61 protein-coding genes and 1 riboswitch are annotated in these 54528 nt (G+C 63.6%); of the genes, 30 read left to right on the top strand and 31 right to left on the bottom strand.

Annotated elements, in window-relative coordinates; genetic code table 11:
• Positions 1-52: 52 nt before the first annotated feature.
• Positions 53-268: a hypothetical protein gene (locus JQ558_RS34565; RefSeq protein WP_212213640.1), complete on the bottom strand. Its 216-nt coding sequence runs from the start codon at positions 266-268 to the stop codon at positions 53-55.
• A gap of 264 nt (positions 269-532) precedes the next feature.
• Between JQ558_RS34565 and JQ558_RS34560 the strand changes: the two genes are divergently transcribed.
• A complete protein-coding gene (locus JQ558_RS34560; RefSeq protein ID WP_212296493.1) occupies positions 533-682 on the top strand; it encodes a hypothetical protein in 150 nt (49 codons plus the stop codon).
• Between the two features lie 70 nt (positions 683-752).
• A complete protein-coding gene (locus JQ558_RS34555) occupies positions 753-1055 on the top strand; it encodes a plasmid stabilization protein (RefSeq protein WP_212296492.1) in 303 nt (100 codons plus the stop codon).
• Here the strand turns inward: JQ558_RS34555 and JQ558_RS34550 are convergent.
• The 4 genes from JQ558_RS34550 to JQ558_RS34535 all read right to left on the bottom strand — a co-directional run bounded on the left by JQ558_RS34550 (position 1052) and on the right by JQ558_RS34535 (position 3523).
• Positions 1052-1423 carry a hypothetical protein gene (locus tag JQ558_RS34550; RefSeq protein ID WP_212296491.1) on the bottom strand — a complete coding sequence of 124 codons (372 nt, stop codon included), beginning with the start codon at positions 1421-1423 and terminating at the stop codon, positions 1052-1054. The genes JQ558_RS34555 and JQ558_RS34550 overlap by 4 nt on opposite strands.
• 94 nt (positions 1424-1517) lie before the next feature.
• Positions 1518-1910, bottom strand: coding sequence for a hypothetical protein (locus tag JQ558_RS34545; protein WP_212296490.1), 393 nt, complete (start codon positions 1908-1910; stop codon positions 1518-1520).
• A gap of 282 nt (positions 1911-2192) precedes the next feature.
• Positions 2193-2672 carry a Crp/Fnr family transcriptional regulator gene (locus tag JQ558_RS34540; RefSeq protein ID WP_212213634.1) on the bottom strand — a complete coding sequence of 160 codons (480 nt, stop codon included), beginning with the start codon at positions 2670-2672 and terminating at the stop codon, positions 2193-2195.
• Positions 2673-2833: 161 nt separating this feature from the next.
• The gene (locus JQ558_RS34535) at positions 2834-3523 is read right to left on the bottom strand and encodes a TIGR02594 family protein (protein WP_212296489.1); all 690 of its coding nucleotides are present in this window, start codon (positions 3521-3523) and stop codon (positions 2834-2836) included.
• 240 nt (positions 3524-3763) lie between these two features.
• Between JQ558_RS34535 and JQ558_RS34530 the strand changes: the two genes are divergently transcribed.
• On the top strand, positions 3764-4633 hold the full coding sequence (locus JQ558_RS34530) for an alpha/beta fold hydrolase (protein WP_212296488.1): 870 nt from the start codon (positions 3764-3766) through the stop codon (positions 4631-4633).
• Positions 4634-4725: 92 nt separating this feature from the next.
• On the opposite strand, the gene metW is transcribed toward JQ558_RS34530, so the two are convergent.
• On the bottom strand, positions 4726-5394 hold the full coding sequence (gene metW, locus JQ558_RS34525; protein ID WP_212213628.1) for a methionine biosynthesis protein MetW: 669 nt from the start codon (positions 5392-5394) through the stop codon (positions 4726-4728).
• Position 5395: 1 nt separating this feature from the next.
• Entirely contained in the window at positions 5396-6598 is a 1203-nt protein-coding gene (locus JQ558_RS34520; protein ID WP_212213626.1) for a homoserine O-acetyltransferase, read from the bottom strand.
• 87 nt (positions 6599-6685) lie between these two features.
• A riboswitch (SAM riboswitch) is annotated at positions 6686-6765 on the bottom strand.
• Positions 6766-6926: 161 nt separating this feature from the next.
• Here JQ558_RS34520 and JQ558_RS34515 point away from each other — a divergent pair.
• The 9 genes from JQ558_RS34515 to JQ558_RS34475 all read left to right on the top strand — a co-directional run bounded on the left by JQ558_RS34515 (position 6927) and on the right by JQ558_RS34475 (position 14186).
• Positions 6927-7775: a chorismate mutase gene (locus JQ558_RS34515; protein ID WP_212273563.1), complete on the top strand. Its 849-nt coding sequence runs from the start codon at positions 6927-6929 to the stop codon at positions 7773-7775.
• Positions 7776-7805: 30 nt separating this feature from the next.
• A complete protein-coding gene (hisC, locus tag JQ558_RS34510) occupies positions 7806-8903 on the top strand; it encodes a histidinol-phosphate transaminase (protein ID WP_212296487.1) in 1098 nt (365 codons plus the stop codon).
• 7 nt (positions 8904-8910) lie between these two features.
• A complete protein-coding gene (locus JQ558_RS34505) occupies positions 8911-9852 on the top strand; it encodes a prephenate/arogenate dehydrogenase family protein (RefSeq protein ID WP_212296486.1) in 942 nt (313 codons plus the stop codon).
• Positions 9853-9875: 23 nt separating this feature from the next.
• The gene (locus JQ558_RS34500; RefSeq protein ID WP_212296485.1) at positions 9876-10925 is read left to right on the top strand and encodes a malate/lactate/ureidoglycolate dehydrogenase; all 1050 of its coding nucleotides are present in this window, start codon (positions 9876-9878) and stop codon (positions 10923-10925) included.
• A gap of 21 nt (positions 10926-10946) precedes the next feature.
• Positions 10947-11564, top strand: coding sequence for a HutD family protein (locus JQ558_RS34495; protein ID WP_212296484.1), 618 nt, complete (start codon positions 10947-10949; stop codon positions 11562-11564).
• Between the two features lie 154 nt (positions 11565-11718).
• The gene (locus JQ558_RS34490) at positions 11719-12753 is read left to right on the top strand and encodes an amino acid ABC transporter substrate-binding protein (RefSeq protein ID WP_212273567.1); all 1035 of its coding nucleotides are present in this window, start codon (positions 11719-11721) and stop codon (positions 12751-12753) included.
• 18 nt (positions 12754-12771) lie between these two features.
• Positions 12772-13668 carry a L,D-transpeptidase gene (locus JQ558_RS34485; protein ID WP_212296483.1) on the top strand — a complete coding sequence of 299 codons (897 nt, stop codon included), beginning with the start codon at positions 12772-12774 and terminating at the stop codon, positions 13666-13668.
• Positions 13669-13799: 131 nt separating this feature from the next.
• Complete coding sequence (locus tag JQ558_RS34480; protein WP_212213587.1) at positions 13800-13958, top strand: hypothetical protein; 159 nt, start codon at positions 13800-13802, stop codon at positions 13956-13958.
• A gap of 81 nt (positions 13959-14039) precedes the next feature.
• Positions 14040-14186, top strand: a complete 147-nt coding sequence (locus JQ558_RS34475; RefSeq protein ID WP_212213584.1) for a hypothetical protein — start codon at positions 14040-14042, stop codon at positions 14184-14186.
• A 1008-nt stretch (positions 14187-15194) separates the two neighbouring features.
• Here JQ558_RS34475 and JQ558_RS34470 read toward each other — a convergent pair.
• The 4 genes from JQ558_RS34470 to JQ558_RS34455 all read right to left on the bottom strand — a co-directional run bounded on the left by JQ558_RS34470 (position 15195) and on the right by JQ558_RS34455 (position 17797).
• On the bottom strand, positions 15195-15473 hold the full coding sequence (locus JQ558_RS34470; protein WP_249119135.1) for a hypothetical protein: 279 nt from the start codon (positions 15471-15473) through the stop codon (positions 15195-15197).
• The gene (locus JQ558_RS34465; protein ID WP_212213582.1) at positions 15466-15720 is read right to left on the bottom strand and encodes a hypothetical protein; all 255 of its coding nucleotides are present in this window, start codon (positions 15718-15720) and stop codon (positions 15466-15468) included. Before JQ558_RS34465 ends, JQ558_RS34470 begins: the two co-directional genes overlap by 8 nt.
• Before the next feature lie 429 nt (positions 15721-16149).
• Positions 16150-16374, bottom strand: a complete 225-nt coding sequence (locus tag JQ558_RS34460; RefSeq protein ID WP_212213579.1) for a hypothetical protein — start codon at positions 16372-16374, stop codon at positions 16150-16152.
• A gap of 235 nt (positions 16375-16609) precedes the next feature.
• Complete coding sequence (locus tag JQ558_RS34455; protein ID WP_212213576.1) at positions 16610-17797, bottom strand: DUF2125 domain-containing protein; 1188 nt, start codon at positions 17795-17797, stop codon at positions 16610-16612.
• A 186-nt stretch (positions 17798-17983) separates the two neighbouring features.
• Between JQ558_RS34455 and JQ558_RS34450 the strand changes: the two genes are divergently transcribed.
• Both JQ558_RS34450 and JQ558_RS34445 read left to right on the top strand, forming a co-directional pair.
• Positions 17984-18580 carry a gamma-glutamylcyclotransferase gene (locus tag JQ558_RS34450; RefSeq protein ID WP_212213573.1) on the top strand — a complete coding sequence of 199 codons (597 nt, stop codon included), beginning with the start codon at positions 17984-17986 and terminating at the stop codon, positions 18578-18580.
• 83 nt (positions 18581-18663) lie between these two features.
• Complete coding sequence (locus JQ558_RS34445; protein WP_212213554.1) at positions 18664-19386, top strand: hypothetical protein; 723 nt, start codon at positions 18664-18666, stop codon at positions 19384-19386.
• Between the two features lie 16 nt (positions 19387-19402).
• Here the strand turns inward: JQ558_RS34445 and JQ558_RS34440 are convergent, their stop codons facing one another.
• The 3 genes from JQ558_RS34440 to ftsE form a co-directional block, all read right to left on the bottom strand.
• Positions 19403-20116: a YdcF family protein gene (locus JQ558_RS34440; protein WP_212296482.1), complete on the bottom strand. Its 714-nt coding sequence runs from the start codon at positions 20114-20116 to the stop codon at positions 19403-19405.
• A gap of 116 nt (positions 20117-20232) precedes the next feature.
• Positions 20233-21204 (bottom strand): ABC transporter permease, encoded by a 972-nt coding sequence (locus tag JQ558_RS34435; protein ID WP_212296481.1) that lies wholly within the window; start codon positions 21202-21204, stop codon positions 20233-20235.
• Entirely contained in the window at positions 21197-21856 is a 660-nt protein-coding gene (gene ftsE / locus JQ558_RS34430; RefSeq protein ID WP_192738303.1) for a cell division ATP-binding protein FtsE, read from the bottom strand. The genes JQ558_RS34435 and ftsE overlap by 8 nt, the downstream gene beginning before the upstream one ends.
• A 225-nt stretch (positions 21857-22081) precedes the next feature.
• Between ftsE and JQ558_RS34425 the strand changes: the two genes are divergently transcribed.
• Together JQ558_RS34425 and JQ558_RS34420 are read left to right on the top strand one after the other, a co-directional pair.
• Positions 22082-22957, top strand: a complete 876-nt coding sequence (locus JQ558_RS34425; RefSeq protein ID WP_212296480.1) for an MJ0042-type zinc finger domain-containing protein — start codon at positions 22082-22084, stop codon at positions 22955-22957.
• 38 nt (positions 22958-22995) lie between these two features.
• Positions 22996-23370: a response regulator gene (locus JQ558_RS34420; RefSeq protein WP_192738305.1), complete on the top strand. Its 375-nt coding sequence runs from the start codon at positions 22996-22998 to the stop codon at positions 23368-23370.
• 130 nt (positions 23371-23500) lie between these two features.
• On the opposite strand, the gene JQ558_RS34415 is transcribed toward JQ558_RS34420, so the two are convergent.
• Complete coding sequence (locus tag JQ558_RS34415) at positions 23501-26149, bottom strand: TIGR02302 family protein (RefSeq protein WP_212296479.1); 2649 nt, start codon at positions 26147-26149, stop codon at positions 23501-23503.
• A gap of 177 nt (positions 26150-26326) precedes the next feature.
• On the opposite strand from JQ558_RS34415, the gene JQ558_RS34410 reads away from it, so the two are divergent.
• Positions 26327-26707, top strand: a complete 381-nt coding sequence (locus JQ558_RS34410; RefSeq protein WP_212296478.1) for a carboxymuconolactone decarboxylase family protein — start codon at positions 26327-26329, stop codon at positions 26705-26707.
• Between the two features lie 148 nt (positions 26708-26855).
• Positions 26856-27767 (top strand): NAD(P)-dependent oxidoreductase, encoded by a 912-nt coding sequence (locus tag JQ558_RS34405; RefSeq protein ID WP_212213539.1) that lies wholly within the window; start codon positions 26856-26858, stop codon positions 27765-27767.
• A gap of 57 nt (positions 27768-27824) precedes the next feature.
• Here the strand turns inward: JQ558_RS34405 and JQ558_RS34400 are convergent, their stop codons facing one another.
• The 4 genes from JQ558_RS34400 to argH form a co-directional block, all read right to left on the bottom strand.
• On the bottom strand, positions 27825-28082 hold the full coding sequence (locus tag JQ558_RS34400; protein ID WP_212296477.1) for a DUF3551 domain-containing protein: 258 nt from the start codon (positions 28080-28082) through the stop codon (positions 27825-27827).
• A gap of 57 nt (positions 28083-28139) precedes the next feature.
• Complete coding sequence (lysA, locus tag JQ558_RS34395; RefSeq protein WP_212296476.1) at positions 28140-29405, bottom strand: diaminopimelate decarboxylase; 1266 nt, start codon at positions 29403-29405, stop codon at positions 28140-28142.
• A 7-nt stretch (positions 29406-29412) separates the two neighbouring features.
• Positions 29413-29685: an LPS translocon maturation chaperone LptM gene (lptM, locus tag JQ558_RS34390; RefSeq protein ID WP_212296495.1), complete on the bottom strand. Its 273-nt coding sequence runs from the start codon at positions 29683-29685 to the stop codon at positions 29413-29415.
• A 114-nt stretch (positions 29686-29799) separates the two neighbouring features.
• Positions 29800-31197 (bottom strand): argininosuccinate lyase, encoded by a 1398-nt coding sequence (gene argH / locus JQ558_RS34385; protein WP_212296475.1) that lies wholly within the window; start codon positions 31195-31197, stop codon positions 29800-29802.
• 128 nt (positions 31198-31325) lie between these two features.
• Here argH and tlpA point away from each other — a divergent pair, with 128 nt between their 5' ends.
• The gene (tlpA, locus tag JQ558_RS34380; RefSeq protein WP_409410618.1) at positions 31326-32015 is read left to right on the top strand and encodes a thiol:disulfide interchange protein TlpA; all 690 of its coding nucleotides are present in this window, start codon (positions 31326-31328) and stop codon (positions 32013-32015) included.
• 155 nt (positions 32016-32170) lie between these two features.
• Here the strand turns inward: tlpA and JQ558_RS34375 are convergent, their stop codons facing one another.
• The 6 genes from JQ558_RS34375 to JQ558_RS34350 form a co-directional block, all read right to left on the bottom strand.
• On the bottom strand, positions 32171-32359 hold the full coding sequence (locus tag JQ558_RS34375; RefSeq protein WP_212273577.1) for a hypothetical protein: 189 nt from the start codon (positions 32357-32359) through the stop codon (positions 32171-32173).
• Positions 32360-32419: 60 nt separating this feature from the next.
• Positions 32420-33301: a 3-hydroxybutyryl-CoA dehydrogenase gene (locus JQ558_RS34370; protein ID WP_212213525.1), complete on the bottom strand. Its 882-nt coding sequence runs from the start codon at positions 33299-33301 to the stop codon at positions 32420-32422.
• Positions 33302-33489: 188 nt separating this feature from the next.
• Positions 33490-34440, bottom strand: a complete 951-nt coding sequence (locus JQ558_RS34365; RefSeq protein ID WP_212213511.1) for an electron transfer flavoprotein subunit alpha/FixB family protein — start codon at positions 34438-34440, stop codon at positions 33490-33492.
• Positions 34440-35189, bottom strand: a complete 750-nt coding sequence (locus tag JQ558_RS34360; protein ID WP_209840907.1) for an electron transfer flavoprotein subunit beta/FixA family protein — start codon at positions 35187-35189, stop codon at positions 34440-34442. The genes JQ558_RS34365 and JQ558_RS34360 overlap by 1 nt, the downstream gene beginning before the upstream one ends.
• Before the next feature lie 126 nt (positions 35190-35315).
• Positions 35316-35888, bottom strand: coding sequence for a cob(I)yrinic acid a,c-diamide adenosyltransferase (locus JQ558_RS34355; RefSeq protein WP_212296473.1), 573 nt, complete (start codon positions 35886-35888; stop codon positions 35316-35318).
• 22 nt (positions 35889-35910) lie between these two features.
• Positions 35911-36105 carry a twin transmembrane helix small protein gene (locus JQ558_RS34350; protein ID WP_212213505.1) on the bottom strand — a complete coding sequence of 65 codons (195 nt, stop codon included), beginning with the start codon at positions 36103-36105 and terminating at the stop codon, positions 35911-35913.
• Positions 36106-36306: 201 nt separating this feature from the next.
• On the opposite strand from JQ558_RS34350, the gene JQ558_RS34345 reads away from it, so the two are divergent.
• A complete protein-coding gene (locus JQ558_RS34345) occupies positions 36307-37191 on the top strand; it encodes a YihY/virulence factor BrkB family protein (protein ID WP_212213503.1) in 885 nt (294 codons plus the stop codon).
• Here the strand turns inward: JQ558_RS34345 and JQ558_RS34340 are convergent.
• Together JQ558_RS34340 and gluQRS are read right to left on the bottom strand one after the other, a co-directional pair.
• A complete protein-coding gene (locus tag JQ558_RS34340; RefSeq protein ID WP_212296472.1) occupies positions 37127-38377 on the bottom strand; it encodes an ATP-binding protein in 1251 nt (416 codons plus the stop codon). The two genes, JQ558_RS34345 and JQ558_RS34340, sit on opposite strands and share 65 nt — an antisense overlap.
• A gap of 82 nt (positions 38378-38459) precedes the next feature.
• Positions 38460-39344: a tRNA glutamyl-Q(34) synthetase GluQRS gene (gluQRS, locus tag JQ558_RS34335; protein WP_212296471.1), complete on the bottom strand. Its 885-nt coding sequence runs from the start codon at positions 39342-39344 to the stop codon at positions 38460-38462.
• Between the two features lie 37 nt (positions 39345-39381).
• Between gluQRS and JQ558_RS34330 the strand changes: the two genes are divergently transcribed.
• Entirely contained in the window at positions 39382-40029 is a 648-nt protein-coding gene (locus JQ558_RS34330) for a DNA-3-methyladenine glycosylase (RefSeq protein WP_212213493.1), read from the top strand.
• Between the two features lie 84 nt (positions 40030-40113).
• On the opposite strand, the gene JQ558_RS34325 is transcribed toward JQ558_RS34330, so the two are convergent.
• Entirely contained in the window at positions 40114-41001 is an 888-nt protein-coding gene (locus JQ558_RS34325; protein ID WP_212296470.1) for a LysR family transcriptional regulator, read from the bottom strand.
• A 150-nt stretch (positions 41002-41151) separates the two neighbouring features.
• On the opposite strand from JQ558_RS34325, the gene JQ558_RS34320 reads away from it, so the two are divergent.
• From JQ558_RS34320 to JQ558_RS34280, 9 genes are all read left to right on the top strand, one after another.
• A complete protein-coding gene (locus tag JQ558_RS34320) occupies positions 41152-42126 on the top strand; it encodes a nitronate monooxygenase family protein (protein WP_212296469.1) in 975 nt (324 codons plus the stop codon).
• 77 nt (positions 42127-42203) lie between these two features.
• Positions 42204-43361 carry an ABC transporter substrate-binding protein gene (locus JQ558_RS34315; RefSeq protein ID WP_249142763.1) on the top strand — a complete coding sequence of 386 codons (1158 nt, stop codon included), beginning with the start codon at positions 42204-42206 and terminating at the stop codon, positions 43359-43361.
• A gap of 241 nt (positions 43362-43602) precedes the next feature.
• On the top strand, positions 43603-45129 hold the full coding sequence (locus JQ558_RS34310) for an acyl-CoA synthetase (RefSeq protein ID WP_212296494.1): 1527 nt from the start codon (positions 43603-43605) through the stop codon (positions 45127-45129).
• A gap of 133 nt (positions 45130-45262) precedes the next feature.
• Entirely contained in the window at positions 45263-46348 is a 1086-nt protein-coding gene (locus tag JQ558_RS34305) for a DUF2855 family protein (protein ID WP_212273585.1), read from the top strand.
• A 98-nt stretch (positions 46349-46446) separates the two neighbouring features.
• Entirely contained in the window at positions 46447-48228 is a 1782-nt protein-coding gene (locus tag JQ558_RS34300; RefSeq protein ID WP_212296467.1) for an NAD(P)/FAD-dependent oxidoreductase, read from the top strand.
• A gap of 29 nt (positions 48229-48257) precedes the next feature.
• Positions 48258-49226 carry a peptidyl-alpha-hydroxyglycine alpha-amidating lyase family protein gene (locus JQ558_RS34295; protein WP_212296466.1) on the top strand — a complete coding sequence of 323 codons (969 nt, stop codon included), beginning with the start codon at positions 48258-48260 and terminating at the stop codon, positions 49224-49226.
• A 230-nt stretch (positions 49227-49456) separates the two neighbouring features.
• Entirely contained in the window at positions 49457-50014 is a 558-nt protein-coding gene (locus JQ558_RS34290) for an HNH endonuclease (RefSeq protein ID WP_211994154.1), read from the top strand.
• A 39-nt stretch (positions 50015-50053) separates the two neighbouring features.
• Complete coding sequence (locus JQ558_RS34285) at positions 50054-50407, top strand: hypothetical protein (protein ID WP_212296465.1); 354 nt, start codon at positions 50054-50056, stop codon at positions 50405-50407.
• A gap of 40 nt (positions 50408-50447) precedes the next feature.
• Positions 50448-50648 (top strand): hypothetical protein, encoded by a 201-nt coding sequence (locus tag JQ558_RS34280; protein WP_212273588.1) that lies wholly within the window; start codon positions 50448-50450, stop codon positions 50646-50648.
• 16 nt (positions 50649-50664) lie between these two features.
• On the opposite strand, the gene JQ558_RS34275 is transcribed toward JQ558_RS34280, so the two are convergent.
• The 3 genes from JQ558_RS34275 to JQ558_RS34265 are packed head-to-tail and all read right to left on the bottom strand — an operon-like array spanning position 50665 to position 53958.
• Positions 50665-52233: a GMC family oxidoreductase gene (locus JQ558_RS34275; RefSeq protein WP_212296464.1), complete on the bottom strand. Its 1569-nt coding sequence runs from the start codon at positions 52231-52233 to the stop codon at positions 50665-50667.
• A 1-nt stretch (position 52234) separates the two neighbouring features.
• On the bottom strand, positions 52235-52519 hold the full coding sequence (locus JQ558_RS34270; RefSeq protein WP_212273590.1) for a hypothetical protein: 285 nt from the start codon (positions 52517-52519) through the stop codon (positions 52235-52237).
• A 20-nt stretch (positions 52520-52539) separates the two neighbouring features.
• Positions 52540-53958: a M20 family metallopeptidase gene (locus JQ558_RS34265; RefSeq protein ID WP_212296463.1), complete on the bottom strand. Its 1419-nt coding sequence runs from the start codon at positions 53956-53958 to the stop codon at positions 52540-52542.
• Between the last annotated feature and the right edge of the window lie 570 nt (positions 53959-54528).

Raw genomic sequence — 54528 nt, 5'->3', positions numbered from 1 at the left:
CGGTGTCCACTTCGCTGGAAAACGCTCTCGTGGATTTCACAAAGCGCCGGCGTCAGGAAATATCGCGCGGAAGTTTCCAATCGGGCCGCGGGTCGCAGGGCTCCTCGACCCTGGCGACGTGATAACCGCTGGGAATCACCTGACCGCCTTCCTCATCCGCAACCGGAACGTCCGTCACAAGCCCCTCTATCAGAGCGGCTTCCCAAACCTCTTTCTCGGTGGCGAAGGCACTTCCGATCTGCTTGTCGCCTTCAAATAGCGCATACATCGGGCCTCCTAACCAAAACCCCGCCAGCTACAGGTGTAACTGACGGGGCTTTTGAGATGATATTTCCGGTGGATTTCTCCCTCGTTGTATCACTCGAACAATCAACGTGCCCGGCGAAAAGTCGTTCCTATTTCCGGCCGATTTTTTTGCGGCCGGATTGACGGACAGCGAGCGGGGAACCAGGGGGATCGGGAGGCCGTTTGTTGCCATGTGCGCAAAGCGTTCATCGTACAAGTGTGCTTTGGGGGGCTCTGGAGAAACGTCATGATCCGTAAATTAGCTTCGGGCGAATACCGGCTCTATTCCCGCAAGATCAATCCCAAGACCGGGAAGAGACGAAATCTCGGCACGTTCAAGTCCCGCGCCGCGGCTGAAAAGCATGAACGCAACGTTCAGTATTTCAAGCGGCATTAAGCACGGAAGCATCGATAGGAACTCTCCAGCACCGATGGTGTTTTTGCATCAACCAACGAAGGAGGGATTCATGCCTCGCGGCGACAAATCTGCCTATACCGACAAGCAAAAGCGTCAGGCCGAGCACATCGAGGACGGTTACGAGCAGCGCGGTGTTTCCCACGACGAAGCCGAGCGGCGGGCCTGGGCTACCGTGAACGCGGAAACCCATGGCGGCAAAAAGAGCGGGTCCGGGCGGGGCAAGAAGGTGGACCACGCCCCGTCCCGCAAGGGCGGCAAGCTCGGTGGAAAGGCCGCCGCGAAACGCCCGGCGGCAGAACGCTCCCGGTCGGCGAAGCAGGCGGCACAGACCCGTAAACGACGTGCAGCTTAAGGAGGCGAGAGATGGCCAGTTGCGAGACCTGCGGAAATTCGTACGACAAGGCTTTTCAGGTCGTGATGAACGGCAAATCGCACACTTTCGATAGCTTTGAGTGCGCCATTTTTGCCCTTGCACCAACCTGCAAGCGGTGCGGAACGCGCATCGTCGGGCATGGACTCGAAAAGGCCGGCACCTTTTATTGCTGCGACCATTGCGCTCAAAACGACGGGGTCACCGGGTTGCGCGACCGTCTTTGATACCTGGCGTGATGTCGCTGCAACCAGGATGACGCCATTAAGCCCGCCGGATTCACGCCCGGCGGGCTTTCTCAGGGCGCGAGTTCGTAGTTCGTAGGATGGGTAGAGCGCAGCGAAACCCATCACCTACTCGCAAACTGCGTTAGTGCGGTTGATGGGTTTCGCGAAGTGCTCAACCCATCCTACGCAGCCCGTCTTGCTACGCAGCCCGTCTTGCTCAAGCCGTCTTGGCAAACATCGTGAGAACGCCGTCGGCGATGTTGATGGCCACGACTTGTGACGAAGTCAGGCCCTTGGCCTTGAGCACGGATGCCGCTTCCGGCGTCGCGTCGATGGACTTGCGAAGCGACTGAATGTCTTCCTCGCGGGTCTGCGCCACGAGTTCATCGACTTTCGAGCGCACCGCCGGCTGCAGATCCTTGACGTCGACGACCTGGATGCTCCGGATGACCGTGCTGGACTGCGAAGGCTGTGCCTCGGATTGCGAGGGACTTGCCTGGGATTGCGAGGGACTTGCCTGGGATTGCGAGGGGCTTCCCTGTGCCTGCACGAAAGCTGGTGCGCCCAGAGAGAGGGCGGCAATGATGACGGATGCCGTAACGATGCGCATGCTCACTCCTTTTTTCAGTTTGACTGAAGGGACTCCTTATCCACGAAGTTTGGTTGGGGTCTGATTCCGATGTGGCCATTCAGTGAAACCAATGCGGCTGCAATGCGCAGGCCCAAGCCCGCCGGTTCCCGCTCTGATCGACCGAAGGTTCCGATGTTCCCGTCGGGCTAAAACGAGGATCCTGATTTGCCCGTCGGACCAAATGAGAGTCTTAATTTGACCGTCAGGCTTGATGTTGCGCCCTGTAGCTAGCTCAGCCCACCTGATGCACGCGAGGCTGCGTCATTCACTGGCGCGAAGCATCTGCAACTCGGCAATGCGACTGTCGGCACGGCGGAGCCGCCGGCAAAGCTCGCGGTTGATATTCTGCATCACCATCACATAGGCGTGGATGTCGGCCTTGTAGCACGCGTAGAGTTGCCGGGCCGTGAGCTCGTACAGCAAGGTCGGGCTCTCCGCGACGACGGTGGCCGAGCGGTTCTGCATTTCGATCAGCGTCATTTCGCCGAAAAAGTCCCCGGGCTCGAGACCCGTCATGCGTAGGACGCGCCCGGACTCCAGCAGCTTGCTCACCACCAGCTGGCCGGCGTGAACGATGAACATCGAGCGGCCCGGCTCGCCTTCCGCGACTACCGTGGCGCCGGCGTCGAAGCGGCGCTCGGCCAGCATCGAGATCAGGAGATCGAGGCTTGCGTCCGAGAGGCCACCGAAGAAAGGCGTGGCGAGCAGGAACGCTTTCAGATCTGGGGAGCTGACAGCCATCGGGCCAATATACCCGCGCGCCCGGCGGCGGCAAGCGGGCCAGGCCCGACGGGCTGCTCAGCGAGGGCGGAGGCGGTCCGCCGGCTTGCTTCGGCGAGGCCATGATGGGCACGGCGCCGACGCGTTTGTACCCATCCGGTGGTTCGTTCCCAACGACGATTTCAGCTCGTCGGCATCACGTAGGCGTAGATCCGGCCGCGCGAGACCGGCGCTTCCCGGACCCGGTTGCCGTTGTTGCCGGAGATCATGATCGGGTTGCCCTTGGCGTCGATGCCGGTGATGACTCCGACATGGCCGCCGCCGCGGCCCCTTGTCATCACGGCGATGGCGCCGACCTGCGGGCCGGAGACGCGCTGGCCGTAGCTGGCGAACGATTTCGCCATGTCCGAGCCGGTGCCGCGATAGCCGGAATGTTGCAGCACCATGTTCATGAAGCGGGCGCACCACAGGCTGCCGCGCCCGGTCGGATTGCCGCCAAGATACCGGCGCGCCTCAGCGACGACATTGGAAGAGCCGAAGCTCACCGGCGCCATCACGCCGCCGGGCGGCGTGAGGGTTGAGTTCTGATCCGTGAAAGTGACGTTGATATTGGCGTTGGCGTTGGCATCGGCAAAGCCGCCGGCCTGCATTTTCGCGACGCTGCGTTCCCAGCGCGACAGGCGCGCGATCTTCCGGTGATGGTGGCGGGCGTAATGCCGTGCATGGTGCCCGGCGTGGTAGCCGCGGACGTGGCGCCCTGCGCCATGGTGGGGCCGGGCGGAGGCCGGCGTGGCCATGACGGCGATGCAGACCGAACACAACGCCAGCGCAAGGACACGGAGCGACCGGCGGAACGCAAACAACTGAAGCATCTTTGATCCTCTGTAACGCACCACAATCCCGTAACGTTCGTAGACAAACGAACGCGGCGACCGGTTTGAATTTTTGGCTGTGGCGAGAGGAAGATTTCATGCGGCGGTGCGGAAACGATTCCGGGGTGATTCCGCGGTCATTTTATGGCCAAAAACAAACCGGGCTGCCGCATTGCGGCCCAGAGCATTAACTGCAATTTTCGGGGCCGGAGAACGCGCCAAAACCAAGAGGAACCTCAAATGCCCTATGCCGTCACCAGCGATAATGTCCGCCTGTATTTCGAAGAGGCGGGCTCCGGGACGCCGATCATCTTCCTGCATGAATTCGCGGCCGACCACACCAATTGGGAGCCGCAGATGCGCTACTTCTCGCGCGGCCACCGCTGCATCGCCTATTCCGCGCGGGGCTATACGCCTTCCGACGTGCCGCCGACATCGGACGTCTACACCTACGAGCATTTCTATACCGACGCGCTCGCCGTGCTCGATCATCTCGGGATCGCAAAGGCACATTTCATCGGCCTGTCGATGGGCGCCTATTCGTCGCTGCAGATCGGCCTCAACGCCCCGGAGCGCGCGCTGTCAATGACACTGGCCGGCGTTGGCTCCGGGTCGAGCCTGGAGAATCTCGAAGCCTTCCGCAAGCAATGCCTGGCCAATGCCGAGCAGTACGAAAAGATCGGCTCGGTGGAGGTCGCCAAGGTGACGCGCGAGGCGCCGAGCCGGATTCCGTTCCTGGTCAAGGACCCGCGCGGCCACGCCGATTTCTATGCCGCGCTGGCGCGCCATGACGCCAAAGGCTCGGCCAACACCATGCGCAATTTTCAGGGCGGCCGGCCCTCGATCTACACCCTCACGGAAGCGATCCGCAACGTGCCGACACCGGCGCTGATCATCTGCGGCGACGAGGACGACAATTGCATCGAGCCGAGCCTGTTCCTGAAGCAGCATTTGCCGGCGGCGGGGCTGACGTTCTTCCCGAAATCAGGCCACGTGCTCAACCTGGAAGAGCCCGCGCTGTTCAACGAAATGGTCGAGCGGTTTATCGCGCTGGTCGAGGCCGGGAGGTGGCCGGTGCGGGATGCGAGGTCGATGGTGCCTCAAACGTAAATGTCATTCCGGGGCGATGCGAAGCATCGAGCCCGGAATCTCGAGATCCCGGGTCCGGTCCTTCGGACCATCCCGGGATGACGCCTACGGCGTCATCTCCCCTTCTCCGCCCGGCTCAGCAAGAACACACCCTGCTCGCCGAACATGTTCCAGAACCACCACGGCAAATTCAGCCGCAGCGGGCGGCCGTAGAGATCCAGCGCCACCGCGCGCTCCATCTTGACGTTGATCTCGTCGCAAAGCTGCACGAAATCCTTGATGGTGCAGAAATGGATGTTCGGCGTGTCGTACCAGGTCGCGGGCAGGTTTTCGGTGCGCGGCATGTGGCCGCCGACCAATAATTGCAGCCGCATCCGCCAGAACCCGAAATTCGGGAACGAGACGATGGCGCGATGGCCGATCCGCAGCAGGTTTTCCAGCACCACTTTCGGTTGCCGGGTCGCCTGCAGCGTCTGCGACAGGATCACGTAGTCGAAGGCGTCGTCGGGATAATTGACGAGGTCGGTGTCGGCGTCGCCCTGCACCACCGCAAGGCCCTTGGCGACGCAGCGGTTGACGCCCTCGCGCGACAGCTCGATGCCGCGCCCGTCGATGCCGCGGCTTTCCAATAGCTGCAGCAGTTCGCCATCGCCGCAGCCGACGTCGAGCACTTTGGAGCCGCGCTGCACCATCTCGGCGACCAGCAAATGATCGCTGCGAAGGTTTTCGGTGCGATGCGGCTCCACGCCGGTGAAAGGTAACGTCTGTTGCTGCAGCGACATATCAACCACCCGCCGTTTTCAGGCCCCGCGCGGTGCCTGCGGATCGCAGGAAAGCGCGGGAAATGTCGAAGAATTCGGGCACGTCGAGCAGGAAGGCGTCATGGCCGCGGTCGGTTTCGATTTCGGCGAACGACACCCGCGCGCTCGACGCGTTGAGCGCATGCACCAGCGCGCGCGATTCCGCGGTCGGGAACAGCCAGTCCGACGTGAACGACACCACGCAGAAGCGGGTCTGGATGCCGCTGAACGCTTTGGCCAGCACGCCGCCATGGTCGGCGGCGATGTCGAAATAATCCATCGCGCGCGTCAGATAGAGATAGGAGTTGGCGTCGAAGCGCTCGACGAACGACGAGCCTTGATAGCGCAGATAGCTTTCGACCTGGAAATCCGCGTCGAACGAAAACGTCGGCAGCTCGCGGTCCTGCATCCGCCGCCCGAACTTGCGGTGCAGGGCGGCGTCGGAGAGATAGGTGATATGCGCGGCCATCCGCGCGACGCCGAGGCCGCGATGCGGATGCGTGCCATGTTCGAAATAGCGGCCGCCGCGCCAATCCGGATCGGCCATCACGGCCTGCCGGCCAAGCTCATGGAATGCGATGTTCTGCGCCGAGTGGCGCGTCGAACATGCGATCGCCAGTGTCGAGAACACGCGCGCCGGATATGCCGCGGTCCATTGCAGCGCCTGCATGCCGCCCATCGAGCCGCCGACCACGCAGAACAGCGTCTCGATGCCGAGACGATCGATCAGCATGGTCTGCGCGCGCACCATATCGGGAAGGGTGATGATCGGGAAATCGAGGCCCCACAATTTGCCTGACGCCGGGTTGGTCGAGGCCGGGCCGGTCGAGCCCATGCAGCCGCCGATCACGTTGCTGCAAATGATGAAGTAGAGGTTGGTGTCTAGCGGCTTGCCGGGGCCGACCATGGTGTCCCACCAGCCATGCTTGCCGGTGACGGGGTGCGCATTGTTGACATGCTGATCGCCGGTCAGCGCATGGCAAACCAGGATGGCGTTGGAGCGGTCCGCATTCAGCTCGCCATAGGTCTGGTAGGCGATCTGGAACGGCGCCAGGTCGACGCCGCAATCGAGCTTGAGCGGCTGGTCAGCGCCGAACTTCGCGACCTGCGAGGTCGGATGATCCGCCTCATGGGCCCGATCCTCATTGTGGATGGAGGGGCTTGGTATCGACTGAACGTTTGTCATCTCGGCCACCGACCTCGAAAGCTGAGGTCCTCCCGGACAGAAATCAGGCCATAAAAAAACCCGGCCTGAACAAAGGTTCGACCGGGATCACTTCTGTCCCCGGCCTGTTTAGCGAGTTGTTTAACGTGGCTGCAAGCCGGCCGGCTCAAATGACCACGGAATGGGCTAAAGCTAGTCCGAAGGGAGCTTTTCGTCAAGGCGGGCCGTGGTTAACCGGCCGGGCGCGCCATCATTGCCGATGTTTCTCTTTGCTTTCGGCGGCCGTCTTTCCTAATCAATGCCCTTGTATTTGCCGGTGATTTCGCCCCCCGGCGCTAAAGGCTAGAACATGTCCAAAGCACCCCCCGCCCCGCCTTCGCTCGCGGTGCTGCGCCAGGAGATCGACAGCATCGACGAGCAGGTTCACCGCCTGCTGATGGCGCGTGGCGACATCATCGATCGGCTGATCCAGGTGAAAGAGACCCAGGAGGTCGGCTCTGCGTTCCGCCCGGCGCGCGAGGCCGACATGATGCGGCGGCTGGTGGAGCGTCACCGCGGCATCCTCCCGATCGACACCATCGAGAGCATCTGGCGCGTCATCATCTCGACCTTCACCTACGTCCAGGCGCCGTTCTCGGTGCATGCGGACGTCTCGGTAGGCGAATCCGCGATGCGGGATTCGGCGCGGTTTCATTTCGGCTTCGTGGTGCCATACGTCGCGCATTTCAGCGCGCAGGCCGCGGTTGAAGCGGTGGCGAAATCGAAGGGCGACCTGGCGCTGGTCTCGGCGACGTCGAGCCGCACGCCGTGGTGGATCGAACTCGAGGCTGCCGGCGCGCCGAAGATCATCGCGCGGGTGCCGTTCCTCGAACGCGCCGACCATCCGGCGGCGTTGCCGGTGTTCGTCGTCTCGCGCGTCGCCGACAACGCCATGGTGACCGAAGTCGAGACCTGGAGCGTGCGCGTCTCCGGCTGGAACGCCGAGATTGCGCGCGCGCTGGCGCCGCTTGCCGACATCGTCGCCGTACCCGATACCGCCTTCGACGGCGCCGCGCTGCTGGTGTCGATATCAGGCATCGGACTTGAGAAGATCAAAACCGCCCTGATCGAGACCGGCGCGTCGGTGCGCTCCGCAGCCCTCGTCGGCAGCCACGCAACACGCTATACGGTGCCCCCGAACGGGGCGGCCAAATCCTAAAATAGACGCCCTACGATCCGGAGCCAGAAGATGTCCCGCCCCGTGCCGAACCCCGGCATTCTCGATATTGCGCCCTACACCCCCGGCAAGAGCCCGGTGGCCGAGCCCGGCCGCAAGGTGTTCAAGCTCTCCGCCAACGAGACTCCGTTCGGCCCGTCGCCGAAGGCGATGGCGGTCTACAGGGAAGCGGCCGGTCATCTGGAGGATTATCCGGAAGGCACGTCGCGCGTGCTACGCGAGGCGATCGGCCGCGTCTTCGGGCTCGATCCGAACCGCATCATCTGCGGCGCCGGTTCGGACGAAATCCTCAATTTGCTGGCGCACACCTATCTCAAGCAGGGCGACGAGGCGATCTCGACCAGCCACGGCTTCCTGGTGTACCCGATCGCGACCATGGCGAACGGCGCCAAAAATGTCGTCGCGCCCGAGACCAATTTCACCGCCGATGTCGATGCGATCCTGAAGCTGGTAACGCCGCGCACCAAAATGGTTTGGCTCGCCAATCCGAACAACCCGACCGGAACCTACATTCCGTTCGACGAGGTCAAGCGGCTGCGCGCCGGACTGCCTGATCACGTGCTGCTGGTGCTCGACGCCGCCTATGCCGATTACGTGTCGCGCAACGATTACGAGCTCGGCATTGAGCTGGTGGCGACCACCGAAAACACCGTGGTGACGCATACCTTCTCCAAGATTCACGGGCTGGCGTCGTTGCGGATCGGCTGGATGTTCGGCCCGGCCAACATCGTCGACGCCGTCAACCGGATTCGCGGGCCCTTCAACGTCTCGACGCCGGCGATGCTGGCGGCGGTGGCGGCGATCGAGGACACCGCGCATGTCCAGATGTCGAAGACATTCACGGAGCACTGGCGCAACTGGCTGACAGAAGAAATTTCCAAGCTCGGGCTGAAGGTGACGCCGAGCGTGGCGAATTTTGTGCTGATCCATTTTCCGCAGGAAAAGGGCAAGACCTCGGCGGATGCCGATGCGTATCTGACCAGACGCGGGCTGGTGCTGCGGGCGCTGAACAATTACGGCCTGCCGCATGCGCTGCGCATGACCATCGGCACCGAAGAGGCCAACCGCCTCGTCGTCGATGGCCTCAAAGACTTTATGGCGGGCAAGTGAGCATCAAGTGAGTACTGAACCTCTGTTCAAACGCGTCGCGCTGATCGGCTTCGGCCTGATCGGCGGTTCGATCGCCCGCGCGGCGCGCGCGCAAGGGCTCGCCGGCGAGATCGTCACCTCGGCGCGTTCGGCCAAGACCCGCGCGCGGGTGGAAGAATTGCGCGTGGTCGATCGCGTGCTGGAGACCAACGCAGAAGCGGTCAAAGGCGCCGACCTCGTGATCCTCTGCATCCCCGTCGGCGCCTGCGGACCGGTCGCCGAGGAGATCGCGCCGTTCCTCGAGCCGGGCGCCATCGTCTCCGACGTCGGCTCGGTCAAGGGCGCCATCGCGCGCGACATGGGCCCGCATATCCCGCCGGGCGTCCACTTCGTTCCCGCCCATCCCGTCGCCGGCACCGAGCACTCCGGTCCCGATTCCGGCTTCGCCGAACTCTTTATCAACCGCTGGTGCATTCTCACGCCGCCGGAAGGCACGGATGCGGCGGCGGTGGAAAAGCTGCGCGAGTTCTGGGCCGGCCTCGGCGCCAAGGTCGAGATCATGACGCCGGATCATCACGACCTCGTGCTCGCGATCACCAGCCATCTGCCGCATCTGATCGCCTACACCATCGTCGGCACCGCCGACGAACTGGCGCAGGTGACGTCGTCGGAAGTGATCAAGTTCTCCGCCGGCGGTTTTCGCGATTTCACCCGCATCGCGGCCTCGGACCCGACGATGTGGCGCGACGTGTTCCTTGCCAACAAGGAAGCGGTGCTGGAAATGCTTGGCACCTTCAACGAGGACCTCTCGAAACTCACGCGGGCGATCCGCCGCAACGACGGCGAGGCGCTGTTCGAGCATTTTACCCGCACCCGCGCCATCCGCCGCGGCATCGTCGAGATCGGCCAGGATTCAGCGGCGCCCGACTTCGGCCGCCCGCACGCGAATTTAACGAAGAAGCCGGAGTAGACCGGCTCACGACGGAGTGAAGCATGATCATCGACCATTCGAAGCTGCTTGCCCTTACCAACCGAATTGTCACGGCAGGCGGCAGTTCGCCGACGGAAGCGGCCATCGTGGCCGAGCATCTGGTCGAGGCCAATCTGCGCGGCCATGACAGCCATGGCGTCGGCATGCTGGTCGCCTATGTGCGCGACCTCGACGCCGGCACGCTCAGGATCAACCAGGCGCCCGAGATCGTCTCCGACACCGGCACCATCTCGGTATGGGATGCCCGCGCCGGCTACGGCCAGGTGGTCGCGCGCCAGGCGGTGGAATGGGCGATCGAGGCGGCCAGGAAACATGGCGTCGCCGTCAACGGCTTGCGCAACGCGCACCATATCGGCCGCGTCGGCACCTATGGCGAGATCGCCGCCCGCGCCGGCATGGTGGCGCTGCATTTTGTGAATGTCGCTTCGGGTTCACCCGGCGTCGCGCCGTTCCGCGGCCGCGAAGGAAGATTCCTGACCAACCCGGTCTGCATTGCGATTCCCGGCACCGACAACAACGAGCCGATCCTGCTCGATTTCGCCACCAGCCGCGTGGCGCTGGGAAAAGTGCGGGTGGCGCATAATGCCGGCAAGCCGATGCTTGATGGCGCATTGCTCGACCATGCGGGCCAGCCCACCACCGACCCTTCCGTCATGTACACCGACCCGAGCGGCGTGGTGTTGCCGTTCGGCGAGCACAAGGGCTCCGGTCTGGCGCTGGTGTGCGAACTCCTGGCCGGCGCTATCGTCGGCTCGCCAAGCGTCACCACATCGACACCGCCCGAGCGCGGCATCATCAACGGCATGCTGAGCATCGTGATCGACCCTATCAGGCTATCGACGCGCGACAGCATGATGGCCGAGATCGACGACATGATTTCGTGGGTAAAGTCCGCCAAGCCCGCCGAGCAGGATTTGCCGGTGCTGGTCGCCGGTGAGCCCGAGCGGCTGGCGCGGGCTGCGCGGATCGCCGAGGGTATCGAGATCGATGACACGACCTGGGGCCAATTGTCCGATATCGCCCAGCGCTATCAGATCCGGATCGATAGCTGAGCAACCGTTCGGGCGAATCCAATGACATCTTCTGCCGGTGGGATTCAGCTAACGGCGCTCGATCCCGCCGGCTACCGGCATATGCCCTGGAAGAACGGCGGCGGTGTCACGATCGATATCGCCGTCTCCATGCTCCCCGGATTCGCAGCCGGAAGTTGGGAAGGAATCATCTGGCGTTTCAGCCGGACCGCCATCGTGACGCCGGGCGCGTTCTCGGACCTCAGCGGCTATGACCGCCAGCTGGTGCTGGTTTCCGGCGAGGGGCTCGTGCTCGGGACACCTGTTGGAGAGATCGATGTCCGGCAGCCGTTCAGGCCGGTCCGGTTTACCGGAGAAACCAGTATTGTCAGCCGGCTCGAAGCCGGAGCCGTCGAAGTCGTCAATCTAATCGGCGACCGGTCGCGCGTGGCGATTGACCTCTGCTGCCTTTTGGGCGGCGCAACGCACGCCTGCCCGGCCGGCGTTCACATCATCTATGCCGCGACAGGTTCTTGCGAACTGTCGATCGACGACAAGGCCCGCGAGATCTCGGCCGGCCACGCCATGCGCATCGATGCCGGAGAAAGTTTTGCGGTCGCAAACCGGCTTGGCACCGCCATCGTCGCCAGCGTTATTCCCGTGGCACGGACATCCGGCTGATCCGGAACGCGTCACGATGACGGTCGCCGGCGCAGTTCCCCCATTCCGGAAACACATTGGTAACGCTGCCACTTGTGTTAGCTTGCCAACATCACTTCCGCCAAAGAACTTGCCGCCACTTGAAGAAGCTGCAGCCACCGATCGCGGGGAAGAAATGTCCGGCTCCAAGAAGCGACCCATCATCTTTCCCGTCATCGCGTTGCTGGCCCTGCTGTTTGCGAGCGGCGATCCGGCACGGGCCCAGACACTTACTGCCGTCAAGGAACGCGGCACGCTGAATTGCGGCGTCGGCCAGGGACTGCTCGGCTTTTCCAGCATGGACGACAAGAACGTCTGGAGCGGCTTCGACGTCGATATCTGCCGCGCCGTGGCCGCTGCGATCTTCGGCGATCCTGCAAAAGTGACGTTCACGCCGCTCGATGCCGCCACGCGCTTTTCCGCGCTGCAGTCGAAGACGATCGACGTGCTGTCGCGCAACTCGACCTGGACGATGTCGCGGGAAAGTTCGCTCGGCCTGATGTTTGCCGGCGTCGCCTATTACGACGGCCAGGGCTTTCTGCTGCGCCGCGACGCCAAAATCGACACCGCCCTGCAGCTCGGCGGCAAGACCGTGTGCACCCAGACCGGCACCACGACCGAGCTGAATCTGGCGGATTATTTCCGCGCCAACGATATGCCGCTCAAGGTGCTGGCGCTCGCCACCGCCGAGGAAAGCCTCAAGGCCTATGACGATCGCAAATGCGACGTGCTGACCAGCGACGTCTCGCAGCTTTACGCCGAGCGTCTAAAACTTTCTGCGCCCGACAGCCACATCATCCTGCCGGAAGTCATCTCAAAGGAGCCGCTGGGACCCGCGGTGCGGCAAGGCGACGACCAATGGTTCAACCTGGTCAAGTGGACGCTCTATTCATTGATCAATGCCGAGGAGCTTGGCGTCAAACAGGCTGGCATCGACGATGCGGTGAAATCAGCCAATCCCAACATAAAGCGCCTGCTCGGCACCGAGGGCGAGTTCGGCGCGCAGTTGGGCGTTGCCAATGACTGGGCCGCGCGCGCCGTGCGCGCCGTCGGCAATTACGGCGAGGTCTATGAGAGAAACGTCGGCACGCAGTCGCAACTCAGCATTCCGCGCGGGCTGAATGCGCTCTGGACCCAGGGCGGCATCCAGTACGCGCCTCCCGTCAGATAATTCTTCAGGGGTCAGGCCATGACCGTGGATTATTATGCATTGCTGACCAAGGCCGTTGCCGGCAAGGACACCCTCGGCCGCGACAAGATCTACAAGGACGCCTATGACCTCATAACGAGGTCGTCCCACCTCACCCGCGAAGCCGCCGCCTCAAACGTCGCCGCCCTTGAGGCCGCGATCCGGCGCATCGAGGATGAGGTCGCCATCGAGGAAGGCCGCGACGCCGCTCAAATCAACGAAGTGTTGTCGGAGGGCGCGAACTGGAAGCCATGGGCGTTCGGCGCCGGTGCGCTTGCACTCGCCATCGCTTTGGCGGCCTTCATGTACGGATATGTCGCGACCAAAGGCCCGGCCAACATCGCCACCAGCGTGACTGCGCCGCCACCGCCGAAAGCGGCACGCACGCGCGAGGACGTCGTGATGGCCGATCTGAAGGCCGGCGAGGACGGCGGCTCCACCGGCGAAGGCCTGCCGTTCTCGCTGCAGCGGCAAGTGGTGTTCTACCGCACCACCGTGGTTCCCGGCTCGATCGTGATCGACCGGGAAAACCGCTTTCTCTATCTGATCGACTCCAACAATTCCGCGCGCCGCTACGGCATCGGGATTGCGCAGGAATGCCTCAAGGGCGGCAGCTTCTTCCACGTCACCAACAAGCTGGAATGGCCGGACTGGCGGTCTTCGGCGCAAAACGCCCGGGACGCCGACGCGCTGGCCGCCTCCGCCGGCCGGCCCGGCAGCCCGCTCGGCGCCCGCGCGCTGCTATTGGACAAGCCCGGGCTGCTGATCCACGGCACCAACTCGCCCAAGACCATCGGCCACCTCGTGGCTTCCGGATGCATCCGGCTCGTCAATGACGACGTCGAGGATCTGTACCGCCGGGTTTCGCTGGAGACGCGGGTGGTGTTCGTCAGTTAGGCGCGCGTCGAGATTTCGGACCGACGACGTCCGGATGTGACGATCATCACAGCCAACTGAACCTGCAGCGCATACACCTCCTCGACGGATGGCGGGAATTGTCCCTCCCCCCGACAACAGGAGAGACTCAAATGGAACAGCTGAACACCAAAGCCGACGAACTGAAGACCAACGAGCTTGACGCCGTCTCGGGCGGCTTCATCTGGATTCCCGTCGTTGTGGGTTCATTTTTTGTCGGCACCGGGATCCGAATGGGCATCGACAAGATCGTCGAAAAAGTCACCAAGTAAAGTCTCGGAGCGCCTTTCGGAAAGTCATGATTTCTTCGGAAGGCGCTCGCAATACGTCTCGTTGCAATTGGAGAGACTAGAATGGAAAAGCTGAACGCCGAAGAGCACGAACTGACCATCGACGAACTCGATGCGGCTTCGGGCGGCACTCTCTACCAGCCGCTCATCGTGGTCGCCATTGCCTTCCGCGTTGCGATCGAGTCGCTGGTTCACAAGATCACCCGTTGAAAGTACTGCAAGCCCCTTTCGGAAAGTTCTGTTTTCCGGAAGACACTTTGCAGACGGTGGCGCAACGGACCTCTGAATCGAGGTATCGCGGGCAACAGCCCGCGAACTTCATTTTGTCGACACAAGAGTTGTTGGATTACGCGCGCGGATTGACGACTGTGTACCCGCGCAACGAGCGCGCATGGATTCTCGTTGCGCGGCCACCCGAGTTGGCGTCGTACGCCATCCACATATCACCTCCGACATGCTGCTCCAGGACGAAGACGTGCCCGCGTCGCGCGGCAACCATTCCCGGCGCCGGCGCCGTCCGCGGGAACCGCAGCCAGTTGGAGGCAAGATTTAATCCGGGCACGATACGGCCGAACACCCGCATGGATGCGCCGCAGCCGCAGAAAGAGCGGGGACAACCGGCTGGGCGCCCACCGACGATCTGACCACGCCCGCTATTTGCTTCCGCCCTTGCATTACGCGGCAGAATTGCCGGCCGTTCTGTGCTCTGCGATTCCCGGCCGTAAGCGTTCGGACCAACGCGTCGTGTTGGCGAATTCGAAAAGTCGCACGGCATGGTTACGTTGCATCCCGGCGCTTGAGCAACGATGCGGGGCGGACGTGCTTCGGATGCGGTTGAAGAAATGGCAACGAGTACGGACGCAACGAATACTAGTCTCAACATGACAGGGCTCCGGCTTTTTAACCCTGCCCTGCGTTCACATACCCATCATTGTTAGGCGAAAATGCGGTGGCGCAACGACCGCTGCTCAGGACTGAACCCGCCTGCGACCGGGTTAGCGGCCTGGAAATGAACGGCCCCAGCGCGGGGGCTGGAGAGCACTGGGGCCGTCTTGAGCGCGGCGCAGAGGCGGCCCTGGCGCAACGCTCGTACATTACCAAACGACATTTGCGTCCTGGAGGCTGGTCAATTCTGACCACCCCACCTGTTTGGAAGCCTCATGAGATCCGGAACGGTTTAGCGACCGGCCTCATCGTAATTTATCTAAAGCCTCCACATCAGCTTTCACTCGTCAGATGCTTCAGCATCTGGTTGCACGCTTCCTCGGTCTCCTCGAACGTTGCAAAAGGCGATCCGCCGATCTTGATCGCCCCGCTGCCCTGATAAAGCGGACGCCACGACGCTACGTAGCCGGGCCGTCCGTGAAAGCCGGGGCCGGCACGGCTCTCGTGGGTGATCACGAACGAAAAGCCGTCGCTGCTCGCGCTCCATATTTCCAAACTATCGACGGCACGGTGGAATTGCAGGGCCATCAGCAGTCGTTCGCTACTAGCCATCTTTCATCAAAGCTCGCCGCCACATGACATCTTTGGCCAGAGCCCACAGCGTTTCGGCCTCGGGGTCGTCCGGCAGGACGAAGTCAAAGCCCGCTGGACCGGGATCAGGTATTGAGAGCGCATCGCTTTCTGCCTGGCGATGAAATTTCAGCAGCGACAGCTCCCATTCATACGCTCTCACCGAGTTGCCTGTCGGTGGGCTTTGATCACCCAAGATTTTCATTGCTCCTGAGGGGCGCTGCGTCATCTGCTCCTCCTGCGGACAACCTCTCTTGTGGTGAGTTCCGAACTTGCAATTTGCCATGCTGTTAGAGACGTCTGGCGGCCGTCACGGGCCTTACCTCTCCCTGGACTCGATTTCGGAAGCTGCCTTAGCCGAGCACCAAAGTGCTTCCGGGCGCAACATTTCCTCGGGGGTAAAGCACTCCTTTCACGGAGTACTCCATTTGCGCCGAGCAGATCACTTGAACGATATATATCCAAGGCGATTAATGATGCGAGGTCATTTTTCGCCAGCTCGATCCCGGCTCAGCGCACCGACGTGGCGCGCCGATGCAAACCGGCGGCCGCGTCAAAAAAAGCGACGCCCTCTCATGACGTCGCGAAGGCCATCGCCAAGGCGAGACTGCTGAATCGAAAACGATCCGACAGTCTCGCCTTGCCTTGCGCAATCAGCTCAAAAGAGTGCGCTGATGCAATATCCAATGCCGCCGAGGAGCGCGCCGCCAATGGCGCCCGGCACCGCGCCGATGCCGCCGACCGCCGCACCGCCCATGCCGCCGGTCACGCCGCCGGCACCCATCGCGACGCCCAGTTCCTTCCAGAAGCCGCCAGCCGCAGCGTCGAGTTCATCGATCGAAAGCTCATGATTGGCTGCATCGTTTTTCGTGACGTTCGTCATTCCAGTTCTCCATCCATCTGTTGAGGTGCGGGATCATCCCGCAACCACCGTCAGGATGTCCGAACGGTTCAGCGATCGCCGTGACAGAAATCACGCATCGTGAACTTCACCTCGATGATTGAAGGTTGTTCCAGAGGAGGAACTATTCGATCGAAAATCGGACACGCAAGAACGCGCACCTCGGATGGACGCTAGCGTTCACTCGGGGATGACGACGGGGATGGGCAAAGCGGAATCAAAACAGCGGCGGGATCTGCCCCACCTTCAGGGGCCCCAGGAACACCGCGCCGTCGACGAAGCGCAGCGGGAAGCTGCGGGCCTTCTTGCCTTCAAGTTCGGCTGCGGTGCCGAGCGAATTGATGCCGACGGCGACGCCGACATTGGTGTTCTGCTTGACGACCTTGCCTAGACCCGGAATAGCCTTGTCGAGCGCGCCGAACAGATTGGTGAGGTCCTGGCTCTTGACGCCGGGCGCCACGCGATCGAGCGTGGCCTGCGGTACGCCCTGCTCCAGCATCTTGTCGATACCCAGCGCCGGGATCACCCGCTCCAGACCCGTCACCGTCATCTGCAGCTCGCCCTCGATCTGCCCCTGCGCGTTGAGGCCCAGCGTTCCCGCGGCCACGGCGACCAGCTCGCCCTGCTGAATCCGCGAGCGCACGATCTCGACCTTGCCGCCGGCGGCCTGCATTTCGCGGAAGCGCTCGGGCCACGGCTTCGGCGAGAAATCCTTCAGGCCGCTGAGCTTGGTCTGCACATCTGATTCGAACGGCGTCGCCAGCAGCGGATGCAATTCCTGAATGCTGCCCCCTGATATCTGCAGCGCGGTCTGGATCACCGGATCTGCAATCGATGATCCCTCCGCGAGCCTGCCGTGCAGTTCAACACGGTTGGCGCGCGCCAGCGGCGTCTGCACCGGTCCGTTGACGCGCTCAATCGAGGGATTCTCGAATACGATCGAGGCGCGCTCCGGAACGGCCGGCAGCCCCGCCACGCTGCTGCGGCCAACGCTCCAGCTCACCTTCAGCGACGGCGGCTGGCCGCGATCGGCAATCGTCGCCGGCGCCTTGAATTCGGCGATCAGGAGTTTCGGCTGGTAGATCGAGGCGATCACCATGATCTCGCCGAGCCGCGCCGTGAACGGCGCGCCCGCGCCCGCGGTCTGCGAGACCAGCGTCACGCTGGCGTCCTCGCAGCGGACTTCGAGGCGGAACGGATAGCCCGCGACCGAGCGCTTGCCGCAATCATAGATCCGGCCGGCCTTCGCTTCCTGCGCGCGCCACGCATCGGCGCGCACGCCGACCTCGGACGCCGCATAGAACCAGAAACCGCTCCAGGCGATGGCTGCGACCACCAGCAATGCGGGCAAGATGAAAAGGCGCCAAAGCGGGCGCCGGCGCGGCGCAGGGGTGATGTCAGGCATGCGGCGACCTTTGGCTGATGATTTTGTCAAATGTAAGCGGGTACCGGCCCCGGCAAAAGCCGCTGAATTTGCTTCGCTTCTCCCCTTCTGGTAGCCGTTCCTCGTTTGGACGCGTTTTCTTTACGCGAACCGGTCTCTCCCCCGGATCAAGTCCGAGGGCATGCTCGCTCGAAAACGCTTGTGCCGATGTCCGCAATGACCCTGCAAGATTCGGAATTCTCCAGCGGCGACCTCTGGGTGTTCGGCTATGGTTCGCTGATGTGGCGGCCGGGCTTCGAATTCGTCGAACGGGTGCCGGCCCGGCTGATCGGCGAGCATCGCGCGCTCTGCGTCTATTCCTTTGTCCATCGCGGCACCCCGGAAAAGCCCGGCCTGGTGCTCGGGCTCGATCGCGGCGGCGCCTGCCGCGGCATCGCATTCCGGGTCGCGGAGCAGAACCGCGCCGCCACCGTCGCCTACCTACGCGAGCGCGAACAGGTGACGTCCGTCTACCGCGAGGTGAAGCGCTCGCTGTGGCTGGAGAACGAGGCGCGGCAGCGCGTCAGCGCGCTGGCCTATGTGGTCGATCGCGGCCATGTGCAGTATGCCGGACGGCTGTCGCTGGCGGACCAGTTGCGTCACGTGCTGCAGGGTCACGGCCAGTCCGGCGTCAACCGCGACTATGTGCTGGCGACCGTGAAAGCGATCGAGGCCGAAGGCTTTCGCGATACGCAATTGCACCAGCTGGCACTGATGCTGCACGATTCGCACCCGGTGGTGCACCGGAAACCGCCTGCGGAATAGGCGTTTGCGGCATTTTCGCCCCCCTGCATTGACAGGGTGGAAAACGGGGTGACGCAAATGGCGTTCTGGGCTAGGTGTCCCGCATGGGCACGACATCACGCCGTTTCGACGGCTTCTTCAAAAGCGAATTCAGGGTCAACGAAGCCGTCGGACGCAGCGTCAGCTACGTCCGGGACGGCAAGCTCCTGGGGGGCAATTCGGGGTTCGCCCATATCGGCACCTATCGTTTCGACGGCGAGGAGATCGCCGTCGAGGTGACCAGCCGCCGGCACAATTTTGGTGCCGCTCACCAATCGCTGCTCGGCTCCGACGTTTCGACCATTGCGGTCACCGGACGGGCGGTCGGAAACGCGTTTTGTTTCGAGGGCGGCTCACCGCAGATGCCCAGCGCGACGTTTCGATCCGTGATGACGCCGCTCGACGAGAGCGAACTCGCAGCCCCCGGCGCGATCGGCGCAGGCGGCATTTCCAACGGCCTGTACTCGATTCACCTCAAGATCCTGGACGGCATGCCCGGTGGCTTGACCGGCGTCATGCTGCTCAGCAACGGCCGCATCCTCGGCGGCGATGCCTTCTTCTATTATCTCGGGTCGTATTCATCATCGAACGGCCGCTGGAAAGGCCAGATGGTCAATCAGGAACACACGCCGGCGCGGGGTGAAGACCCGGTCTTTGGCGGGCATGAAATCGGAATCGGGTTTTCCGGGACATGCGATGCGGAGGGCGGCACCCTCGAGGGGACTGCGCTTGCGGGCAAGCGAAGCATCCGGTTCGAAGCCGAGCTGAAACTGATCTGCGCGGCTTAGGCAGCCACACCGACAATCAATTCGCCTGCGCGGTGGCCGGCCGGCGCGGCGCGGTCGAACCGGCCGGCTGATCGTCGGGCAAAACTTCGATGCCGATATCGGCGAGCCGGACCCGCACCTCCGCCGCAACGTATTTCACATATTCCGACAGCAACAGACGGAAGGTCGTACCTGAGGTCCACCATGGCTCGTCGCGCCATTTTTCGCCGACCACCGCAAACGGGATCAGCGCGATATCAGGCATCGCATGCGACAATTCGACGATCGCCCGCGGCATATGGTAGTTCGAAGTCACCACGATCAGCGACTTGAAACCGCGGTCTTTCACCCAGCGCCGCGTCTCCGCCGCGTTGCTTCGCGTGTTGACGGCCGAGCGGTCGAGATCGACGCAGCAGCGCAGCAGCGAATGGTTGTCGGGCAGCGTGCGGGAAATGTCGCTGGCGGCGTTGGTCGGGTGCACGCCCGAAATCAGGAGCCGCTTGCCATAGCCGCCGGCCAGCAATTCCATCGCATCCGACACCCGCGACGAGCCGCCGGTCAGCACCACGATGCCGTCGGCATTGCGGGCTGGCTTGATTTCGACGCCGCGCAGTTGCGACAGGAAGCCGATGAAGCCCACCGCCGCGCCGACGAAGCCGAGCGCCAGCGTGGCGACGATGGTCGCGCGCAGCCACCCGCGCGGCCGCACGGCCGGCGCTTGTCGCGACGTATCGTCGGGTTGCACACGCATGCAGTTCTTGCTGTCCTCTCCCCGCGCAATTCTAGAAGTTTTTTGGGCGAAGTGGAGTCTGGTCCGGTGCCCTCCCCCGGATCAAGTCCCCGGCCATTGCTTCGCTCGAAAACGCTTCAATCAATGTCGTCCAGCGTCGCGAACAGCGTCCGCCGCGAGGCCCAGGCCGTGATCGCCGCGATCAGCACCGCCTGCGCCGCAAGCGCCAGATAGCCGGACGGACGCAGCGAGAACGTGCCGAGCAGCGCGGCAAATTGATCGCCGACCGGCGTGCCAGAGAACCAGCTCGCGATCGATTCCGAGAAACCAAAACCCAGCATTGCAGCGCCGCCGCCGATCAACCCGCCCTCGAGGCCGAGTCTGAGGAAATGCCGCAGGAAACGGTTGGCGATGTAGCTGTCGCCGGCGCCGACGAAATGCAGCACCTCGACGATCGGGCGGTTCGCCGCCATCGCGCCACGCGTCGCAAACGACACCGAAATGATGGTCGCCACGATCACCAGCGCCAGGATGCCGATGCCGGCGAATACCGTCGCCCCGGTCATCGAGCGCATGCGCTCGATCCAGGCGCGGTGATCGTCGACGCTGGCTGACGGCGCCACCTGCATGATCCGGGCGCGCAACGCGGCAAGGTCGGGCGTGGTGCCGGGCTGGACGCGCGCGACGATGACGCGCGGCACCGGCAGTTGCTCGATCGACAGCCCGGTGCCGAGCCACGGCTCCAGCAATCTGGCCGACTCGTCCTTGGTGAAGGGCCGGACCTCGACGATGCCGGGCTGCGCCCGCATCGCCTCGACGGCCGCGATCGCATCGCGGTCGAGATCGCGGCCTGCCGAGGGGCGCACCTGGATGGTGATTTCGCTGGCGACTTCCGATTGCCACTCCGCCGCCGACGCGCTTACCAGCAGCACGGTGCCCGTGGTGATCGAGGCGAGGAACGTCATGATCGCGACCACCGCGACCAGCGCGCGGCCGGAGATCGAGGCGCGCGGCACGATCGGCGACATGTTGCGCGCCCGCGCCGGGACCTGCGGGCGTTCGTGCCCGAGATCGACCAGCGGACCATGCTCGTCACCGGATCTACTCATAGATATGCAGCCGTCCCTGATGCAGCACCAGACGCCGCGCCTCGTACTGATCCATCAGCGTGATGTCGTGGGTCGCGATGATCACGGCGGTGCCCGACTTGTTGAGCTCGATGAACAGCCGCAACAAGCGCCGGCCCAGCGTCGGATCGACGCTGCCGGTCGGCTCGTCCGCGAGCAATAATTGCGGCCGCGAGATCACCGCGCGCGCGATCGCCGCGCGTTGTTTTTCACCGCCGGACAGGATCGGCGGCAGCGCATCCATGCGCTCGCCGAGCCCGACCCATTTCAACAGATCGATCACTTCGCGCCGGTAGCTGGATTCATCCCGCCCCATGACGCGGAACGGCAGCGCCACGTTCTCATAAGTCGTCATGTGATCGAGCAGGCGGAAATCCTGCAGCACGATGCCGATGCGTTTGCGCAAATCCGCAATCTGGTCCTTGCCGAGCAGCGAGACGTCGTGGCCGAACAGATTGACCAGACCGCGCGTCGGCCGCATCGAAAGGAATAGCAGCCGCAGCAGCGAGGTCTTGCCGGCGCCCGACGGGCCGGTGAGGAACTGGAAGGAATGGGCCGGGATCAGGAACGACAGGTCGCGCAAAATCTCCGGGCCGAGCCCGTAGCGCAATCCAACATTTTCGAACCGAACCAAGCTCAGCTCCGCTCGAGATGGGCCTCGGCTTCTGCCTCGGCTTCGACGTTTGCCTGGGCCTCGACCGGAAACCCGTACCTACCAGTACCCTTGACAGTACCCTTGGGCTCGCAGCCCAGTTTTTGGGCGCGAGCCGGACAAAACGGTTGTGCGACCGTTATGGTTTCCGATTCGTTAACGGTCGCGAGGTAGCATCGGCCCAAAGACACTGTGGAAATGGGCTCCATGCACATCGTCTGCCCCCATTGTACAACATCCTACGCGATCAAGCTGGCCACCTTGGGTGCCGCCGGCCGGCCCGTCCGTTGTTCCCGCTGCAAGGAAACCTGGCTGGCGCGCCCCGAGGACGCGGTCGAGATGGCGCCTGCCGTGCCGGCGATGGCGGAAGCCGGCCAGGGAACCGGACATGCCGAGGCGGACGCCGCCGCCGAGTGGGAGGCCATGGCCCGCCAGGAAGAGGCCCAGGAGCCCCCCGTGGTCGACAGCCCGTCGATTTCGGCCGATTGGCCGGCCGAAGGCGAAGGTTCCCGGGGAAATGAAGCCGACTGGCCGTCGGTCGCCCAGCAGGATGCCGAGGCGCATCAGGAGGCGCTTTCCACCCACCGCTCGCGGTTGGCCAAGCTGTTCCGGCTGCCCAAACTGCCGTCCATGCGGATGCCGTCCGTCAGCGCTCCCGTCGCTTGCGCCGCGATGGGCGCACTGGTCGTGGCGCTGATGTTCTGGCGCACCGACGTGGTGCGCCTGCTGCCGCAGACCGCGACGTTCTACAAGATGGTCGGGTTAGATGTGAATTTGCGCGGGCTGTCGTTCAAGGACATCAAGATCACCAACGAGACCGTGGACGGCAAACCGGTGCTGGTCATCGAAGGCGTGATCGTCGGCGAGACCAGGAAGCCGGTCGAATTGCCGCGGCTGCGCTTTAGCGTTCGCGACGAACAGGGCGCGGAGATCTATGCCTGGAACGCGGTGCTCGAGCAGCCGGTGCTGAAGCCGGGCGAGCGCGCCTACTTCAAGTCGCGGCTGGCGTCGCCGCCGCCCGAAGGCCGCAATATTGACGTACGCTTCTTCAACAAGCGGGATCTGGCCGCCGGCCGCGCGTAAAATTGGCCGGACGTCCCGCTCGCAAATGAGCTGTTGCCATGCCGCGTGTATTGATTGCCGACGACGAAGACTCGATGCGCTCCCTGGTGGCGCGCGCCATCGCCATGGACGGCCATGACACCGTAACCGCCGAGGACGGCGCCGAGGCGCTTGATATCCTGGCGCGCGAAAAGGGTGCGTTCGACCTGCTGCTCACCGACATCCAGATGCCGGTAATGGACGGGATCGCGCTGGCGCTGGCGGCGGCACGCGATTTTCCCGACCTGAAGATCTTGCTGATGACCGGCTTTGCCGATCAGCGCGAACGCGCCTCCGGCCTCAATGCGATCGTGCACGACGTGGTGACAAAGCCGTTTTCGGTGGCCGATATCCGCACCGCAGTCGCCGATGCGCTGGCGGCGCGGAAGGGGTAGTTTAACCTGTCATGGCCGGGCTTGACCCGGCCATCCATCCCGCTCGAAAGACTCTCGCGAAGAAGATGGATACGCGGGTCAAGCCCGCGTATGACAAGTGTATTATGCGATGACGACTGAGCGCGACGGCTCAATAATCCTTCAGCAGCCGCTCGATGTAATCGAGTTCGATCTGCGGGCGGGCCGGATCGGCGAGGCGCCGGCGCAGTTCTTCCAGAATGCGGCGCACGCGCTGTACGTCGATCTCGCCGGGGATCTTCACTGAATAATCGTCGTTGAACTCGTTGTTGCGCATCGGCCGCCCGAGCGGATCGGTATTCCTTTGCGCGCCCTGCTGCCGGCCGTTCGGATTGCCCGGGCCGTCGCCCGGCTGGTCGCCATCGCCCTGCTGCATCGCCTCGGCGAGACTCTGCGCGCCCTTGCGCAGCGCATCCAGCGCGCGGCCTTGCGAATCCACCGCGCCATCGGCGTTGCCTTCGCCGAGCCGGCCTGAGGCGTCACCCATCGCGCCATCGGCCTGCTCCAGCCCGTCCTCGCCGTCGCCTTGGTCGCCGCCCGGCTGGCCTTGCTGACCCTGCTGACCTTTTTCGCCGCGCTGGCCCTTCTCGCCGCGCTGACCCGGACCCATGCCGCGCTTGGCGAGTTCTTCCTGCAATTTCTTCAAGCGGTCGCGCAGGCCCTGCTGGTCCTGCTGCAGGTCGCCCATGCTCTGCTCGCCCTGCTTGCCGCGCATGCGATCGCGCCGCGAATCCTGGCCCTGCTTGTAGGTCTTGTCGCGCAATTGCTGCTGCTTGCGGATCATGTCGCCGAGCTCGTTCAGCGCCTGCTCCATGTCGCCGTCGCCGGACTGGCCGGGCTGCGCCATCTGCAGGTTTTCCAGCATCTGCTGCAGCTGTTCCAGCAATTGCTTTGCCGCATCCTTGTCGCCGGAGCGTGACAGCCGCTCCATCCGGTCGAGCATGCTCTTGAGATCCTGCTGGCTCAGCATCTTGGTATTGGGATCGAGCGGCCGCGCCAGTTGCTGCGGATTGTTCTTGAGCTGTTCGGCGAGCTGGCGCAGGAAATTATCCAGCGCGGCGCGCAGATTGTCGGTGAGCTTCTTGATCTCCTCGTCGCTGGCCCCGCGCTCCAGCGCCTGCTTCAGCGCCTCCTGCGCCGCGCGCAACGCCTTGTCGACATCGGTGATGTTGCCGTCCTCGATCGTGACCGCGAGCGACCACAGGCTCGCCACCACCTCTCGCATGGCGTCGTCGGTGCGCGCCGCCTCGAGCTGGCGCGAGACGCTGTAGAGGCCGAGATAATGGCCGGCCTGCGGCGTAAATAGTTCCGGCGCGATCATCAGCGCGGCAAGCGCGGCATAGACCTGGCCATTCTGGTTGGCGTCGAGCGCCAGGATACGGCGCTGCTCGATCAGCGCGCGCGCTAAGGGCTTGGTGAACAGCCGCTCCGGCAGCCGCATGTTGAACGGCTCGCTGCGGCCTTCATTGCCGGCCTCGTCCTTGGCCGTCAGCGTCAGCGTGACGTCGGCACCGGCATAGGGATCCTCGCTGAGATCCTTGACGGTCTGGCCGACACCATTGCGGGTCCGCGCGTTCGGCAGGGCCAGCGGAAACTGCGGCGCCGGGAACAACGGCCGCGCCTCGGCCGTTTTTTCGGCAGTCTTCTCGGCGGCCTTGTCTCCGCCTTTGGCGCCCTTTGCCGGTTCCTTACCGATTTCTTTGATTGCTTCCTTGCCGGGATCGGCGGGCCGGACCGCGAACGAGGCGCGCGCTTCGGTAACGCCGTAATCATCCTCGAGCTTGTAGGACATCTGCAGCGAGCCGCGCGCCTGGCGCTCGGGATCCTTCGCCAGCGAAATGGTCGGGGTACGGTCGGGCGTCGCGGCGAACCGCCATTGCGGCTGGCCGGCCGGTGCGCGGACATGGGCGGTGCCGTCGCCGGCGATCTTGAAATGGCGCTCGTTGGTGCCCTTCGGCGCCTGTTCGTTGGGCGCGACTTCCGTGACGCCGCCGCCCACCACGACATCGATCGAACCGCCGCTGGAGCGCACCAGCAGCGTACTGCCGGCCGGAACCGCCAGCGGCCCGCTATTGGGTCCAGCGTCCTTGTTCGCGGCGGAAAGAATGATCGGCGGCTTGCTGGTGTAGACCGGCGGTGTCACCCAGGCATCGACCCGGACATTGGCCGGCGCCAGCACGCCGTTCCAGTCGAACGCCGCGGCGATGCGCATCGCGCGTTCGTCACCGGCGGCAAAATAGGCCGCCACCGCCATTACCATGACCAGCGCACGTAGCGCCCAGGGATCGTGGATCGGCAGCCGCGGCGACGGCAGGCCGGCGCGGATCCGCTTGATCGAGGCCAGCGTCCGCTCGCGCTGCTCGTTCCAGAGGGCCAGCGCGATCGGATCCTTGCTGGCCAGCGTGTCGGTGAGCGCGGTCGCCGGGCGATGGCGAATGCCGGTGCCGCGGTCGAGCCGGCCCAGGCTCTCTTCACGGGTCGGCCAGCGATAGCGCAAGATCGGGTACAACGCGCCGAGCGCCAGGCCTGCGAACAAGGCGATGCCGACGACACGGGCGACAAAGGGCAGCGCCAGCCACAATCCGGCCCAGGACGCCACCAGAAACAGTCCGACGACGGTCAACAGCCGGGCCAGAATCGGCCACCCGCGCTCCCACGCGATCGCATACTGGGCCCGCTGCAGGGCCTGCGTCAGTTGAAGCCGCGCCACCGCATCAGGCTCGCGCGCTGGCTCCGTGGGGTCAGGGTTGGCGCCGTTCAATAAACTCTCCGGGTTGCCGACAAATCAGCCTAGCACAGCGGCGGCAATGAGGCACCCGTTTCCAGGGCCAACCCACACCCGGAAATACGCATAACACGAAGGCGTGACTGCAGGGCTTCGACCCCCTAACGTCCGCCCGAACCCGCAAAATACCGCAAGAATGCCGGAGGAAACGTCATGGACAAGAAGACCTACGACAAGGGCCTGGAAGTGCGCAAAGCCGTGCTCGGCGAGGTCTATGTCGACAACGCCCTGAAGAACGTCGACGATTTCAACCGCCCGTTCCAGGAACTGCTCACCGAATATTGCTGGGGTGCGGTGTGGGGCCGCGAGGAACTGCCGCGCAAGACCCGCAGCATGCTCAACCTCGCCATGATCTCGATCCTGAACCGGCCGCATGAGTTGCGCACCCACATCAAGGGCGCGCTGACCAACGGCGTGACCAAAGACGAGATCCGCGAAATCTTCATGCAGGTCGCGATCTATGCCGGCGCGCCCGCCGGCGTCGACAGCTTTCGCATCGCGCGCGAGGTGTTCGCGGAAATGGACAAGGGTTGAAGTCTCACCCCTCATGGTGAGGAGGCGCGCTTGCGCCGTCTCGAACCATGAGGCCCGAAAGATTAATCAACAAACTCATCCTTCGAGACGCGCGAAGACGCGCTCCTCAGGATGAGGAGCGTCTCCAGAAACTCAGGAAAACAACACCATGGAAATCGGATTCATCGGCCTCGGCAAGATGGGCTTCCCGATGGCGCGCCGCCTGATCGAGGCAGGCCACCAGCTCACCGTGTTCGATACGCGGACGGAAGCCACCGACAAGCTTGTGGCGCTCGGCGCGCAAGTGGCGTCATCGCCAAAGGATATCGCCGATCGCTGCGAAACGGTGCTGGCGAGCCTGCCGTCGTTGCAGGCCTCGCTCGACGTCGCAACCGGCACCGGCGGCGTGATCGAAGGCAAACGCGTCAAACGCTTCGTCGACCTCTCCACCGTCGGCTCGCAAATGGCAACGCGGATCCACGGCCTCCTGGCCGCGAAGAACATCGTGCAGATAGACTCCCCCGTCAGCGGCGGCGTCGGCGGCGCCGAAAAGGGCACGCTCGCCGTGATGGTGTCGGGCCCGCGTGCCGATTGCGACATGTTGAAGCCCGCGCTCGGTGTCATCGGCAAGGTGTTCTTCATTGGCGAGAAACCGGGTTCCGCTCAGACCATGAAGCTTGCCAATAATTTCCTGTCAGCCACCGCGATGGTGGCGACGTCCGAAGCGGTGGTGATGGGCGTCAAATCGGGTCTTGATCCGGCCGTGATGGTCGACGTGATCAACGCCGGCTCGGGGCTCAACACCGCAAGCCGCGACAAGTTTCCGCGTGCGGTATTACCGCGAACGTTCGACTTCGGCTTCGCCACCGGACTGATGGTGAAAGACGTGCGGCTCGCGCTGGACGAGATGAAGTCGCTGGGGCTGTCGATGGAAGTCGCCGAAGCGGTCGGGCGCCTGTGGGAAGTCGTGATCCGCGATCAGGGCGCGGAGTCGGATTTCACCGAGGCGATCAAGCCGATCGAAAAGGCCGCGGGTGTGATCGTCGGCGGCGCAAAGGGCGGCAGCCACGCCGCGAAGTGAGGCATCGCGTGGGATAGGTGGAGCGACCTGCTCCACCCACCTACGCGCCCGATCCGCTCAATAGCCCTGGCGGTAACGCCGGCCGCCTTCCGGCCGACCGCCGTAATACGGATTCTCGATGCACTGGGCAGGAAGGCCCAGTGCCGTCGCGTTGCACTGCTCCAGCGAGGTGTAGGCGCACTCAATGCGTTCACCACCGAAAGTCTGGATCTGCTTGATGCAGACTGGATACCTCGGATTATAGGTCTGGGCGAGCGCCGGCGACGTCGCCGAAACCGCCGCCATCGTCAAGACAGCCAAAGCCAGAATGCGCATCGGAATCTCCTTTGAAATCGGCACAGTGTCAGCGCGCGCTGACAGATATGCCTTGGGTCACAGCCACGGCGCCTGCCGGTCCATCGCGATCAGTTCGTCGACTTCGATACGCGGACGCACCACCGCGAATTGATCGTCCTTGACCAGCACTTCCGGCACCAGCGCGCGGGTGTTGTAAAAGCCTGACTGCACCGCGCCATAGGCGCCGGCGGTCATGATCGCCAGGAGATCGCCGGCCTTGGGCTCGGGGATCTGGCGGTCGAGTGCCAAATAATCACCGGTTTCGCAGACCGGCCCGACCACATCGGCGGTAATCGTCGGCGTGCCTGGCATGGCTTCGCGGACCGGCAGGATGTCGTGATGGGCCTCATACAGCGTGGGGCGGATCAGATCGTTCATCGCGGCATCGATGACGACGAAATTCTTGGCGTCACCCGGCTTCACATAGATCACGCGCGCAACGAGGATGCCGGCATTGCCGACGATCATCCTGCCCGGCTCGAACATCAGCGTGCAGCCGAGATTATGCGTCACCCGCTTGACCATCGCGGCATAGGCTGACGGCAGCGGCGGCGCTTCGCGGTCCATGTGATAGGGAATGCCGAGCCCGCCGCCGAAATCGATATGCGAGATGTTGTGGCCGTCGGCGCGCAAGGTCCGCACGAAGTCAGAGAGAATCCGGAACGCGGTCTCCATCCGGCTGAGATCCGTGATCTGGCTGCCGATATGCATGTCGGTGCCGGTGACCTCGATCCCGGGCAGCCGTGCGGCACGGGCATAGACCTCGCGGGCGCGCGCAATCGGCACGCCGAACTTGTTCTCGGATTTCCCGGTGGCGATCTTGGCGTGGGTGCCGGCATCGACGTCGGGATTGACGCGCACCGAAATCCGCGCGGTCCGGCCCATTTCGACCGCGAGCCGCGACAACAGTTCCAGTTCAGGCTCCGACTCGACGTTGATGCAGAGGATATCCGCCGCCAGTGCCGCGCGAAGTTCCGCCTCGGTCTTGCCGACGCCGGAAAACAGGATCTTGTTTGCGGGTATTCCCGCCGCCAGCGCCCGCTTCAACTCGCCGCCGGAAACCACGTCGGCGCCGGCGCCGAGTTTCGCCAGCGTGCGCAGCACCGACTGGTTGGAATTGGCCTTCATGGCGTAGCAGACCAGCGTCTTCTCGCCGGCGAAGGCCTCGGCGAACACCCGGTAGTGGCGCTCCAGCGTCGCGGTCGAATAGCAATAGAACGGCGTGCCCACGGCATCCGCGAGATCGGAAAGATTGACCGCCTCGGCGTGAAGCACGCCGTTGCGATAGTCGAAGTGATTCATGGTGCGCTCAATTACCCAGCAGCGGGTCGAGTATGAACGGTTTCTTTTTGCCCCTGGGCGCCTCCGGCTGGGCGTCGGACCCGAAGCCCGGATTGTATACGCCCGGCTGGGCCGCGCGCTCGGCCTCCGAATCGGTGGCCGCGGATTGCGCCGACGCATTCGAGGCGTTCGGCGGCAGATCAAGGCCGCCCTTGCGGCCGCAGCCGCCGAGCGCAAGCGCGCTCACGCTCAGCAGGATGATGGCCCATCCCGACGATGTCGGCCGGTAGTTACGTGTCACGACGAAAATCCCCAATACGCGCCGCACCATACAAAGATTGCCTTGCGATGGCGAGGCCCGACGCCCCCATGAAACCCAAGAAAAACCCAAGAAATTGCAGCGAAATTCTTGGCCTCAGCCCAATTTTCGCTCTTTTTCCAACCGCTTCAGCCAGGACCTGGCCTGGGCCGCCACATTCTTCGGCGCGGTGCCGCCATAGCTGGTGCGGCTCTTGACCGACGCTTCCACCGACAGCACGCGCAGCGCCTCGGCCGTAATCTTCGGCTCGACCTCCTGCATCGCCTTCAGCGGTAGTTCGTGCAGCGCCACGCCCTGTTTCGAGGCAAGCCCGACGATGCGCCCGGTGACGTGATGGGCGTCGCGGAACGGCATTTTCAGCGTCCGCACCAGCCAGTCGGCAAGATCGGTGGCGGTGGCATAGCCCTCGCCCGCGGCCGCCTTCATCCTGTTCTCGTCGGGCACGAGGTCGGCAACCATGCCGGTCATCGCCCGGATCGCCAGCGAGAGGGCTGCGAACGCTTCCATCGCGCCCTGCTTGTCCTCCTGCATATCCTTTTGATAGGCGAGCGGCAGCCCCTTCATCACGATCAGAAGCGCCGTCAGCGCCCCGATCACCCGCCCGGTCTTGGCGCGCACCAGTTCGGCCGCATCGGGGTTGCGCTTTTGCGGCATGATCGAGGATCCGGTGGTGAACTTGTCGCTCAGCCTGATGAGGCCGACCAGCGGCGAGGTCCAGATCACGATCTCCTCGGCGAAGCGCGACATATGCACCGCTGCGATCGACGCCGCCGACAGGGTTTCCAAAACGAAGTCGCGGTCCGATACCGCGTCCAACGAGTTGGCCATCGGCCGGTCGAAGCCGAGCGCCTTGGCGGTGGCGTGACGGTCGATCGGAAACGAGGTACCGGCGAGCGCGGCCGCGCCCAGCGGCGATTCGTTCAGCCGCTTGCGCGCATCCGCAAAGCGGCCGCGGTCGCGCGCGGCCATCTCGACGTAGGCCAGGAGATGATGCCCGAGCGTCACGGGCTGGGCGGTCTGCAGATGGGTGAAGCCCGGCATGACCGTGCCGGTATGTTCCAGCGCCCGCTCCACCAGGACATATTGAAACGCGGCCAGCGCCGCATCTAGCTCATCGATGGTGTCGCGCACAAACAGACGAAAATCGGTCGCGACCTGGTCGTTGCGCGAACGCGCGGTATGCAGCCGGCCGGCGGCGGGCCCGATCAGATCGGTCAACCGGCTCTCGACGTTCATATGGATGTCTTCGAGCGCGCGCTTGAAATCGAACGAGCCTTTTTCGATTTCTGACAGAATCGTGTCTAGACCTTTGCCGATATTTTTCGCATCACCGGCCGTGATAATGCCCTGCGCTGATAGCATCGCGGCGTGGGCCTTGGACGCGGCGATGTCTTGGGAATACATGTGACGATCGACGTCGATGGAGACGTTGATTTCCTCCATGATCGCATCGGGACGCTCGGTGAACCGGCCGCCCCACATCTTGTTGCTCATGACTTCTCGCTCACGACTTCTTATTCAGGTGCTGGCTATTCAGGTCTGGCATTTATCGTCGAAACCGGCGAAACGCCGTGCCGGTTTCGCCCGTAACATGAGCACTGCATAGCCGTATCTGATACAGGATGACAAACGATATGCCCGAAACGCCTGCCCCTCGCCCGGCCGCCACGCGCCGGATCCTCATCGCCGTCGGCGCGGTCCTGATTGGGGCGGCGATCGGCTTTGCCGGGGTCTACGGGTTCGGCGGCCTGAAGCGCGGTGCGGGCGGCGATGCCGCCTGTGCAGGCGCGGTCGAGCTGGCGCGCAAGATCGGACCTCTGGCGCATGGCGAGGTCGCCGCGCTGACCATGGCCACCAGCCCGCTCCGGCTCCCTGACCTCGCGTTCGAGGATACGGAGGGCAAGCCCCGAAAACTCTCCGACTGGCGCGGCAAGACCGTGCTGGTCAATCTGTGGGCCACCTGGTGCGTGCCCTGCCGGAAAGAGATGCCGGCGCTCGACAGCCTGCAGACCAAACTCGGCGGCAAGGATTTCGAGGTGGTCGCGATCAACATCGACACCCGCGACCCCGAAAAGCCCAAAAACTTCCTGAAAGAAGCCAATCTGACCAGACTGGCCTATTTCAGCGACGCGAAAGCCAAGGTTTTTCAAGATCTTAAGGGTATAGGCAAGGCGCTGGGGATGCCGACCTCTATTCTGGTCGACGGCCAGGGCTGCGAAATCGCCAATCTGGCCGGCCCCGCCGAATGGGCCAGCGACGACGCGATCAAGCTGATCAAGGCGGCTGTAAAGCCGGTGGCGGCGGGGTTTTAGCATCTAGGTCTCGTCATGCCCGGCTTGTGCCGGGCATCCACGTATTCCTCACGTCGCAACAAAGACGTGGATGGCCGGGCATAGGCGAGCGGAAGCGACGCCGTCCTTCGGACGGCTATCCCCGGCCATGACGAAAAGTGACCCGTTGGTAAAGTCTAGGCGATCGCGTTCAGATTGCCGCCGACGCCCGGCGCCAGGTTGGCCGTCGACGGGATGCCGAGCAGCGTCTGGACCGCGAATTTCTCGGCGTCGTTGTTCTGTTTGATGATCGAGGTCTGAATCTGCTGCTGCAGACCACCCGCCTGCATGGCGAGCATGCTCGACACCATAGCCATCATGTCCATACGCAAGACTCCCGAAACGCCGGGCGACCCTAGCGGAGGCTGGTTAACGAGAAATTGAGGCTAGCGCGTCGGCACCGGCTTGTCGCCGCGGTAGTCGTAGAAACCGCGCTGGGTCTTGCGGCCGAGCCAACCGGCCTCGACGTATTTCACCAACAGCGGGCACGGCCGGTATTTCGAATCCGCCAGCCCCTCATGCAGCACCTGCATGATCGACAGGCAGGTATCGAGACCGATGAAATCGGCCAGCTCCAGCGGGCCCATCGGATGGTGCGCGCCGAGCTTCATTGCCGCATCGATCGCCTCGACATTGCCGACGCCTTCATACAGCGTGTAGATCGCCTCGTTGATCATCGGCAGCAGGATGCGGTTGACGATGAAAGCCGGGAAATCCTCGGACACCGCAATCTGCTTGCCGACCTTGGTGACAAAGGCCTTGGCGGTATCGAAGGTCTCGTCATCGGTGGCGATGCCGCGGATCAGTTCGACCAGTTCCATCGCCGGCACCGGATTCATGAAATGAATGCCGATGAATTTCTCGGGGCGGTCGGTCGAGGCGGCGAGCCGCGTGATCGAGATCGACGAGGAGTTGGTGGCGACGATAGCTTCCGGCTTTAGCACCGCGCAGACGTCGTGGAAGATCTTGCGCTTGGTCTCTTCCTTTTCAACCGCGGTCTCGATGACGAGATCGCAGTCCGACAGGCCGTCGAGCGTTTCGCTCGTGGTGATGCGCTCAAGCGCCTGCTTGCGGGCGTCCTCGGTGATACCCTTCTTGGCGACCTGGCGCGACAAATGGCCGTTGATGGTGGCCATCGCCGATTTCAGCCGGTCGGCGGAGACATCGTTGAGTACCACGTCGAGGCCGGCGAGCGCCGCCACATGGGCGATGCCATTGCCCATCTGGCCCGAGCCGATCACGCCGACCTTCTTGATTGTCACCGCCATCTTGTCATCCACCCGAACGGCACGCATCTCGCGCCAGTTCATCCCGTTAGGCCCCGGTTCGAACCGAGGCTTAAACCTGTTTTCGACGCGTTTTCTTCAAGCGAACCCGGTAGCCACTTCGCTTGAAAACGCTGTCCCTAGATTAACACCGGCCGGAGCTTACGCGTCCGGCCGCTGTTTGACTGCCGTTATTTTCCGAGCTTGCCGAGCGCCTCGGTCAATTCCGGAACCGCCTGGTACAAATCCGCAACCAGGCCGTAATCGGCAACCTGGAAAATCGGCGCGTCCTCATCCTTGTTGATCGCAACGATCACCTTGGAATCCTTCATGCCGGCGAGATGCTGGATCGCGCCGGAAATGCCGATCGCGACATAGAGCTCCGGCGCCACCACCTTGCCGGTCTGCCCGACCTGCCAGTCGTTCGGCGCATAGCCGGCATCGACGGCGGCGCGCGAGGCGCCGACGCCGGCGCCTAACTTGTCGGCGAGCGGCTCGATGTACTTGGCAAAGTTCTCGCGGCTCTGCATGGCACGGCCGCCGGAGACGATGATTTTTGCGGACGTCAGTTCGGGGCGGTCGCTTTTGGCGACTTCCTCACCGACGAAGGTGGCGAGGCCCGGATCGGCCGCGGCAGCGGCGTTCTCGATCGCAGCACTGCCGCCGTCGCCTGCCGCGGCGAAGGTCGAGGTCCGCACCGTGATGACCTTCTTGGCGTCCTTGGACTTCACGGTCTGGATCGCGTTGCCGGCATAGATCGGCCGCTCGAACGTATCCGGCGAGACCACCTTGATGATCTCGGACACCTGCATCACGTCGAGCAAGGCGGCGACGCGCGGCATCACGTTCTTGAAGCGCGAAGTCGCGGGCGCGACGAAGGCGTCGTAGGACGGCGCCAGCGCCACGATCAGCGCCGCCAGCGGCTCGGCGAGGTCGTGGGCATAGGCGTCACCCTCGGCAACCAGCACCTTGGTGACGCCGGCGAGCTTCGCCGCCGCCTCGGCCGCCGCCTTGGTGCCCTGGCCGCCACCGGCGACCAGCACGTGAACTTCGGCACCCAGCTGGGTGGCCGCGGTCAGCGCCTTGTTGGTGGAGTCCTTGAGGGCCTCGTGGTCGTGTTCGGCAATCAACAGCGTGGTCATCAGAGAACCCCGGCTTCGGTCTTGAGCTTCGAAATCAGTTCGGCGACGTCCTTGACCTTGACGCCTCCCTTGCGGCCCGGCGGTTCGGTGGTTTTCAGCACTTCGAGATGCGGCGTGAGATCGACGCCGTAGTCGGCCGCGCTCTTGTCGGCGATCGGCTTCTTCTTCGCCTTCATGATGTTGGGCAGCGAGGCGTAGCGCGGCTCGTTGAGGCGCAGATCGGTGGTGACGATGGCCGGTCCCTTCAGCTTCAGGGTCTGCAGGCCGCCGTCGACTTCGCGCGTCACCTTGAAATCGGAGCCGTCGACTTCGAGCTTGGAGGCAAAGGTCGCCTGCGACCAGCCGAGAAGTGCGGCCAGCATCTGGCCGGTCTGGTTCGAGTCGTCGTCGATCGCCTGCTTGCCGAGGATGACGAGGCCGGGCTTCTCTTCGTCGACGATGGCTTTGAGAATCTTGGCGACCGCCAGCGGTTCGACATTGCCTTCGGCCTTGACCAGGATGCCGCGGTCGGCGCCCATCGCAAGTCCGGTCCGGATCGTCTCGGAGGCCTGTGCGGGCCCGATCGATACCACCACCACTTCGGTCGCCTTGCCGGCTTCCTTCAGCCGCAGTGCTTCCTCGACGGCGATTTCGTCGAACGGATTCATCGACATCTTCACGTTGGCGAGTTCCACGCCCGTTCCGTCGCTCTTGACGCGGACCTTGACGTTGTAATCGACCACCCGTTTTACCGGCACAAGAACCTTCATCGATCCTCTTTCGCTTGAATTCTGGGGTTTGGTTGGCTCTTTCTTAGCTTGGGCGCGGAACCTAAAGGTCCCGCTATCGGCGGTCAACGCGCCAAAGCCAAAAATCGCGCCCTTCAGACGACCACTTTAGCGGTTCTGGCCGGGCACCCACAACACGTCCCCGGCGCCATTATCGTTCATGGCGCGGCTGGCGACGAACAGGAAATCCGACAGCCGGTTCATATAGTGTACGGCAGGCTCGCTGACCGGCTCGTCCGGCCTGGCCGCCAGTTCCACCATGATCCGTTCCGCTCTGCGACATATGGTGCGGGCGAGATGCAGGTATGCCGCAGCGGGGGTGCCGCCGGGCAGCACAAAGGAGGTCAGGGGCGCCAGATGGGCGTTGAGCGTATCGATATCGCGCTCGAGCCGTTCCACCTGGCTGGACAGCATGCGCAGCCGCTCCGCCTTGCCCTCGCGCTGGGGCACGGCGAGATCGGCGCCGAGATCGAACAGGTCGTTCTGGATCAGGCCCAGCATCGCATCGAGTTCGCGCGCCTGCGCCAGATGCAGCCGCGCCACGCCGATCGCGGCGTTGGTCTCGTCCACGGTTCCATAGGCGCTGATGCGCAGATCATATTTCGGGCGGCGTTCGCCGCTGCCGAGCGCGGTGGTGCCGTCATCGCCGGTCCGCGTGTAGATTCGATTAAGCACGACCATTGGCGGGTCCCTCCTGCTTGCCCTATTTGCCCATCGCCCAGACCACGGCCATCGTGATGACGATGGCGATGAATTGCAGCAACACCCGCAGCCGCATCAGATTCTGCGAGCGGCTGGGCGAGCCGCCCCGCATCATGTTGATGAGACCCAAAAACAGCACGATCGCAACGGCAGCGACCGCGATGGGTAGAACAATCGAACCAAAAAAGGATGCCATCGGCGCTACATAACACCGCGCCGGGCCGGCCGCTATACGTTCACAGACAGCCGCACAGATGCCTGATCGATCTGGCTCTTAGCCCAATAATAATATCAGATTCTTGTTTTGACGCGTTTTATTCACGCGAACCGGTCCCACTTCGCTTGAAAACGCTCTAGTATCTCGCATCGAACCGTCAATCGCCAGCCAGGGTGGCATGTGAGGCAGGTCAAGTACGTCTATCACGTCGTGGTGGATGCCTTTTACGAGTTCCTCGTCGACGATGGCTGGGCGATCGCCAGCCATATCGCGTTGTCGACGCTGATGGCGCTGTTTCCGTTCCTGATCGTGCTGACGTCGCTGGCCGGCTTTTTCGGCTCCAAGCAACTCGCCGACCAATCAGTCAGCCTATTGCTCCAGGTGTGGCCGCAACAGGTCGCCGACACGCTGTCAGGCGAAATCCACGACGTGCTGACCACATCCCGCGGCGATATCTTGACCATCGGCGCGGTGCTGGCACTTTATTTCGCCTCGAACGGCGTCGAGGCGCTGCGGGTGGCGCTGAACCGCGCCTATTCCGTGATCGAGCCGCGCAGCTGGTACTGGCTGCGGCTGGAGTCGATCGGCTACACGTTGGTCGCCGCCTTCACGGCGCTGGCGATGGCGTTCCTGATCGTGCTGTTCCCCCTGATGCTGGAGGCGGCACGGCGCCACATTCCGTTTTTCGTCGAGACCAACGAACACTTCCTCAACATCACCCGCTACAGCATCACGATCGGCGCGCTGATCGTGGCGCTGTTCATCCTGCACGCCTGGCTGCCGGCGGGACGCAGGGGGTTTCTGCAGATCCTGCCGGGCATCATCTTCACCATGGTGGCGTCGCTGGTATCGGGCATCGTGTTCGGCCAGTATCTGGCGCGCTTCGCCAATAATTACGTGACGATGTATGCGGGCCTCGCATCGGTCATCATCGCGCTGGTGTTTTTGTATTTCCTCGCCGCGATCTTCGTCTATGGCGGCGAACTCAACGCGGCGATCATCAAGTCGCGGCTGCCGCGCGGCGTGTCGCTTCAAGCAGCGCAGTCGCTAGCGCACGTGGACTGACAGGCTTGATCAGGAAGGCGTCGGCCCCCGCAGCGCGCGAGGCCGCCTCGTCCTCGCCGCGCCCCGACACGCCGATGATGGCGATGCGGCCGAGCGGCGGATCGAGCGCCCGAATGCGCCGGATAGCCTCGATGCCGTCGATGCCCGGCAGCACCATGTCCATCAGCACCGCGTCGAAACCGCCCTGCGCGATCCGCTCCGGCGCGGCCTCGCCCTGGCCGATGAACTCGGTCTGGTGGCCAAGCTCGGTCAGGATGGCGTTCAGCACGACGCGGCCGAACGGATTGTCCTCGACGCTGAGCAGGCGCAAGGACCGCAGCGCCCCGGTCGACGGCTCGCCATCGGCCCCCGTCATGATCGTAATCGGGCCCTTGGCCGGCGACATCACGACGCTGAGCGTGAAGGTGGTGCCGCCGCCGCGCCGTTGCGTCACCACGATGTCGCCGCCCATGGCGCGCGCGAGTTGCTTGACCGACGACAGCCCAAGCCCGGTGCCGCCGAACTTTGAGGCGATCGAGACATTGGCCTGCGAGAACGGGCGGAACAGGCGCTTGATCTCGCTGAGCGTGAGGCCGATGCCGCTGTCGGAAACCGCAAAGGCGACGCCGATTTTACCCCTTGGAGCGCGGAGCGGCGACACGACAAGCGTGACGCTGCCCTGTTCGGTGAATTTCACCGCATTGTCGATCAGGTTCTCCAGCGCCGCCCGCAGCCTTACGGGATCGCCGACGGCAAATGCCGGCAGCTTTTCGGAAATCTCGACCGACGACTGCAGACCCTTCGCCGCCGCCCGCCCGGTCAGCGAATCGCCGGCGTTGCGCGCCAGCGTGCGCAGATCGAAGAAATCGTGGCGCACGGTGAGCCCGGGACCGCTGCTGCGCGCGGCATCGACGAACAAGGTCGCAAGGCTCGCCAGATGTTCCGCGCCGGCCTTGATGGTGTCGACCCAGCGCCGTTCGCGCTCATCGAGGTCGGATGTCGCCAGGAGGTTGCTGATCGCCAGAATGCCGGTCAGCGGCGTGCGCACCTCGTGGGCAAAGGCCGCCAATGCCACTTCGACCACGCCGGGCCCGGCCTTAGCTTTCGGCGAACCGCGTTTCTTCGCGCCAACGCGCGATACGCGCTTCTTCTTCGGCTGCTTCCTGGTCAGCCGTGTTGTACGCCGTGAACGCGGTGATGCCGCCATGATCCCCTGACCCATCCTGGAACCAAGCATGGCATGCCACGGCAGCCGGAGTCACGATGGCCTTTGGGGCAACCCTCAGTAATTACGCAAGTCCTGCCAGACGGCGGATGTCGGCCGGCGTGGCGCCCTGCCCACGCAATTCGCGCAAGGCGGTGGCCTTGGTCGACTTCGACAGTTTCTGTCCGGCGTCGTCGAGGATCAGCCGGTGATGCCGGTAGGCCGGTTGCGGAATACCAAGCAGCGATTGCAGCAGCCGGTGCACGCTGGTCGACCAGAACAGGTCCTGGCCGCGCACCACGTCGGTGACGCCCTGCAAGGCATCGTCGATCACAACCGACAGATGATAGCTGGTCGGCGTCTCCTTACGCGCCAGGATGACGTCGCCCCAGGCTTCCGGTCGGGCGGCCACGAGCCCGGTTTCGCCGCCTGCGCCCTCGCCGCGCTCGACCCAGGCGAGATCGGGCGCCTGTGCCATGGCCGCCGCCATATCGAGCCGCAACGCGTAAGGCAGGCCCTGGTCGATCAATCGCCGCCGCGCCGGCGCGGAAAACGACTTCGCGGCGCCGGGATAGAGCGGCGCGCCATCGGGATCACGCGGCCAGGGCGCTCCGGCCTTCGCGGCGGATTCCCGTTCGGCGACCATGCGGGCGATTTCCGCGCGGCTTTCGAAGGCGGGATAGATCAGGCCGCGGCCTGACAGTTTTTCCACCGCTTCGCGAAAATCGGAAAGGTGTTCGGACTGCCGCCGCACCGGCGCTTCCCAGGACAGGCCGAGCCATTCGAGGTCTTCAAATATCGCAGCCTCGAATTCCGGCCGGCACCGCGTCGCGTCGATATCCTCGATGCGGAGCAGAAATCTTCCACCGCTCGCGCGCGCCAGCTCGAAATTCAACAGCGCCGAAAAAGCGTGGCCGAGATGGAGGTAGCCATTGGGGCTTGGCGCAAATCGGAACACAGGTGACGGCATTGATCTCTTTCGCGGGACATGATGGTTTTAACGGGCAATGACCATTCACCTCAACTCCCAGGCCGACCTCGAAGACGCGATCGCGGCCCTCGTCGTACAGGACAAGCGGCTCAAACCGATTCTCGAACTCACGGGCATGCCGGCGCTGCGCCAGCGCGAACCGGGCTTTGCCGGGCTGGCGCATATCGTGTGCGGTCAGCAATTGTCCACCGCGAGCGCCGGGGCGATCTGGGGACGCCTCACCGCCGCGTTCGATCCGTTCGATCCCGAGCCCATCCGCAAGGCCCGCGCCGAACGCCTCGGACGGCTCGGCCTTTCGGCCGCCAAGATCAAGACGCTGAAAAACATCGCGCGCGAACTGGCCGCCGAACGATTGAACCTCGAGGTACTGGCAGAAGAGGACGCCGACGCCGCACACCACACGTTGACCGCGCTGCACGGCATCGGCCCGTGGACCGCCGACGTCTATCTGCTGTTCTGCCTCGGCCATGGCGATGCCTGGCCGGCCGGCGACATCGCGATCCAGGAGGCGATCAAGGTCGGGCTCGGCCTGAAGGCGCGTCCGACCGCCAAGCAGATGGCGCCGCTGGCGGAGCCGTGGCGCCCCATGCGCGGTGCCGCAGCGCATCTTTGGTGGAGCTACTATCGCGTCGTGAAGAATCGCGAGGGCGTGATCACGAAGTAGACATTGTCTCGGAGGCATGGACCCCGGATCAGCAGCGCACCGCTTCGCGCTGCGCAGCATCCGGGGAACGCAGACCGAGACAAGTCAGCCCCGCAGCCTGACCCGATCCTCGCGCGCGCATGACGTGACGAAGTCGATCACCGCGCGCACCGCGGGGAGTTCGACCAGATCCGGATGCGCCAGCAGCCAGAGATCGGCCACGCTGACGAGTTTTTGCGGCGCGACCCGCACCAGATCGGGGTCGCTGGCGGCGACGAAGCAGGACAGCGCCGAAATTCCGAGGCCGGCCTTCGCCGCGGCCAGCATGTCGCCCTGCGACGAACAGCGCAGCACCACCGATCCCTGGCGGGTGATGAGATCGCTCCAGCGCGCCAGGCGTTCGTTCGAGGCCCGGTCGGCAAAGCCGATCACGCTGTGCCCCTTCCATTCGTCGCGCCGCTCCGGCAAACGACGCCGCGCCGCATAGGCGCGCGAAGCGTAAAAGCCGGTGCCGAGCCGGCCGATCCGGCGGCCGATCAAATTCTCCTCGCCACTGTCCACCGGACGCAGCACGACATCAGCCTCGCGGCGGCGCACGCTGGCCGGAAACGGATGGGTGATGATCTCGATCCGGATGTGGTCGTGCGCGCGCAGGAACGGACCCAGCCGCGGCATCAGCCAGTGCGAGGCAAAGGTCGCTCCGATCGAGAGCTTGACCACGCCGCGGGCGTCCGCACCGGTCGCGGAGACCGCGGCCTCGGCGCGCAGCGCGGCCGCCGCCATGGCGTCGACATGCTCACGGAATTTGCGGCCCTGCGCGGTCAGCGACAGGCCTTCGTTGGAGCGCGCGAACAGGGGTATGCCGAGCTGGCCTTCCAGTTCGGCGATCTTGCGGCCGACCGTCGGATGGCTGGAGCGGAGCTGGCGCGCGGCCGCGGCGAAGCTGCGGGTTTCGGCCACCGCGACGAAGGTCTTGCACAGGTCCCAGTCCATTGGCGATCAGGCCCGGATGTTCATTACTGAATGGTCAGCTGTTCAATATTGAACGTCGGAGACGACCCGTCCAGCCCTATAATGCAGCGCATAAGCAAGCCGGCTGGAGCGGAACCGCTCGCCGGCCTCGAAACCCAGAGGGAGGATTGAATGCCGTTGCCCGCGTCGCTTGCCAATTCGCTTGAACTGCCCGTGGTCGGCTCGCCGCTCTTCATCGTGTCCGGGCCGGAACTCGTGATCGCCCAGTGCAAGGCCGGCATCGTCGGATCGTTTCCGGCGCTGAACGCGCGGCCGGTCGAAAAACTCGACGAATGGCTGAGCCGGATCAAGAATGAACTCGGCGAGTACAAGGCGCTGCACCCCACGAAGAAGGTCGCGCCCTATGCGGTCAACCAGATCTGCCACGCCTCCAACGACCGGCTGATGAAAGACATGGAGACCTGCGTCAAGCACCAGGTTCCGATCATCATCACCTCGCTGCGGCCGCCGCTGGAGATCGTCGAAGCCGCGCATTCCTATGGCGGCGTCGTGTTCCACGACGTGATCAACGTCAAGCATGCACGCAAGGCCGCCGAACAGGGCGTCGACGGGCTCATTCTGGTCTGCGCCGGCGCCGGCGGGCATGCCGGCACGCTGTCGCCGTTCGCGCTGCTGCGCGAGGTCAAGCAATGGTTCAAGGGCACCATCCTGCTGTCGGGTGCGATCTCCGACGGCTGGAGCATTGCCTCCGCGCTCGCGCTCGGCGCCGACCTCGCCTACATGGGGACGCGCTTCATCGCCACCGAAGAGGCGAATGCCGACCTCGCCTACAAGAAGGCGCTGACCGAGCACGCCGCCCATGACATCGTCTATTCGAACCTGTTCACCGGCGTGCACGGCAATTATCTCGGCCCGTCGATCGTGGCCGCGGGCCTCGATCCCGACAATTTGCCGGTCGCTGACAAGACCAAGATGAATTTCGGCTCCGGCGGCAACACCAAGTCCAAGGCATGGCGCGACATCTGGGGCTCGGGCCAGGGCATCGGCCAGATCAATGATGCACCGCCGGTCGCCGAACTCGTCGCGCGCCTGAAAGGCGAATTCGACGACGCCGGCAGCGACTTTCTCAGGCGAGCGCGCGCTTAGGCGGCGCACTCTCGGCTTCGACAACAAATGAAAACAGAGGGATGGGAACGATGAGCGTGTCACGCACTGCATTGAGCATGGTGTTCGGATTGTTGGCGACCGCAGCCGTCGCCGCCGATGACAAGGGCGAAATCCGCATCGGCCAGACGCTGCCCTATAGCGGGCCGGTGTCCGGCTTCGGCACCATCGGCCGGGCGCAGGAGGCCTATTTCGACAAGGTCAACGCGGACGGCGGCATCAACGGCCGCAAGGTCAAGTTCATCACTCTCGACGATGCCTACTCGCCGCCCAAGACCGTCGAGCAGACCCGAAAGCTGGTCGAGCAGGAAGAAGTGCTTGTCATGTTCGGCTCGCTGGGCACCGCAACCAACAACGCCGTGCACCGCTACCTTAACAACAAGAAGGTTCCGCAGCTGTTCGTGCTGAGCGGCGCCACCAAGTGGGCCGACCCGAAGCATTACCCATGGACCATGCCGGGCATGGCGACCTATCAGTCCGAGGGCGTCGTCTATGCCAAGTACATCTTGCAGACCAAGCCGGACGCGAAGATCGCCATCCTGGCGCAAAACGACGATTTCGGCCGCGACTATGTCGCCGGCTTCAAGCGCGCGCTGGGAGACAAGGCCGCGACCATGATCGTCTCCGAGGCGAGCTATGAGACCAGTGCGCCGACCATCGCTTCGCAGCTTGCGACGCTGAAAGCCTCCGGCGCCAATGTGATGTTTGGCGTCGTGCTCGGGAAGTTCACCTCGCAGATGATCAAGGGCGTTGCCGAACTGAACTGGAAGCCAGACCTGTTGTTCGTGCCGACATCGGCGTCATCGATCTCGTTCCTGGAGCCCGGCGGACTGGAAAACGCGGTCGGGCTGATTTCGTCGAGCAACCAGAAGGACACGATGGACGCGCAATGGGCCAATGATGCCGGCGTGAAGGAGTATTTCGCGTTCATGAAGAAGTATCTGCCCAATGCCGACCTGAACAATTCGAATTACGCGGCGGGCTATCATTATGCCAACCTGATGACGAAGGTGCTGACGGCCTGCAAGGACGATCTCAGCCGGGAGAATATCATGCGGCAGGCCGCTTCGCTGCGCCAGGTTTCGCTGCCGCTGCTGTTGCCTGATATAACGGTGTCGACCGATGCCGAGGATTATCTGCCGTTCCAGCAATTGCGGCTGCGGCGCTTCGACGGCAAGAGCTGGGTCGGTTTCGGTGAAATCCTGGACGACCGATAAGGGAGTGCGTTGAGTGCGAACCAAATCGGCAGACGTCATCCCCGCGTAACGGCTTTGCCGTTGTCGCTGGAGGTGCGAGCCTTGCGGTGCACTTGCACCGCTGGGCGAGCCTCGAAGGATGGACCACGGGCGCTTCTCATCCTTCGAGGCTCGCCGAAGAGGCTCGCACCTCAGGATGACGCGATAGGGTGCGAGCTGGCGGCTTCAAACTAACTCATCATGCTTTAGGGAGCACGTGACGGTGATCATCGGCGGCGAACGCACAATTACCTATCCGGAAATCCATGACCGCATCGCACGCGCGGCGACCGGATTTCAAAGCCTCGGCCTTGGTGGCGGCACGCCGGTCGCGATGATGCTGCGCAATGATTTTGCGTTGTTCGAAGTTACCGGCGCAGCCGCGGCGCTTGGCAGCCCGGTGGTGCCGATCAACTGGCATTTGAAGGCCGAGGAGGTAGCCTATATCCTCGCTGACAGCGGCGCCGAGATCCTGGTCTGCCATGCGGACCTGTTGCCGCAGATCAGGGACGGGCTATCAGCCCATATCAGATTGTTGATCGTGACCACACCGCCGGAGATCGCCGCGGCGTTCAATGTTCCGACTGCGCTGACGAAGGTTCCGGACGGCATGACCGACTGGGACGCCTGGCGCGACACCCATGCGCCATCGCCGGAGCCGCCGATCGGCAGCGCGCCGATGTTCTATACGTCAGGCACCACGGGCCTGCCCAAGGGCGTGCGGCGCAAGCCGATGAAGCCGGAGCAGCAGGCGGCCTCGGCACGAGTCGGTGGCATCGCCTATGGCGTCAAACCCAACGAGGATCAAGTCATCCTGATGAACGGCCCGATGTATCATTCGGCGCCAAGCTCCTACGGCATGCTGGCGTTTCGGAGCGGCTGCACGATCGTGCTCGAACCGCGTTTCGATCCAGAGGACATGCTGCAACTGATCGCGCGCCATCGCGTCACCCACATGCATATGGTGCCGACGATGTTCGTGCGGCTGCTGCGCCTGACGGACGAGGTGAAGCAACGTTACGACCTGTCGTCGCTGCGCTTCATCGTCCACGGCGCGGCCCCCTGCCCGCCGCAGGTCAAGCGCGCCATGATCGACTGGTGGGGACCGGTCATCAACGAATATTTCGGCTCGACTGAAACTGGAATCCCGGTGTGGCATTCGGCCGGGGAGGCGTTGGCCAAGCCCGGCACCGTCGGCCGCGCCATCGAAGGCGGCGTCGTCAAGATCTTTCGCCCCGACGGCGAGCTGTGCGGCGTCAACGAACCCGGCGAGATCTTCATGCGGCAGATGTCGGTGCCGGACTTCGATTACCACGGCAAGGCCGAGGCGCGCGCCGAGGCCGGGCGCGATGGCCTCGTCAGCGTCGGCGACGTCGGCTATCTCGACGAAGACGGCTATCTGTTCCTGTGCGACCGCAAACGCGACATGGTGATATCAGGCGGCGTCAACATCTATCCCGCCGAAATCGAGAACGCGCTGATCGGAATGGACGGCGTGCGCGACTGCGCGGTGTTCGGCATTCCCGACGACGAATTCGGCGAGCGGCTGTTTGCCTGCATCGAGCCCGACACCGATGCCACGCTTTCGCCGGCGGCAGTGCAGGAATTCCTGCGCACCCGCCTCGCCAATTTCAAGGTGCCAAAGGACATCCAGTTCATGGACGCAATGCCGCGCGAAGCCACCGGCAAGATCTTCAAGCGCAAGCTGCGCGATCTCCATGACGAGGGGCGCTTACGCGCGGCGACGTGACGGCGGCGCAGAAAAGCAAACGGCGTTTCAAACGGACAGTGTTTTAAACGTCCTTGTTGCACATACTTGCTGTTGCAAAATGGTCATTGGAGAGCGCAAAGATCAGGGCATATCAAGCGTAGGGACCTGACACATGCACGCCACTGATTTTATCGTCGCCCGCCATGATCTGCAGCAATACAAAGTGATCGAGACAGAGCTACCCAACGCGGGCACATTGCCGGGTGAGTCGTTGCTGGTCAAAGTTGTCAGTTTCGCCTTCACCGCCAACAACATCACCTACGCCGTGCTTGGCGACCAGTTCAATTACTGGCAGCTGTTTCCTGCGCCAAAGGGTTTCGGCAATATTCCGGTGTGGGGATTCGGCGACGTGATCGCGTCGAAACATCCTGATATTGCCGAGGGCGAACGCCTGTTCGGCTATTTCCCGATGGCAACGCACGTGGTGATCGAAGCGGCTGACGTTAGCAAGCACGGCCTGCGCGATGCCGCCGCGCATCGACAAGTCGCTGCGCCGGTCTACAACGCCTATGCCCGTGTCAGCGGCGATCCCTCCTTCGCCGGACGTCGGGGCGATTTTCAGGCGCTGCTACGACCGCTGTTCATGCTGTCCTTTCTGGTCGATGATTTCCTCGCCGAGAACGATTTCTTCGGCGCGCAGAGCGTGATGCTCTCCTCGGCCTCCAGCAAGACCGCGTTCGGGCTTGCGCATCTGCTGCACACAAGGCGCAACGGAATCAAGGTAATCGGGCTCACCTCGGCACCCAATGTCGACTTCGTGAAATCGCTCGGCTGTTACGACGAGGTCGTGACCTATGACGCCGTGACATCGTTGCCGCCGGATTCACCTGTCGCGTTGGTGGACATGGCGGGGAACAGCGAATTGCGCGCGACGCTGCATAACCATTTCGGCGACCAGATGAAATATTCCGGACGCATCGGACTTACCCATCGCAGTTCGTCGCCCGACGAGCCGGAATTGCCCGGCGCCAAGCCCACCTGGTACTCCGCGCCCGTCCAGATTCGCAAACGCGCCAAGGAATGGGGCTCGGGCGGCGTCGGCACGCGGTTCGGCGCGGCATGGTCGGGTTTTGCGCCGAAGCTGGACGGGTGGCTCACCGTGATCGAAGGCCGCGGCCCGGCGGCGGTGCAACGGGTCTATCTCGACACCCTCAACGGCCGTGTGCCGCCGGACCAGGGGCATATCCTGTCGATTTAGAGATAACCGCTATCTCCTCGCGCCCTTTCTGCAGCCTCCCGAATGGGTATAGGCTCGCGGGGAAACGCCGCACAGACGGCCGGTGACGAGAAACGCGCATGCTCGACAAGACGGACGATATTTCGGTGGCCGCCGACAACTGGCTTGCGCAGTTCGAGGAGGCGCTGGCGAAATCCGATCGCGGCCTGCTGAAGACGCTGTTTCACGCCGACAGCCATTGGCGCGACGTGCTGGCGTTGAGCTGGAACATCCAGACCGTCAACGGCGCGGACGCGATCCTGAAAGAGTTGAGCGTGCACGCACCGGCCGCCGGCCCTGTTGGATTTACGGTGGATCCCAACCGCGCCGCCCCCCGCAAGGTGATGCGCGCGGGCACCAACGCAATCGAGGCAATCTTCAAGTTCGAGACCAGGGTCGGGCGCGGCAGCGGCATCATCCGCCTGATTCCGGATGCCGACAATGTCCTGAAGGCCTGGACGCTGCTGACCGAGCTTGGCGAGCTCAAGGGCTTTGAAGAGCAGATCGGCGTCGCGCGGCCACGTGGCAACGCCTATTCGCGCGATTTTCGCGGCCCCAACTGGCTCGACCTGCGCAAGGCCTCAGCCGGCTATGCCGAACACGATCCGACCGTGCTCGTAATCGGCGGCGGACAATCCGGGCTTTCGATCGCGGCGCGGCTGAAGCAATTGAACGTCGATACGCTGATCGTCGATCGCGAGAAACGCATCGGCGACAACTGGCGCAAGCGCTACCACGCGCTGACGCTGCATAATCAAGTGCAGGTCAACCACCTGCCCTACATGCTTTTCCCGCCGAACTGGCCGACCTACATCCCGAAGGACAAGCTCGCCAACTGGTTCGAGGCCTATGTCGAAGCCATGGAGTTGAACTTCTGGACCGAGACCGAATTCGAGGGCGGCAGCTACGACGAGAAGGAACAACGCTGGACCGTGACGCTGCGCCGCGCCGACGGCAGCAAGCGCACCATGCAGCCGCGCCACGTGGTGCTTGCGACCGGCGTCAGCGGCATCCCGAGCAAGCCCGACATTGCCGGCCTGAAGGATTTCAAGGGCAGCGTGATGCATTCCAGCCAGTACGACGATGGCGAGAACTGGAAGGGCAAGCGCGCGATCGTGGTCGGCACCGGCAACAGCGGCCACGACATCGCGCAAGACCTGCATTCGAGCGGCGCCCATGTCACGCTGTTTCAGCGCTCATCGACGCTGGTCGTCAGCATCGAACCCTCGGCGCAGCTGGTGTACGCGCCCTATAATGAGGGCACGCTCGAGGACAACGATCTGATCGCGACCTCGATGCCGTTGCAAGTCGCGCGGAAGAGCCACGCGCTGACCTGCGCGAAGTCGAAAGAGCTCGACAAGGACCTGCTCGACGGGCTGCAACGCGCCGGCTTCAAGCTCGATTTCGGCGAGGACAATACCGGCTGGCAGTTCAAGTACCTCACCCGTGGCGGCGGTTATTACTTCAACGTCGGCTGCTCCGATTTGATCGTCAAAGGCGATATCGCTCTGAAGCAATTCGCCGATGTCGACGGTTTTGTAACTGACGGCGTCAAGATGAAGGACGGCGAGACTATCGCCGCCGATCTCGTCGTGCTGGCGACCGGCTACAAGCGACAGGAAGAGCTGGTGCGGTTGTTGTTCGGTGAAGCCGTCATGAACCGCGTCGGCACCATCTGGGGTTTTGGCGAGGGCCAGGAACTGCGCAACATGTACACCCGCACCGGCCAGCCCGGCCTGTGGTTCATCGCCGGCGGCCTTGCGCAATGCCGCATCGGCTCGAAGCACCTGGCGCTGCAGATCAAGGCGATCGAGGAAGGGTTGCTGCCGCGCGGCGCGAAGCCGGCGGCGGCCGTCGCGTGAATCACAGCTAACATCATGGGGGAATAAACATGCCGTCCATTCTCGGCTCGGGCGAACATCGCTATCGCGTGGTGGAGAACTGGGCGAAGCTGCCCGATGGCTGGAGCCTCTCCGACGTCGCTTCCGTCGCGGTCGACAGCCGCGACCGCATCTACGTCTTCAACCGCGGCGCCCATCCGATGGTGGTGCTGGATCGCGAGGGGAATTTCCTCAGGAGCTGGGGCGAAGGCCTGTTCAACCGCGCCCACGGGCTGCACATCGACGCCGACGACAATCTCTATTGCACCGATGACGGCGACCACACCGTGCGCAAGTGCTCGGTCGACGGCAAGGTGTTGCTGACGATCGGCATCCCGAACCGGCCAAAGCCATATATGAGCGGCGAGCCGTTCCACCGCTGCACCCATACGGCGCTGTCGCCGAAGGGCGAGATCTACGTCTCGGACGGCTACGGCAATGCCTGCGTCCATAAATACACGCCCGACGGCAAGCTGCTGAAGAGCTGGGGCGAGCCGGGTTCCGATCCCGGCCAGTTCAACATCGTCCACAATATCGCTACCGATGTCGACGGCTTCGTCTACGTCGCCGACCGCGAGAACCATCGCGTGCAGGTGTTCGACGGCAACGGCAAATACGAGACCCAGTGGAACAATCTGCACCGACCCTGCGCGCTGCATTGCTGCGGCGGCAAGCAGCCGCATTTCATCGTCGGCGAGCTCGGCCCCGGCATGCCGGTCAACCTGAACGTGCCGAATCTCGGGCCGCGGCTCTCCATCGTCGACGCCAAGGGCCAGCGGATCGCGCGGCTCGGTGGCGAGGACGGCCCGGGGATCGAGACCGGCAAATTCCTCGCGCCCCACGGCCTGGCGCTGGATTCCAGAGGCGACATCTATGTCGGCGAGGTCGGCGTCACCAACTGGAAGACCAGCTTTCCCGACACGCCGATGCCCTCAGAGGTCGGCGTCGGCCGCTGTCTGCAGAAGCTCGAGAAGGTTTAGGACCGGCCGCGCGGCTCCGGGGGTTGGCACGCCCGATCACGATGGATTGACCGCGGATGCCCGCCCCTGCAGGTGCCTTGGAGATGCCCTGGAGGCCCGCGGAATCATGGCGATTCGTGGGCGGCATATGCTGGATAAGGCCCGGAACGCTCTTCACAATCCCGTCACGCTGCCTGTAGTATGCAGGGCGCATGCTGCTTCGCAGCTAACATGGGAGTCAGGAGCGTTTCTTGAACGCACACGTCTCGCAAGGCGGTTGGCCGGTACTGGTGCTGAACGCGGATTTCCGGCCGCTGAGTTACTACCCGCTGTCTCTCTGGTCGTGGCAGGACGCGATCAAGGCGGTGTTCCTCGACCGCGTCAACATCGTCGAGCATTACGACCGCGCGGTGCACAGTCCGAGCTTCGAGATCCAGCTGCCGAGCGTGGTGTCGCTCAAATCCTTCGTCAAGCCGACCACGCATCCCGCCTTCACCCGGTTCAACGTCTTCCTGCGCGACCGGTTCAGCTGCCAATATTGCCTGGCGCATGACGACCTCACCTTCGATCACATCATCCCGCGCAGCAAGGGCGGCCAGACCACCTGGGAGAACGTCGTCGCGGCCTGCTCGCCGTGCAATCTGCGCAAGGGCAATCTGACGCCGCAGCAGGCGCGGATGTTCCCGCGGCAACACCCGTTCGCGCCGACCGTGCATCAACTGCACCGCAACGGCCGCCTGTTCCCGCCGAACTATCTGCACGATAGCTGGCTGGATTATTTGTATTGGGACACCGAGCTCGATCCGTAGGATTGGGCGGCAGCGCATCGAATCACAACTTTCGGATTTATGTTCAATTTACCCTGCTTTGGCATGCGCGAGCTCCAGGCATCGGATTCCAACGCAAGCCGCCATATGCTGGGCCGCATGCACAAGATCAGTCCGTTGTTCGACGCATATACGCTTCCGAGCGGGCTCGCCCTGATCGGCGCGACCTTAACCCCGTTATGTTCGCTCTTTCTCTTTGCGCCAGCGAGCACGGGCTTAGCCGATGCGATGCTGATCGCTTTCATGACCGCATCATTGGCGGCGGCCGTCTTCTACTACACCGGCGTTCAGCTTCTCAGCACCTTCGGTTTACCTCGCGATGCAACGATGCGGGAGTTTCATCGCTTCATTACGAGCGACAACCATGGCAGCTAACCGACCAACCGTTCGATCCTTGCTCTGTGCGGTGGTATTTTTGGCCGCGATGTTCCTCTATGTGCGCTTCGCCCTCCATCTTTTGCTGGCGCTGATTGGGCTCAGGGTGTTGCATTCGGCATTTGCGCCACTCGCGAGGAAGTATGGCTGGGGCAGCGAAAGGCGCCTCGCGCGGCATTTCAGCCGTCCTCCGCTGATCGACCAATCCAAACGGTTATGTGTCGAACCCGGCCTGCGGTGATAGTGACTGCCCTCCCTCACCACTGCGCCCTCAATCTGGCCGCCATTCGCTCGGCGATCGCGACCGTCGTCAGATACGTGTTGGCGCGAGGGACTTCCGGCATGATGGAGGCGTCGATGACGCGCAGGCCGGTGCAGCCGATCACGCGGCATTCGGGATCAACTACCGAGCGCGGGTCGTCGGCCGCGCCCATGCGGCAGGTGCCGCTGGCGTGCTGGGCGTCGCTGCACTCAGTGAACAGCCAGTCGTCGAGCTCAGTGGCGCTGAGCGCCTCGTCCATCGAGCGTCCGGTCGCGCCATACTCGACCCGGTGGGCGATGTCGGTGATGGCGGGCTGCAGGCAGATCTCGCGCAGGCGGCGCACGCCGTCGCGCATCCGAATGAGATCGCTGCGATCGGACAGCATGCGCTCCTCCACCGCCGGATCGATGGTCGGGTCTGTCGTGGTGATGCGGACGTGGCCCTGGCTGAACGCCTGATAGACCGACACCGCGATGCGGCCGCGCGCGGTGCTGGCCGTCTGATTGACGTCGCGAGCGAGGTTGCCGGCGATCATGATCATATCGTTCTCACCTGATCCTTCGAGGCCGGAGCTGTAGCGCAGGCAGCAATTGGTGTGCCGGTGCATCAGCGTGTTGACCTGGCCGTGCTCGCGTAAGTGCAACAGCGCATCCATGATCGGATGATCGAGCAGGTTTTCGCCCACCGGCAGGTCGGCCAGAACAGGGATGCCCAACCCTTCCAGCAATGGCGCAGGACCGATGCCGGAGCGCTGCAGAATCGCGGGCGAGTGAATGGCACCGGCGCAGAGGATCACCTCATGCTTCGCCGCGGGTGCATATGATTTGCCGCCGATGCGCACCCGGACCGCGCGGGCGTGCAGCCGGTTGCCTTCGAACTCGATTCCTTCGACCAGGGCATCACCGACGATCCGCAGATTCTCGCGGCCGCGCGCCGGCTCCAGATAGCCGTCATTGGTGGAGACGCGGCGCCCGGCCTCGCTGTTGATGGCGTAGGGCGACACACCGGTGCCATCAGGCGCGTTGTGGTCGTCGCACCAGCCATAGCCGAGCCCGAGCGCGGACTGGCGCAGCGCCCGGTCCACGTTTCCCCCATCCGGCACCGGCGCGCGATACACCGGGATCGGGCCGCGATCGCCGTGATATGGCGCGCCGGGAAAATTCTTGTCGGTCTCGAGCTTGCAGAACCAGGGCAGCATCGCGTCCCAGCCCCATCCCGCACAGCCGCTTCTCTCCCAGCGGTCGAGATCGTCGGGCACCGCTCGGATGGCGATCTGGCCGTTGATCGTGGAACTGCCGCCCATGGCACGCCCGCGCCACAGCAGGCGCGGCGCCTGCCGCTCGGTTCGCCTTGCCAAGAGCTTGGGCCAGCGGAAATTGTCATCGCCGATGGCGCGCATCGGGTTCGGGATCTGGATGTGCTCCGGCGTGTCGGCGGTGCGAAAATCCTGCCCGGCCTCGAGCAGCAGCACGCGGTGCAAGGAATCCTCGCTGAGGCGCGCGGCCAGCGTGGCACCGGCGGAGCCGCCGCCGATGATGATCGTGTCGTACTCGGAATCAATCATGCTACGAGGTTGTTCCGATCTTTTCGCGCTTAAACAATTTGCTGAAATGAGCTGAGCGGTCGTCGTAGCTTACGTCGCTCTCCCCTTCCTCCCGATCGAGAACGAACTCAGCTTCGAGGTCGACATGATTGTAGGCGAGAATGCTCATTTCGCCGGGTTCGCGTTCCATATCCCGAAGGAGGAGCTGCGACACATATTCTTCGGTCGTCAAACCCTGCTGTTTAGCGCGGTTGGCGGCTGCCGTCGCGACCGCACGGTCAATATTGATGGTCGCGAGTTCACCCATGTGCTGTACCTCGTCCCAACTCAGCCCAGCGACATATCCAGCGGCGGCGCGACGTTATCCGGCAACGGACAGACATAGGGCGTGCGGGCGGTGCGCTTCTTGAGGTCGGCTTTCGCGGCGGCGATCAGCTCCGGCTCGCCCAGCGCCTGGACGCCGAGCGCGGCCATCGCCTTGGCGGCCTGCACCATGGCCTTGTGGGCATGCGGGCTCTTGCCCTGGGCGACGATCTGCCAGGTGTGAAACGGCGTTCCGATGGCGACCGTGGGGGCATGGACCTGAACGGTCGGGACCACCCAGCTGACATCGCCGACATCGGTCGAGCCGATCTGCGGATTGCGTTTTGCATTTAGCGACACGATGAAATCGGCCAGTGGGCGGTCGGTCGGATCCATGCCGATCGAATGATAGACGGAGGCGATGTCCTTGTCGGTCAAAGTGGCGCGGATCTTCGTGGCGAATTCCTTGTCCGCTTCGTCGAAATGCGGGGGACCAAGTTCTTCCATGATGCGGTGCAGGGTTTGCTCGAGCGGGGTGTTGTCCAGAACATTGGAGACGGCGGAAATGATCCGCATCTCCACACTCGTTTCGGTCATCAGCGCGGCGCCTTGCGCGATCTTGTGCACGCGCCCTACCAACGCGTTCATCCCGGGCAGATCGCGGTCGCGGATCGAATAGCGCACGCGGGCGTGGGCCTGCACCACGTTGGGGGCAATGCCGCCGGTGTCGAGCAGCGCATAATGCACGCGGGCTTCGCTCGGCATGTGCTCGCGCATGTAGTTGACGCCGACATTCATCAGTTCCACCGCATCGAGCGCGCTGCGGCCAAGATGCGGCGAGACCGCGGCATGCGACGCGCGCCCGGTGAAGATGAAATCGGCGCGCGTGTTGGCAAGCGACGGCGTCACCGCGACCTCCCAGAAACTGTTGGGGTGCCAGGTGATGGCGATGTCGGCATCATCGAAGGCGCCCGAGCGCACCATGAAGGTTTTCGCTGCACCACCTTCTTCGGCGGGGCAGCCGTAATAGCGCACGCGGCCCGGAATCTTGCTCGCGGCAAGCCAATCCTTCACGGCGGTAGCGGCGAGCAGTGCCGCCGAGCCCAACAGGTTGTGGCCGCAGCCATGGCCATGGCCGCCGGCCTCGATGGGGCGGTGTTCCGCGACGCCCGCCTCCTGGCTGAGGCCGGGCAGCGCATCATATTCGCCAAGGAAGGCGATGACGGGACCGCCTTCTCCCCATTCGCCCATCAGGGCGGTGGGAATATCGGCGACATTCTCGGTGATGCGGAAACCCTGATGGCGCAGTTCGGCCAGATGTTCGGCGGCAGAGCGCGCCTCGGTGTAGCAGACCTCGGGCATCGCCCAGACCCTGTCGGCCAAATCGATGAAGCGCGGCTTGATGACGTCAATGCCCCGCCAGATGTCGCTGCGATTGTCCATGCTACGGTCCCCAATCGTTGCTTGGATGAAATCGTATCAGCTTCGCCTGACGCGGCCTAGCGCCGGGCGGGTGACCTGCCATGCGGCCGACGCGATGAATATGCGCCTGCAACCTCGCGGCGCGATGCGCCCGAGCTTTGCTGGAAATCTCGCCCACTCATTGAGAGGGCGCAGGGAAGACCGGGTGCGCGCTGCACCCGCGGTCTCGTGTGCGAATAGTGCAAAGAAAGCTGCACACGAGCATACAGGGCAGCGGAGAACACCCGGCCTTCCCTGCGCACTGGCTTTACGGCTTATGCCGTGCTCTCCCCGGAGACGAGTTCTTGGTTGACTCCGTCGCTGCCGTTCGGCTCTCGCCTACCCGACAGCTTGACACCTGCAACGGGTGCCAGGACCACACGGTTTTGCCGTACGCTTGGTCCGCGCCATCGTCTCAGCGCAAACCAGCGTCCACCGCAACCCGCCCAACGTCCGTGACGACGGCCGACGCCCTTCTGACCAGGACGGGATGGCGATAGATGCGCACTGATTTGGGTCGGCCGACAACAGAAATATTTTTGATTTACGGAA

Origin of the sequence: Bradyrhizobium sp. AUGA SZCCT0160 (assembly GCF_018130105.1) — a bacterium.
Classification (GTDB): Bacteria; Pseudomonadota; Alphaproteobacteria; order Rhizobiales; family Xanthobacteraceae; genus Bradyrhizobium.
Note: the sequence above shows the minus strand (reverse complement) of the source record. Positions and strands in the feature narration are given on the sequence as shown.

Excerpts from the sequence above, each read along its gene's own strand:
- JQ558_RS34550 (WP_212296491.1), bottom strand. The coding sequence starts at position 1,423 with ATGGGTTTCGCTGCGCTCTACCCATCCTACGAACTACGAACTCGCGCC.
- JQ558_RS34295 (WP_212296466.1), top strand. The coding sequence starts at position 48,258 with ATGCCGTCCATTCTCGGCTCGGGCGAACATCGCTATCGCGTGGTGGAG.
- argH (WP_212296475.1), bottom strand. The coding sequence starts at position 31,197 with ATGAGCAACAAGATGTGGGGCGGCCGGTTCACCGAGCGTCCCGATGCG.
- JQ558_RS34495 (WP_212296484.1), top strand. The coding sequence starts at position 10,947 with ATGACATCTTCTGCCGGTGGGATTCAGCTAACGGCGCTCGATCCCGCC.
- JQ558_RS34355 (WP_212296473.1), bottom strand. The coding sequence starts at position 35,888 with ATGGTCGTGCTTAATCGAATCTACACGCGGACCGGCGATGACGGCACC.
- JQ558_RS34435 (WP_212296481.1), bottom strand. The coding sequence starts at position 21,204 with ATGAGTAGATCCGGTGACGAGCATGGTCCGCTGGTCGATCTCGGGCAC.
- JQ558_RS34530 (WP_212296488.1), top strand. The coding sequence starts at position 3,764 with ATGCCCTATGCCGTCACCAGCGATAATGTCCGCCTGTATTTCGAAGAG.
- JQ558_RS34330 (WP_212213493.1), top strand. The coding sequence starts at position 39,382 with ATGACCATTCACCTCAACTCCCAGGCCGACCTCGAAGACGCGATCGCG.
- JQ558_RS34515 (WP_212273563.1), top strand. The coding sequence starts at position 6,927 with ATGTCCAAAGCACCCCCCGCCCCGCCTTCGCTCGCGGTGCTGCGCCAG.
- JQ558_RS34410 (WP_212296478.1), top strand. The coding sequence starts at position 26,327 with ATGGACAAGAAGACCTACGACAAGGGCCTGGAAGTGCGCAAAGCCGTG.
- JQ558_RS34350 (WP_212213505.1), bottom strand. The coding sequence starts at position 36,105 with ATGGCATCCTTTTTTGGTTCGATTGTTCTACCCATCGCGGTCGCTGCC.
- JQ558_RS34315 (WP_249142763.1), top strand. The coding sequence starts at position 42,204 with ATGGTGTTCGGATTGTTGGCGACCGCAGCCGTCGCCGCCGATGACAAG.
- JQ558_RS34475 (WP_212213584.1), top strand. The coding sequence starts at position 14,040 with ATGGAAAAGCTGAACGCCGAAGAGCACGAACTGACCATCGACGAACTC.
- JQ558_RS34300 (WP_212296467.1), top strand. The coding sequence starts at position 46,447 with ATGCTCGACAAGACGGACGATATTTCGGTGGCCGCCGACAACTGGCTT.
- JQ558_RS34270 (WP_212273590.1), bottom strand. The coding sequence starts at position 52,519 with ATGGGTGAACTCGCGACCATCAATATTGACCGTGCGGTCGCGACGGCA.
- JQ558_RS34460 (WP_212213579.1), bottom strand. The coding sequence starts at position 16,374 with ATGACGAACGTCACGAAAAACGATGCAGCCAATCATGAGCTTTCGATC.
- JQ558_RS34565 (WP_212213640.1), bottom strand. The coding sequence starts at position 268 with ATGTATGCGCTATTTGAAGGCGACAAGCAGATCGGAAGTGCCTTCGCC.
- JQ558_RS34470 (WP_249119135.1), bottom strand. The coding sequence starts at position 15,473 with ATGGCTAGTAGCGAACGACTGCTGATGGCCCTGCAATTCCACCGTGCC.
- JQ558_RS34535 (WP_212296489.1), bottom strand. The coding sequence starts at position 3,523 with ATGCTTCAGTTGTTTGCGTTCCGCCGGTCGCTCCGTGTCCTTGCGCTG.
- JQ558_RS34265 (WP_212296463.1), bottom strand. The coding sequence starts at position 53,958 with ATGGACAATCGCAGCGACATCTGGCGGGGCATTGACGTCATCAAGCCG.
- JQ558_RS34540 (WP_212213634.1), bottom strand. The coding sequence starts at position 2,672 with ATGGCTGTCAGCTCCCCAGATCTGAAAGCGTTCCTGCTCGCCACGCCT.
- JQ558_RS34360 (WP_209840907.1), bottom strand. The coding sequence starts at position 35,189 with ATGAAGGTTCTTGTGCCGGTAAAACGGGTGGTCGATTACAACGTCAAG.
- JQ558_RS34365 (WP_212213511.1), bottom strand. The coding sequence starts at position 34,440 with ATGACCACGCTGTTGATTGCCGAACACGACCACGAGGCCCTCAAGGAC.
- JQ558_RS34560 (WP_212296493.1), top strand. The coding sequence starts at position 533 with ATGATCCGTAAATTAGCTTCGGGCGAATACCGGCTCTATTCCCGCAAG.
- JQ558_RS34285 (WP_212296465.1), top strand. The coding sequence starts at position 50,054 with ATGTTCAATTTACCCTGCTTTGGCATGCGCGAGCTCCAGGCATCGGAT.
- JQ558_RS34445 (WP_212213554.1), top strand. The coding sequence starts at position 18,664 with ATGGGCACGACATCACGCCGTTTCGACGGCTTCTTCAAAAGCGAATTC.
- JQ558_RS34480 (WP_212213587.1), top strand. The coding sequence starts at position 13,800 with ATGGAACAGCTGAACACCAAAGCCGACGAACTGAAGACCAACGAGCTT.
- JQ558_RS34490 (WP_212273567.1), top strand. The coding sequence starts at position 11,719 with ATGTCCGGCTCCAAGAAGCGACCCATCATCTTTCCCGTCATCGCGTTG.
- JQ558_RS34455 (WP_212213576.1), bottom strand. The coding sequence starts at position 17,797 with ATGCCTGACATCACCCCTGCGCCGCGCCGGCGCCCGCTTTGGCGCCTT.
- JQ558_RS34320 (WP_212296469.1), top strand. The coding sequence starts at position 41,152 with ATGCCGTTGCCCGCGTCGCTTGCCAATTCGCTTGAACTGCCCGTGGTC.
- JQ558_RS34420 (WP_192738305.1), top strand. The coding sequence starts at position 22,996 with ATGCCGCGTGTATTGATTGCCGACGACGAAGACTCGATGCGCTCCCTG.
- gluQRS (WP_212296471.1), bottom strand. The coding sequence starts at position 39,344 with ATGCCGTCACCTGTGTTCCGATTTGCGCCAAGCCCCAATGGCTACCTC.
- JQ558_RS34305 (WP_212273585.1), top strand. The coding sequence starts at position 45,263 with ATGCACGCCACTGATTTTATCGTCGCCCGCCATGATCTGCAGCAATAC.
- JQ558_RS34450 (WP_212213573.1), top strand. The coding sequence starts at position 17,984 with ATGTCCGCAATGACCCTGCAAGATTCGGAATTCTCCAGCGGCGACCTC.
- JQ558_RS34400 (WP_212296477.1), bottom strand. The coding sequence starts at position 28,082 with ATGCGCATTCTGGCTTTGGCTGTCTTGACGATGGCGGCGGTTTCGGCG.
- tlpA (WP_409410618.1), top strand. The coding sequence starts at position 31,326 with ATGACAAACGATATGCCCGAAACGCCTGCCCCTCGCCCGGCCGCCACG.
- JQ558_RS34555 (WP_212296492.1), top strand. The coding sequence starts at position 753 with ATGCCTCGCGGCGACAAATCTGCCTATACCGACAAGCAAAAGCGTCAG.
- JQ558_RS34340 (WP_212296472.1), bottom strand. The coding sequence starts at position 38,377 with ATGGCGGCATCACCGCGTTCACGGCGTACAACACGGCTGACCAGGAAG.
- JQ558_RS34425 (WP_212296480.1), top strand. The coding sequence starts at position 22,082 with ATGCACATCGTCTGCCCCCATTGTACAACATCCTACGCGATCAAGCTG.
- JQ558_RS34375 (WP_212273577.1), bottom strand. The coding sequence starts at position 32,359 with ATGGACATGATGGCTATGGTGTCGAGCATGCTCGCCATGCAGGCGGGT.
- JQ558_RS34440 (WP_212296482.1), bottom strand. The coding sequence starts at position 20,116 with ATGCGTGTGCAACCCGACGATACGTCGCGACAAGCGCCGGCCGTGCGG.
- metW (WP_212213628.1), bottom strand. The coding sequence starts at position 5,394 with ATGTCGCTGCAGCAACAGACGTTACCTTTCACCGGCGTGGAGCCGCAT.
- JQ558_RS34485 (WP_212296483.1), top strand. The coding sequence starts at position 12,772 with ATGACCGTGGATTATTATGCATTGCTGACCAAGGCCGTTGCCGGCAAG.
- JQ558_RS34325 (WP_212296470.1), bottom strand. The coding sequence starts at position 41,001 with ATGGACTGGGACCTGTGCAAGACCTTCGTCGCGGTGGCCGAAACCCGC.
- lysA (WP_212296476.1), bottom strand. The coding sequence starts at position 29,405 with ATGAATCACTTCGACTATCGCAACGGCGTGCTTCACGCCGAGGCGGTC.
- JQ558_RS34520 (WP_212213626.1), bottom strand. The coding sequence starts at position 6,598 with ATGACAAACGTTCAGTCGATACCAAGCCCCTCCATCCACAATGAGGAT.
- JQ558_RS34405 (WP_212213539.1), top strand. The coding sequence starts at position 26,856 with ATGGAAATCGGATTCATCGGCCTCGGCAAGATGGGCTTCCCGATGGCG.
- JQ558_RS34275 (WP_212296464.1), bottom strand. The coding sequence starts at position 52,233 with ATGATTGATTCCGAGTACGACACGATCATCATCGGCGGCGGCTCCGCC.
- JQ558_RS34545 (WP_212296490.1), bottom strand. The coding sequence starts at position 1,910 with ATGCGCATCGTTACGGCATCCGTCATCATTGCCGCCCTCTCTCTGGGC.
- JQ558_RS34370 (WP_212213525.1), bottom strand. The coding sequence starts at position 33,301 with ATGGCGGTGACAATCAAGAAGGTCGGCGTGATCGGCTCGGGCCAGATG.
- hisC (WP_212296487.1), top strand. The coding sequence starts at position 7,806 with ATGTCCCGCCCCGTGCCGAACCCCGGCATTCTCGATATTGCGCCCTAC.
- JQ558_RS34500 (WP_212296485.1), top strand. The coding sequence starts at position 9,876 with ATGATCATCGACCATTCGAAGCTGCTTGCCCTTACCAACCGAATTGTC.
- JQ558_RS34465 (WP_212213582.1), bottom strand. The coding sequence starts at position 15,720 with ATGACGCAGCGCCCCTCAGGAGCAATGAAAATCTTGGGTGATCAAAGC.